Here is a 56,476-nt window from a genome sequence, read left to right on the forward strand (position 1 = left end):
GGATCGGCCTGTTTTTCGCCGTTAATCGTTACCGCATTCGAAGAAATCATCGTACGGGCCTGACCGCGTGATGGCACCAGCTCAGCGCTGACCAGCGCCTGTTGCAAATCCGCACCGTTTTCCAGTTCGATAATCGGCATACCATCTTGCGCCAGCTGCGCAAAATCGTCCTGCGTCATATCCTGCAATGCGCCAGAGAACAGGCTTTGTGTAATGCGGCGAGCTGCTTCCAGACCTGCTTCGCCGTGAACCATACGGGTCACTTCTTCCGCCAGCACGTACTGTGCGCGTGGAGCCTTGCCGCTATTTTTATCTTCTTCTTCCAGCGCATCGATGTCTTCGAGGCTCATGAACGTGAAGAATTTCAGGAAGCGGTACACATCAGCATCTGCCGTGTTGATCCAGAATTGGTAGAATTTGTAAGGACTGGTCTTGCTGGCATCTAACCAGATTGCGCCGCCTTCCGTTTTACCGAATTTCGTCCCATCAGATTTGGTGATCAGCGGTACGGTCAAACCGTAAACCTGTTTCTGGTTCATGCGGCGCGTCAAGTCGATACCGGACGTGATGTTACCCCATTGGTCAGAGCCACCGATTTGCAGTTCGACATCATGCTGCTTGTTCAGCGAGGCGAAGTCGTATCCCTGCAACAGGTTGTAAGAAAACTCGGTGAACGAAATACCGACGTCATCACGGTTTAAACGCTGTTTGACGGCTTCTTTGCTAATCATCTGATTAACGGAGAAGTGTTTGCCGATATCACGCAGGAAATCCAGCACGTTCATATTGCCGAACCAATCGTAGTTATTGGCGGCGATCGCGCTGTTTTTGCCGCAGTCAAAATCCAGGAATGGAGAAACCTGACGACGAATTTTCTCTACCCACTCACCCACAGTTTCAGCCGTGTTCAGCTTACGCTCGGTGGCTTTAAAGCTTGGGTCACCGATCAGCCCCGTGGCACCACCAACCAGCGCAACCGGCTTGTGGCCAGACAGTTGGAAACGTTTCAGGCAGAGCAGCGGCACCAGATGCCCCAAATGCAAGCTGTCGGCGGTGGGATCAAAACCGCAATACAGTGCAATTGGCCCTTGCGCCAGCCGCTCTGCTAACGCTTCCTCATCCGTCACCTGGGCAATCAAGCCCCGCTCTTGCAATTGTTTAATCAGGTTACTACTCGCCATCGATAACTCCATTTTTATAAAAATAGGCCGTTACGTTCCCAATTAGGTTTACGCACAACGCCGTGAGAGATGCGCAGCATACCTGTCTGCTGTCGCATGATGATTTCGCTGCTGGATGGCTTTACGCAACCGACTATGAACGCCATATCGCCGCGCAATGCCCAGTCAGCGCGAAACCTCATAGGATAAAGTGCTGATGATAGGAGCGCCAGCGTTTAACACGGATATTTCGCGATTAAGGCGCTAAACGATCGATCTGCCAGCCCTCGTCCTGCCGCTGGTAGAAAAATCGGTCATGCAGGCGGTGTTCACCGCCCTGCCAAAACTCGACAGAATCGATAACGACGCGGAAGCCGCCCCAGAAGCTCGGCAAAGGCACCTCACCATTCTGGAATTTTTGCTTCAATTCCAAAAACTTGCTTTCCAGCACGCCGCGCGCTGAAATCCGGCTGGACTGCTTTGATACCCACGCGCCAATCTGGCTGTCTTTCGGGCGGCTGTGGAAATATTTCAGCACCTCAAGCGCTGGCAGCTTCTCTACGCGTCCCAGCACGATGACCTGCCGCTCCAGCATATGCCAAGGAAACAGCAGGCTGATGCGTGGATTGTTTTCCAGATGATGGGCTTTGCGGCTGCCCATATTGGTATAAAACACCATGCCTTTCTCATCATAATGTTTCAGCAGAACGATACGCTGATAAGGCTGCCCGTGCTCATCCACGGTTGCGACGGACATCGCGGTAGGATCGGCCAGTTTTGCGTCGCAGGCCTGCTTCAGCCAGCGTTCAAATAAATCCAGCGGGTTCGCGGGCAGATCGCTACGGCGAAGCCCGCCACGCGTGTATTCACGGCGGATGTCAGCAATATCGGCGGGTTGAATAAGAGGAGAACCGTCAGAAGGGGAGCGTTCCTGAGTCATAATATCCTGCTGTCGCAATGTCGGGCCAGAAGCGGGCGAAAATCCCATTTTGCTCCCGTACCCGAAAAATCGCAATCAGCAGCGACACCACTAGCGTGTGGCGTCAGTTACATCGGTGCCAACACGCAGTCGTCTACGATAACCCGTTCACCCCGTTGGATAAATGCACGATCGCCTTTGCTCCAGAAGGTGTAGGTATCATTGCTGTATCTGACGCCAGAAGCAGACACCACTTGAGGGAGCGTCAGACGTTCACCGTCCAACAGGAAACTCACCTGCGGAGTCGCTTCACCGCCCTGCTGTAGCGTCACGGTTAGCGGCATTGTGCCGCATTGATAATGCAGCGTTTCCACCGTCTGTTTATGGCCAAAATAGCTGCATCCGCTCAGCAGAATCAGCGCTGTCCCTGTCAGCAATCGTTTCATTTTTTTCTCCTGTCATTCTTGTCGATGGCGGCAACTGACGCTGCCGCGCATTTAAGTTTAACAAGAGGATAACTATGAACCTCTCGGCAAAATCTGATTAATCCGCGTTGACCGGATAAATCGCGCCTAACACCGTTTCCTGACTCGCACCCGTGACGGAAGGCAGATTACCCGGCAGCCCTGATAGCGTGCGGGACGCCAGCCAGGCAAATGCCAGCGCTTCCATATCATCGCCGCTCACGCCACACTCATCCGTCGTGCTGACTTCGATACCCGGCAGCAGTGCCGAAAGACGCGCCATAATGAGCGGGTTACGCGCGCCACCGCCGCAAACCAGTAAGCGTTCGCATCCACCGACCAACAGCACCTGTTCAGCGATGCTCATAGCCGTTAACTCAACCAGCGTCGCCTGAACATCCTGCGGCGCTGTCGGCGGCAGGCCAGCCAGCATTCTTTCCAGCCAGCCCAGATTGAAATACTCACGGCCAGTGCTTTTGGGCGCTCGCAACGCAAAATAAGGATCGGTCAACATTCGGCGTAGCAATAGCGGATTTACCTGACCGCTCATCGCCCACACGGCGTCTTTATCATACGGCTGCGCACAGTGCCGCCAGATCCAGGCATCCAACAGCATATTCCCGGGACCGGTGTCGTAGCCGCGCACGGGCGCACCCGGCACCAACAGCGATAGATTGGCGATGCCCCCGATGTTGAGCACGATGCGACGCTCAACAGGATGCAGCAGCAACGCATGATGGAATGATGGCACCAGCGGAGCGCCCTGCCCGCCATAAGCCAAATCGCGGCGGCGAAAATCACCTACGGTCGTGATGCCAGTCAAGGCGGCAACGCGGTTATTATCGCCGATCTGCAACGTGCAAGGCGCATCGCCCGTGGGCTCATGCCAGACCGTCTGTCCGTGGCAGCCGATCGCGGTGATGTCCTCCGCACTCAGTTCCGTCTCTTTAAGCAGCGTCAGCACAGCTTCGGCAAACAAGATGCCCAGACGCGTATCCAACTGCCCCAGCGCCGACAGCGTCACCGCCTGTCCCTGACACATCCCCAGGATGGCCATTTTGATGTCCTGGGGTATCGGGTGACAGTAGCTGGCCTGCTGAGCAACCGTATGTTCGTCAATCGCGGCTAGCACAACATCCACACCATCAAGGCTGGTGCCGGACATTACGCCAATATATCTGCCTGATCTCATTATATAGCCTTTGCCCCTGTGGGATAAAAAGAGAACACCGATAACAACCGTTACGTTGAGAATAAAAGTAGCACGTTAACACGCTGAATTATTAAATTTTTTACGTTTTTGCCACACGGGTTAGGTTTTAACCAAATGTCGGTTTTTGATAATATTTGCTACAAAAAAATCCCTTTCTCGTACTATTTACTGCTCTGTTTATACGCAATTTAAGCGCACTATCATATTCTGAAAAAAAGAGTAAAAAGAGTGGCATGCTACACTGAGCCAGACCATAATTTATTGGTATAACACTGCGTCGGCCGAGGCTGAGCCAGCCCGACATATTCGCAATTAAGGAGTTTGTATTATGATGAAGCGTTTACTTGTGGTTACCCTTGCTGGTATCACGCTGGCTGGTTGTGCTAATACCAGTACGCTTTCAGGTGATGTTTACAGCGCCTCCGAAGCTAAACAGGTACAAACCGTGACCTACGGGACGATTGTTTCTATGCGTCCGGTTCAAATTCAGGCGGGAGAAGATTCTAACGTGATCGGCGCGCTGGGCGGTGCTGTGCTGGGTGGTTTCCTGGGCAACACTATCGGTGGCGGTTCCGGTCGTAGCCTGGCGACAGCAGCTGGCGCAGTAGCCGGTGGTGTCGCGGGTCAAAGCGCTACGGGTGCGCTGAACCGCACACAGGGCGTAGAATTGGAAATTCGTCGTGATGATGGCAGTACCATCATGGTGGTACAGAAACAAGGCGATACGAAATTCAGCGCAGGTCAACGCGTTGCCATGGCCAGCAATGGCCGCAGTATTACCGTTTCCCCACGCTAATGCTGTGTGACGATCGCCACTTTCTGCGGCGATCGTCACAACGAATAATCAACTCCCGGAATAAATAACCAATAATCGATACCGGTAATATTGCCGGGATTTAATTCTCCCTCTGCGTAACCCAAATTTAGCTACGCTTGATTCTCATGTAATGCCAATATATTTTTCTCAAGACGCGAAACCAGCAGCGCTAATTCATCAACCTGCTCCGGCGTAATACCAAATAAGACTTCACTACGTGTATGGCTAATTACACCATTGACTGCCTGTATGATTGGCTCTGCTGATTCAGTCAGCATAATACGTTTTGCCCGACGATCGTGCGCACAAACGTGGCGAGTGATTAACCCTTTTTCCTCAAGCTGATCCAGTGTTCGGACTAATGAGGGTTGCTCAATACCTATCGCTTTGGCGAGCTGAATCTGCGACTGCCCAGGGGGTAGATGGTATATGTTATGCAACGTGACCCAATGCGTCTGAGTCAGTTCAAGTGGTTTTAATCGATGATCGACCAGCGCACGCCATACGCGCACCAGACGGGCTAAATCAGATCCTAATGGCAATTCCATCACCTCTCCTTATTGTTAGCACGCTAAGTTATATCCCTGGATTGCAATCAACTCTGATTTATAAGAATAAAAAATGACTTTATTGTTGTAAAAATAGCTCCATCATGGAATGGATTCTATCAAATAAAAGTCTTTTAAAAATGATCTCAGGCTTATTTTATTCAATCGAACGCTCCTGCGTTGCTTAAACAAAATTTCACGTAAATAGATCATCTAAGACAAGATAACTTAAAACAACGATGGCTGACGGGACTCTGCTGGTGTATCGGATTTCTCTGAACGCTGTGACCGTTTCATTCTCTGCCGACACAAACGCAGCACATCCTGTTTCTGCGCATCACTCATTTGGCCCCAACTAAAGCGCTCATTACGACTGCGAAAGCAACCGCGACAATATCCGCCTTCATCCGCCTGACAAATACCACGGCATGGATTAGGGACAACAAAGAGTTCAAGTTGCTCTGGCACAACACCTCCTGCTACAACTCTATTTATTGAAGCCCTGTTCTTTACCGCTGGCAAGCCCAAACAGACAGTCACAATGAAAATAATTAGGTAACCATTGTAATAACTGACGATTTTTTTACACGTCAGGCAGCCTAAAATTGCCCCAACGCGCTATTTACCCCTCCTGAGAGTACGTTTTAACACAAACCTCACCGTAGTGTCGCATTTTTAGCATCATCCCAACAGCTTGGACTCGGTAGAGCCACAACGCTATACTTCCTTCTTTGTTGCACTTTTTAACGAGGACACTATGCGCTTACTTCACACCATGCTGCGTGTTGGCGATTTACAACGTTCTATCGATTTCTATACCCAAATCCTGGGCATGCGCGTGCTACGCACCAGCGAGAATACCGAATACAAATACACGTTGGCTTTTGTCGGTTATACCGAAGAGAGCGAAGGTGCGGTTATCGAACTGACCTACAACTGGGGCGTCGACAGCTATGATCTGGGCAACGCCTATGGTCATATTGCATTGGGCGTTGACGATGTTGCCGCAACCTGTGAGCGTATCCGCAAAGCGGGTGGCAATGTAACGCGCGAAGCGGGCCCGGTCAAAGGTGGCACAACCGTGATCGCATTCATCGAAGATCCAGACGGTTATAAAATCGAATTGATCGAAAATGCCCATGCTGGTAACGGTATCGGTCACTAAGACCGCCACATTCTACAGGTGCTGCATCGGCACCTGTTCTCCCTCCTTCTTCTGCTACCTCCGCTGTTTGAAACAACAACGGGCATGCTGCATCTCCAGTCAAAATTTGCAATAATGCGCGCTGCGTTTTGCTAACAATTAAGAGAAAAATGGCTGATAAAAGTGATCTGAACGCCCTGAGCGGCCGTTTTCGTGGGTTTTACCCGGTAGTGATTGATGTTGAAACCGCCGGATTTAATGCGAAAACCGATGCCTTGCTGGAAGTTGCGGCGGTAACATTAAAAATGGATCAAGACGGTTGGCTAAAGCCAGATGAAACGCTACATTTTCATGTCGAACCTTTTGAGGGCGCGATTCTGGAGCCCGCCGCACTGGCATTTAACGGCATTGACCCCACCAACCCGCTGCGTGGCGCAGTGAGCGAATATGATGCGCTGCATGAAATTTTCAAAGTCGTGCGTAAAGGGATCAAAGATCAGGGCTGCAACCGCGCGATTATCGTGGCACATAATGCCACATTCGATCATAGCTTTATGGCCGCAGCAGCCGAGCGCTGTAGCCTGAAACGTAATCCCTTCCACCCTTTTGCCACTTTCGATACTGCAGCACTTAGCGGGCTGGTGTTAGGCCAAACGGTCCTCGCTAAAGCCTGTATTACCGCCGGTATTGCGTTTGATTCCAGCCAGGCGCACTCCGCGCTGTATGACACCAACCAGACGGCACTGCTGTTCTGTGAGTTGGTTAATCGCTGGAAACGTCTGGGCGGATGGCCGATTGCGCTGGAAGAGAATTCGCTGGAAGACGCGTCAGCTGAAGACTGAAAAGATTGAGATCAAAAAACGGGTGCCATAAAGGCACCCGTAGGAAGGATTTACGCTCGCATCGTAACAACATTTGACATCGTCATTACGCCAAACGAAAGCATTACTCTTGATCGGCCTGCTGCGCTTTGTATTTGTCTGCAGTCTCTTTGATCAGCGGCTGCAGTTCACCGCGCTGAAACATTTCAACCACGATATCACAACCGCCAATCAGCTCACCGTCAACCCACAGCTGTGGGAATGTCGGCCAGTTCGCGTATTTCGGCAGCTCAGCACGAATGTCTGGGTTCTGCAAAATATCAACATACGCAAAACGTTCGCCACAGGCAGACAACGCCTGAACCGTCTGTGCGGAAAAGCCGCAGCTTGGCAATTTCGGGGAGCCTTTCATATACAGCAGAATCGGGTTTTCAGCAATTTGGCGCTGAATTTTTTCAATTGTCGGTGTCGTCATCTTCTTGCTTCCTTAATTCTATAGGATGGCTAACGTCCAAAACGCTAGCCATGAGCCGCCGTCAGAGATGCTACGACAGCGACATTGACTCAGTGATATTGTACCGATGCCACTAGCCACAAAAAAACGCCATTTTTTGTAGGGTTATTTTTTCCTTAAAGTATTCATCGTTGATGAAATCAGCGTCAGAAAACGCTGATAAATCAATCGAAAAAATAACTATTAACGTTTTTTCACTATTCTGTATGAATAAAGCGACCATGCCCACTTTTTTATGACGCCGTTTTCAGGAATACTGTGAGGATTGAGCGAGTTAAGGATTATGTTCGGTCACTTTTATTATGCGCTTATTTATTACTCTTTTTATATTATTTTTCAGCAACCTATCCCTGAACGTGGTTCAGGCTGCGCCGTCTACCCCGCATTCTGTGCCGAAGAAAAGCGCCGTGGCAGAAACGAATAAGAAAAACCGTCAAACAAAGGGTAATGCTAAATCACCGACACCGATCAAAAGCAAAAAACCAGAACCTACCGCAGTCAGCAATAAAACCAAATCCCGTACCGCGAGCAAAACGACAGAAAAAAAACCGTCACGGACGCAAAGCAGCACGCCTGCGCTAGTGAAAAAAAATCTTAAAAAGCTGAAGCCTGAAGAAGAGAAACAAACAACGGCACAGGCCAGAGTCAAAACCGGGTTGAAGAAGACGGCACTCAAAGGCAAAGTGGAGAAAAATCCAGCGCCGACAGAAAAAGGAATGGCGCTAAGCGCAGCACATAAAAAACGCTATCAACATGCCAAAACGACCGCAATGAATAAGTTGATGAGCCAGATTGGTAAGCCTTACCACTGGGGCGGTTCCTCTCCCTTTACCGGATTCGACTGTAGCGGACTGGTTTATTACGCCTACAAAGATGTCGTTAAGATCCAAATTCCACGCACCGCAAACGAAATGTATCACCTGCGTGACGCCGCTCCGATAAAAAAGAGCGAGCTGGAAAGTGGCGATCTGGTCTTCTTCCGCATCAATAATCGTGGCGCAGCCGATCACGTCGGGGTTTATCTGGGTGAAGGGAAATTTATCCAGTCGCCGCGTACAGGCTCAGATATTCGTATCAGCAAGCTGAGTGAAGATTATTGGCAGGAACACTACGTTGGCGCGCGTCGTGTAGTGACACCGCAGACGATTCGTTAAGAGTGATAATAGGTTACATACGTCGAACAGAAGCAATTCAGACACGTTTTATGCATCATCAACGTGTCTGAATACCTAACCCGCACAAAATCATCGATCGGTTAGTTCAGTACCGCAGTAAAACTAAACACGATGATCACAGCCAGCGAACCAATGGTTGTCAGCAAAGACATCTTCAGATCTGTATCCATAAAATACTCCTTCAATTAGCGAACAAGTTCTATCTGCAAGCTTCATCTGAAAAGACACCACCCTTCACAGTCGAATTCGCGTTTAGGTAGTTAAAGCTACAAATAATAGGGTTATTACGATTCTTTCATAATTCTAGCGAAAAATCTCGGACGAATGCATCACTAATAGTATAAATTAGCCCTTTCACTTTCATGATAAATCGGACACAATCCGCTGTTTATGAAAGCGCTGCGTATCAGTCGAAAAACGTCAACCCAGATCCCTTCGGTATAACATTCGGCATTCTCCTTCTGAAATCCTGTTTTTTAGCTTAGAAGAAGAACATTAAACGTAGGCAAACGATTAACAATATACTTACGTCTGTAACAGGTAAGTTCAGGAGTCATTTTTAGATGGCAACGATTAAAGATGTGGCAAAACGTGCTGGCGTTTCCACCACAACCGTATCGCACGTGATCAATAAAACACGTTTCGTCGCCGAAGAGACTAAGGCAGCCGTCAGGGCAGCAATCAAAGAATTGCATTATTCACCCAGCGCCGTCGCTCGCAGCCTCAAAGTTAATCACACTAAATCTATCGGGTTGCTGGCCACATCCAGCGAAGCCCCCTATTTTGCCGAAATCATTGAAGCCGTTGAAAACAGCTGCTATGCCAAAGGCTACACGCTGGTGCTGTGTAATTCGCATAACGACATCGGCAAGCAGCGCGCCTATCTTTCCATGCTGGCGCAAAAACGCGTCGACGGCCTGTTGGTGATGTGCGCCGAATACCCGCCTGAGCTGTTGTCGATGTTGGAAGATTATCGCAGCATTCCGATGGTCGTTATGGACTGGGGACAGATGCACAGCGATTTTACCGATACGATTATCGATAACGCCTTTGAAGGCGGTTATATGGCAGGCCGCTACCTGATTGAACGCGGTCATCGCGATATCGGTGCCATCCCCGGCACTCAAGAACGCAACACTGGCAGTGGACGCTACCTCGGTTTTTTAAAAGCACTGAAGGAAGCCGACATCACCGTACGCGATGAATGGGTGGTTCGGGGCGATTTCGAACCCGAATCCGGGTACAAAGCCATGCACCAGATTCTCGCACAGAAACAGCGTCCAACGGCCGTCTTCTGCGGTGGCGATATTATGGCGATGGGGGCTATCTGTGCGGCTGACGAACTGGGTCTGCGCGTACCGCAGGACATTTCGGTGATCGGTTATGACAACGTGCGCCACGCACGCTTCTTTACGCCTGCGCTGACCACCATCCACCAGCCAAAGGAGCGTCTGGGCCAGTCCGCGTTCTCTATGCTTCTGGATCGCATTACCAGTAAACGAGAAGATGCGCACGTCATTGAAGTACACCCGACGCTGATTGAACGTCGCTCGGTGGCAGACGGCCCCTACCTCGACTATCGCCGCTAGCCGTAGCCATTCTGTACAGACGATTTTCTTATTCCTGTAAGATTCCACTCTCTGCTTCAGCCCGCTCTCTTGTAGGCTGGCTGAAGCCGTTATAAATTTAATACCGTGTTTCATTTTCTCTGGTGACAGCCGATACCTCGGCTGCGATAAGTGTTGTCCAGGTGTGTTTTACGATACTTTTACAGATAAAAAGTTAAGGAGACATGATGGGTTTACCTTATACAGAAGAATGGGATGATGAGACCGCCCCCTGGTTCCACATCGTGCAGGACATGTTAGCCACCGCCGGTATCACCATCAACGGCACCCGCCCTTTTGATATCCGCGTGATCAACCCCAACTTCTTTAAGCGTATCCTGCGTGAGGGATCCCTAGGGCTGGGAGAAAGCTACATGGACGAATGGTGGGAGTGTGAACGGCTGGATATGTTTTCCCATCGCGTTCTGCGCGCAGGGCTGGATACTCAACTGCCCCGCCGCCTGCACGACCTGACGCGTGTCGCCCTATCCCGAATCACGAATCTGCAATCCCGCCGACGCGCTCAGGTTGTCGGTAAAGCGCATTACGATTTAGGTAATGATCTCTTTACCCTGATGCTAGATCCTTACATGCAATACTCCTGCGCTTATTGGAAACAGGCACAGACGCTGGAACAGGCGCAGGAAGATAAACTCACCATGATCTGCGAAAAGCTCCAGCTCAAATCAGGAATGACGCTGCTGGATATCGGCTGCGGCTGGGGCGGACTTGCCGAGTTCGCAGCACGCCACTACGGCGTTTCAGTTTACGGCGTCACCATTTCCAGAGAACAACAGATGCTGGCACAGCAGCGCTGTCAGAATCTGAACGTCACCATTGAATTACAGGATTACCGCGATCTCGCTCGGCAATTCGATCGCGTGGTGTCAGTTGGCATGTTTGAACACGTCGGGCCGCGCAACTATGACAATTACTTCCGCGTTATACGACGTAATCTAAAACCCAATGGGCTGTTTTTATTGCACACCATCGGAGCCAATAAGACTAACCCGCACATCGATCCCTGGATTCATAAATATATCTTCCCCAACGGCTGTATTCCCTCCATACAGCATATTGCTCAGGCGAGTGAGCCTTACCTGGTGATGGAGGACTGGCATAATTTCGGTGCCGATTACGATCGTACATTAATGGCGTGGCATGCACGTTTTCAGCAAGGCTGGCCGCAGCTTTCCACACGCTACTCTGCGCGCTTCCACCGGATGTTCAGCTACTATCTTAACGCCTGCGCAGGGGCATTCAGAGCACGAACACTTCAGCTCTGGCAGGTCGTGTTCAGCACGGATGGGATCGAAGGCGGGTTACGTGTTTCACGCTGACAGAAAAGAGAAAACCGGACGATACGGTTCGTCCGGTGTGCAAAAATAGGCAGTGCAGAATATCAGTCTTCCTTGCCGAGCTCGCTCGCCTGCTTGCTGGCTAACACGCGCTCGACGGTATCCACCACGGCCTGTGTTTGCGGGTCGATTTCAATATTGATACGATTCCCCAGACGTTTCTGTCCCAGCGTGGTGCGGTTCAGCGTTTCTGGAATTAAATGTACGCAGAAACGTCCGCGGGTGACTTCGCCCACCGTCAGGCTGATGCCATCAATTCCAACAAAGCCTTTATGCAACACGTATTTCATCAGCGCTTCATCAGCCAGGCGGAACCAAATCTGATGGTTATTCTCTGAAACCTGAATCTTAACCACTTCCGCCGTACACATGATGTGACCCGACATAACGTGTCCACCGATCTCATCACCGAATTTCGCGGCCCGCTCAATATTGACGACATCGCCTTCATGAATATCGCCCAGATTCGTTAACCGCAGCGTTTCCTTCATGAGATCAAAACTGACACGATCGCCGTCAATGGCGGTTACCGTCAGGCAGCAGCCATTGTGCGCCACCGATGCACCGGGCACGAGCCCTGGCAGCAGTTCGGGTGGGAGTTGGACAATGTGCGTGCGAAAGTTGGATTTTTCTTCAATCGACACCACCGGCGCGGTGCCCTGAACAATACCGGTAAACATGCGGTTTGCCTCTTAAAAAACAAAGAAATGACGCTGTGCAGTGTGCCCGATATTTCGCGGAAAACCAAACCGGAATGCCGTATACCGCATAGCTATCGAAACCGTAGCGTAACAAAAAGAATATATTCTCTTCCACGCTGGTTTACTTTCGTTAAGTCGTTACAATAATGTTCGCTTTACCCCGTTCTATTTTTCATATCTGAATTATTAATTCCGCAGTCAAGTCATTCAAGGAAGGTATCCGTGCAACAGTATCTGACAGAAGCGCGTAAATTATCGGCGCTTGCTGTTCCTGTCATTATTGCGCAAGTGTCCCAAACGTCGATGGGTGTGGTTGACACCATCATGGCCGGTGCTTATAGCGCCACCGATATGGCCGCTGTCGCGGTGGGAACCTCAATCTGGCTCCCCGCCATTCTTTTTGGTCATGGCCTGCTACTGGCGTTAACGCCCGTTGTCGCACAGCTCAACGGTTCCGGCCGTCGCGAGCGTATTTCTCATCAGGTGCGACAATCTTTTTTCCTCGCTGCCATCATTTCTGTGCTGACGATGCTGGTGCTGTATCAGGGGGAATACGCGATTAACCTGATGAGCGACGGTTCGCCTGAACTGGCTGCGAAAGCCATCGGCTATCTGCACGCGTTGCTGTGGGGCGTGCCCGGCTATCTGTTCTATCAGGTTTTGCGCTGCCAGTGTGAAGGGCTGTCCAAAACCTACCCCGGCATGATGATTGGATTCATCGGGCTATTAATCAACATCCCGATTAACTACATATTCATCCACGGTAAATTTGGTATGCCCGAACTGGGCGGCGTAGGTTGCGGCGTCGCCACCGCGTCGGTTTACTGGATCATGATGCTGCTGATGATGCTCTATACCCGACGTGCCTCCTGGCTACGCGATATCCGCTTGCACCGTCCCGCATTCCGGCCGGATTTTACCGTGCTGAAGCGCCTGTTTGGCCTCGGTTTACCCATCGCGCTAGCCCTGCTTTTTGAAGTCACGCTGTTTGCCGTGGTTGCCCTATTGGTGCTACCGCTGGGTGTTGTCGATGTCGCAGGTCACCAAATTGCCCTGAACTTCAGTTCGCTGATGTTCGTCCTTCCGCTCTCTGTGGGCGTCGCTACCACCATTCGCGTCGGACATCGATTAGGGGAAGGTTCGGTTGAGAACGCCCGCATTGCCGCGCACACGGGTATCATGGCTGGCGTAGCGTTAGCCTGCTGCACGGCAATCTTCACCACGCTGCTGCGTGAACCCATTGCCCTGCTCTACAATCAGGATCCGCTGGTGGTGGCGATGGCTTCTCAGCTCATGCTGTTGGCTGCCGTTTATCAAATATCCGATGCCGTTCAGGTTATCGGCACCGGCGTACTGCGTGGCTATAAAGATACCCGTTCAATTTTCTATATTACCTTTGTCGCGTATTGGGTATTGGGGTTACCGAGCGGCTACCTGCTAGCGTTGACGGATACCATCGTGCCGCGCATGGGGCCTGCGGGCTTCTGGTGTGGTTTCATCATTGGCCTGACGGCGGCAGCGGTGATGATGGTGACGCGAATTCGTTTTCTTCAGCGTCAACCCGCCGCACGGATTTTAGCGCGCGCCGCCCGCTAGATAACGTTTCATCCGGTTTACGTCGAAAAAAACGACGAAATGGATACAACCCCAGCAATCGCGCTGGCAAGAGCACAAAATTGCATTTTTCCTCTTGCCAGTTTTCCCCTTGCTCGCTACTATTCGCCTCGCTGTCAGACAGGCAGCACGGTATCTCAATGCGTTCATAGCTCAGTTGGTTAGAGCACCACCTTGACATGGTGGGGGTCGTTGGTTCGAGTCCAATTGAACGCACCATTCCTTGTTTTACCCTTCGAATTCATTCTTCCTTGTTGTCCTTTATACCCGATAAGTACTGCCATTATCAGGGTAGCTAGCATCCTATATCAGCTAATTAGCGCCGCGTCTGTATTAACAGGCCAGAGGCTATTTATTCCTCCAGCCTGAATTTTCAGAATCGTTGATTCGCCAATCACCTCATTGTTGAATCTATACAACAAGGCACTGTTATTCCGTCTGCGATTCGATCACCACCACGCACTGCCCTGCACGCACAGATGCGCCGGGCTGGCAGCGGATCTCCCGCACCGTACCGCACTGCGGCGACACAATCGGGATTTCCATTTTCATCGATTCGAGAATCATCAGCGTTTCTCCCTCTGCCACCGTTTTGCCGACTTCCGTCGTCACCTGCCAGAGATTGCCGGAAATCGGGCTTTCAACGCCGACCTGTCCCGGCAGGATCGGTGCTTCACTCGCCTCTTCAATCACCACATCCACGCTATCCGTCACCGATTGACCGGCAATACGCCAGCGCTCACGCTCTGCCTCAAACGCAGCCCGCTGACGCACGCGGAATGCTTCAATTTCTTCCGCTTCCCGCGACAGGAAATCCTGATAGGCGTTTAACGCCAATTCACTTTGCTCGATCCGTAGCGGGTAGCGCCCTAGCGGGAAATCCCGTCGAATGGATAACAATTCGTCGGCAGATACCGGATAGAAGCGAATTTGGTCAAAGAAGCGCAGTAGCCACGGTTTGCCGTCAAATGCGCCAACGCCGCGATAGCGATCCCACATTTGCAACGTGCGTCCGACAAACTGGTAACCGCCCGGCCCTTCCATGCCGTAAACGCACAGGTAAGCGCCGCCGATGCCCACTGAGTTTTCTGCCGTCCAGGTACGCGCAGGATTATATTTGGTGGTGACTAAACGGTGGCGTGGATCCAGCGGTGTTGCCACCGGTGCGCCGAGGTAAACGTCACCCAATCCCATCACCAGATAGCTGGCGTCAAAGACGGTACGGTAAACTTCATCGAGATTATCCAGTTCGTTAATACGGCGGATAAACTCAAGGTTGCTCGGGCACCAAGGCGCATCGCTGCGTACCGTGGTCATGTATTTTTGAATCGCCAACTGGCAGGCGGGATCGTCCCAAGACAGCGGCAGATAAACCACTCGTGAGGGCACTGTCAGATTCTGCTGGGTGCAAACGTCCTGCCATAGCGTGGAGAGCACATCCAACAAATGCTGTAACGAAAGCACTTCAGGGCGATAGTGCACCTGCAACGAACGAATGCCCGGCGTCACATCAATAATGCCATCGAGCGTCTGTTGTTCCAGCGCCAGCATCAGCGCATGGACGCGAAAACGCAGCGCCACATCTAGCTCCGCCGCGCCCACTTCCAATAGCAAATGGGTATCACCGGACAGCCGCGCAACCAGCCTTTTATCCGCCTCACCGCTATCCAACACCACCGGAGAAATCAGCGCGGCAGGCGACCAGTCGACAGCGATCGGGGCAAGCTGTTCCACCTCAGTATGACGTGCCTGCGCCAGTGCGCGTGCCGTCGGGAGATCGACAGGAATAAAGCGCACACGGTCGCCTGCAGTAAGTTGCCCCAGCGCCCACAGGTCGGCTTTGATTATCGTCACCGGACAGACGAATCCACCGAGACTCGGGCCATCCGGCCCCAGAATAACTGGCATATCGCCGGTGAAATCCACCGCGCCAATGGCATACGGGTTGTCGTGAATATTCGAAGGATGCAGCCCGGCTTCTCCACCGCTATCACGAACCCACTCTGGTTTCGGCCCAATCAGGCGTACACCCGTGCGGCTGGAGTTAAAATGGACTTCCCACTCGGTGGTGAGGAACGTTTCCATATAGGCAGGCGTAAAATAGTCCGGTGCCGCATGCGGGCCGTAAATCACACGTAGTTCACGCACCGTAGACAATGTGGTGCGCAAGGCGTCCGGCAGGCAATCGCCGGTGCGTCTGTCCGCCAGCGGCGCAAGGTGCAAGACGTCACCCGCCCGCAGCGCCCTGCCCGCGTGGCCGCCAAATTGCCCCAGCGTAAAGGTGCTTTTACTGCCGAGATAGTCCGGCACATCGAACCCGCCACGCAGGCAAAGGTAGCTGCGTACTCCCTGCGCATTCGCCGCACCTAACCGCAGCGTAGCACCCGCCGGTATCGCAAATACGCTATCCATCGGCACAGATTGACCATCCAGTTCGATAGCCATAGCCGCACCAGTAACCGCTGCCACAGCGTCCGTATTAAAACGCAGTGTCGGCCCGTTCATCGTGACTTCCAACGCCGCCATTCCCGCCGGATTCCCCACCAGACGGTTGCCTAAACGCAGCGCGCGATCGTCCATCGGCCCCGACGGCGGCACACCGACCGCCCAGTAGCCGAGACGGCCGGGATAATCCTGTACGGTGGTCTGCGTGCCAGCACTCACCACTTCGCAAGTTGTCGCATTGTAGACCAACGTATCCAGACAGCGTGTCCACGGCTGACCGCGGGCAAACGGCTCTGCCGCCAAAATCTGACGCAAATAGTCACGGTTGTGTTCAACGCCATAGAGTCGCGTGTCCGCCAGCGCTCGATCCAATCCGACTATCGCCTGCTCGCGGGTTGGCGCGCAGGCGATGATCTTAGCCAGCATCGGGTCGAAAAACGGGGGAATCTCGCACCCGGCCGTCACCCACGTATCGATGCGCAGGCTCTGTCCCTCTGACATGGGAAACGCAACTTCCGTCAATAATCCCGGTGACGGCTGGAACTGCTTGCCCGGATCTTCAGCATACAGACGCGCCTGAATCGCATGACCCTGAGGGTTCAGTCCGGCTGCCAACTCATGCAGCGGTGGCAGATCGCCTGCGGCCAGTTCGATCATCCAGCGCACCAGATCCACACCCCAGACCTGTTCCGTTACGCCGTGCTCGACCTGTAGGCGCGTATTGACTTCAAGAAAGTAAAAACGGTCCGTCGCGCTGTCATACACGAATTCCACCGTTCCGGCACTGCGGTAATTCACCGCCTGTGCCAGACTGATTGCCGCAGCACACAGCGCATCGGCAACGCCATCTGGCAGATTGGGCGCGGGCGTTTCTTCAATCACTTTCTGGTTACGGCGCTGTACCGAACAGTCCCGAACCCCCAGCGCCAACACGTCGCCCTGCCCGTCACCAAAAATCTGTACCTCCAGATGCCGGGCGCGTTCGATATACTTTTCGATGAAAACGCCTGCGTCGCTGAAGTTGTTCTGTCCCAAACGCTTTACCGTTTCAAACGCGTCAGACAGTTCTGTGGTGCTATAGCAGACGCGCATCCCGATTCCACCGCCACCCGCCGTGCTTTTAAGCATGACCGGATAGCCGATCGCTTCCGCCGCCCGAAGGGCTGCATCAATATTTTCCAGCAGCTCGGTGCCTTCCAGCAGCGGCACGTTGTGCTGCTTCGCCAACGCGCGCGCCGTATGTTTTAAGCCGAATACCCGTAGCTGCTGCGGCGTCGGCCCAACAAAGGCAATCTGTGCCGCTTCGCAGGCTTCGGCAAACGCCGCATTCTCGGACAGAAAACCATAGCCGGGATGAATCGCTTGTGCGCCGCTGCGCTGCGCCGCAGAGAGAATTTTTTCTACATCCAGATAGGTATGAGCCGCCGCGCCCTCTCCCAGACTAAGGGCTTCATCGGCGTCCTGAATATGCAGGCTACTGATATCAGCATCAGAATAGACCGCGACGCCACGGACGTTCATCTCGCGCAGCGAACGCAGAATACGGCACGCAATCGCGCCACGGTTGGCAATCAGAAGTTTGTCGAACATACGCTAGACTCATGCAAGGGCGGGCCGTCCCGCCAAAATGCGATCCGCATGATGGTCGTCCATCGCGGTAAATATCATAGGGTGCAAAGGCCTGCTACCACGCTAGAATCACGGGGTTTTGTCAGACTGAACGCGGCGCGGCGACGACAGGAAATAGCGATTTGCCCTTGCCTCCAGCGCGCTCACCAGCCACGCTTTCACCCGCTGCCAGCGCGTACGTTTTTCATCGCCTCGATCTGGCATCAATTCCATATCAGCACCTCCGCGGGCGTCGGGTTCCAGCCGTTGCACGGGTTATTCAGCTGCGGACAGTTGGAAATCAGCACAATGACATCCGCTTCGGCGCGCAGCTCCACGTATTTCCCCGGTGCGGAAATACCGTCCTCAAAGGTCAGCCCACCTTCTGCCGTCACCGGCACGTTCATGAAGAAGTTGATGTTCGCGCCGATGTCCTTTTTGTTCAGGCGACCATCGTGCAGGCAGGCGCAGAGAAAGTTGTCGCGGCAGCTATGCATGTAGCGCCGGTCGAGCGCATAGCGCACGGTGTTGCTTTCCTGTGCACAGGCTCCGCCCAGCGTGTCATGGCGACCGCAGGTGTCGGCGACAATCGTCAGCAGCGGATTGCCAAGATTGGAGTACAGCACGCTGCCCGTCGTCAGGTAGACGCTATTCTGGCGGCGCAGCGTACGTTGTGGATCGTAGCGTTCACGCGGATCATTGACGCGATAAAACAGCGTATCCACCGCCTGATTGCCTTCCAGATCCAGCAGTCGCAGCGTCTGCCCCTGCTTCACCTCAAACAGATAGGGTTCTCCGGCAGGAATCACATGGCGGAATACCGCGTCCTCGGCCGTTTTATTGCTGGCAATTAATGTCATGTCCGGCCTCCTTACAGGCAAAAGCGTTCGGTATTGTGAAACGCGCGTGCATTTTCCTCACGGAACGCACGGCAGTACGCAGCGACATCCTCGCCTTCCGCCCGACTCCAGGTGAGCGCAATCGGGCGCGGCGCATAGGTCGGGTTAGGATCCATCGGGTGTTGCAAGGCGGTCAGCACCACCAGCGTATCCATCGGCGCATACAGCTCGATGTAGTTTCCCGCCTGAGAATGATTAGTATGAAAATGGAATTGCCCTTGCGCATCCACGGTGATTTTGCTGAACAGGTTGATGGTCATCAGCAGATCTTGCAGATTGAGATTCCATTTCCCCATCTCGACCAGCAGGTTATCCATGCCATTACGGAAAAAACCGTTGCGCAATTCCTGATAGCGCCCCTGCCCGTATTTCTCCTGCACTTCCTGCGCATTGAGCACGCCGCCAAAGCTGTCGTGCCAGCCGCAGGTGTCGGTAATGATTGCCGCCAGCACGCGTCCCATATCGGAATAGAGGCAGTGCCCAGCCGTTAATTTGGCGGTGTGCTGCCCTTTCAAGGTATCCGGCAGGTTCAGGCGTTCGCTGGTCTGGTGCGCGTTAAACAGCAGCAGACCCACATTGCCACCGCCTTCCACATCTTCGATACGCAGAATCTGTCCACGCTTGAGAATGAAAGAGGTATGTCCTCCGCCCGGCACGATTTCTTCATCAAACGTTGTTCGGCCTGTCGATGTGTTTGTCGATGTCTGTATCGCTGTCATAACCGAAAGCTCCTCAAATAGGGGATGTCGCCGCGCTGACTACAGGAGGCACTAGCGTCAGCGCACGCTGGCGCGTAGCGAGACGCTCCTGATTAAGCGGGATGTCATAGGTAATACGTGCGCCATAGGCTTCCGGCGCATGGGGATCGACGCGCACTTTGTCGAACACCAGCAAACGCGTGCCGAGATGGAAACCTTCCGGCAAATCGTGGGTGACCATAAAGACCGTTAAGCGGGTTTCTCGCCACAGCTCCAACAGCAGCGTGTGCATATCGCCGCGAATACCCGGGTCCAGCGCCCCAAAGGGTTCATCGAGCAGCAGGATGCGCGGCTGGACAATAAACGCCTGCGCAATCGCAAGCCGTTGCTGCATGCCGCCAGAAAGTTGGTTGGGGTATTTGTGCATGGAATGTCCCAGCCCGACGCGCTCCAGCATCCGCGCGGCATTGTCTCGCGCCGCCTGTTTGCGCTGTCCAAACAACCTGCCGAGCCAAGGGGAACGCGGGATCTCCAGCCCAATCACCACGTTTTCCAGCACGGTTAAATGTGGGAAAACCGAATAGCGCTGAAACACCACGCCGCGGCTGGCATCCGGTTCAGCGGGCAGCCGCTTCCCTTCAAGCCGCACTTCACCACGGCTGGGCGTTTCTTGCCCCAGCAGCAGGCGCAGAAAGGTGGATTTACCGCAGCCGGATGCCCCAACCATCGTGCAAAACTCCCCTTCCTCAACGTTCAGGTTGAGGCGTTCCAGCACGACGTGATCGCCGTATTCCTGCCAGATGTTATCGATCTCGATAAAACTCATGCTTTGCTTTCCTCTGACCACGGGAACCAACGGCGATGCAGCCACCGCAGCGCCATATCCATGAGCCATGCCAGCAGCGTGATCCACACGACGTAAGGCAGAATCACGTCCATCGCCAGATAGCGGCGTACCAAAAAGATGCGGTAGCCCAACCCCGCTGTTGCCGAAATCGCTTCGGCAGAAATCAGGAACAGCCACGCCGCGCCCAGCAGCAGCCGCAGTGAAATCAACAGCCGCGACAGCAGTTGCGGCAGGATGACGCGCAGCACCACGACCCAACTGTTCGCCCCCAGCGTCTGCGCTTTAATCAACGTTTCCTGCGGTATGTTGCGAGCGCGCTGTTCGAGGTCGCGCGCCAGCATCGGCGTAACCCCAATCACGATCAGCATCACTTTCGAGAGTTCATCCAGCCCGAAAACGATGAAGAGAATGGGCAAAATCGCCAGCGGCGGGATCATCGACAGTACGGTCATCAGCGGCGAAAGCGATGCGCGAAACAGCGGGAAAGCCCCGGCCGCAACCCCGAACAGCAGGCTCAACAGGCTGGCGATCCCCAGCCCCAGCGCGAGACGCACCAGACTGGCCTGCGTATCTAGCCAGAACAGGTAATCGCCGCTGCGTTTGTCCTCGGTCAGTGCCATGCGCTGAATCGCCTCGGCCATTTGCCCGAGGCTCGGCAGAAGTTTGTCGTTGGGGTTAGCCTCCAGCCGCAATGCCGACCCAATGAGGTACAGCACCAGCAGCACGACAAACGGCAGCAGGACCAGCAACAGCCGTCCGCCCCGGCTGGGGTAGCGATTGATCAAGCGCACGATAGTCTCTCCAGTTTGCGGGTCAGAGTTTGTTCTCTGCGGCCAGGCGCACGAAGGTGTCGTCAAAGCGCAGTTTCACATTGGCGCTGTCACCCTGTGTGATCTGTCCGGGGAACGTCATACCGATAAAATCTGCGCTCTGTGCGCCAGTGCCGAGTAGCCCTTTGTCGAAGGAGAAATCCGCGACGCGCTTCATGGTGTTAGGGAGATCCGGGCTGGTCAGAAACGCCAGATTGTCCTGTGGGGAATAAAACAGATGGGTGGTTTTTAACTGCGCCTGATAGCCCGCTAAATCGGTGCCGGAGGCGGCAGCCATTGATTCCAGCGCGGGTTTGTCGCCCGCCTTCATCAGCGTCATCATTTCAAACCAGGCACCAGCCAGCGCTTTGCCCAACGCCGGATTGTCCTGTAACGTTTGCGTATTCACGACCATCATGTCGATCAGTTCGCCGGGGATCTGCCCGGACTGAAAGACTTCCGTGGTGTCCGGCTGGCTTTTTATTGCAGAAAGTTGGGGATTCCAGGCGACGGCAGCCTGCACGCTGCGGGTGGCAAAGGCGGCGACAATATCGGCATCCGACGTGTTGACGACCGTGACATCCCGCTCACGCAATCCGGCCTTTTCCAGACCGCGTACCAGCAGGTAATGCGAGACAGAGAGTTCAGGCAGGTTAACCTTCATCCCGCGCAAATCGCTCAGCGTTTTCCCTTTGCCTTTGAGCACGATGCCATCGTTGCCTGCGGAGAAACTGCCGAGCAACAGCGCCGTGGTATCCACACCGCCCGCAGCCGGAATCGTCAGGGCATCCATGTTGGTCATCGTGCAGCCGTCAAATTGCCCGGCGGTATATTGATTGATCGACTCGACGTAGTCGTTAAGCTGCGTGACCTTAATCTTGATGCCGTACTTGTCGGCCCATTTATCGATAATGCCTTGCGTGCCGATGAATCCCCACGGCATCCATCCGGCATAGATCGTCCAGCACACGTTGAATTGCGTTTTAGGCGCAGCCTGAGAAGGGAAGCTCAGCAACGCTGAGAGACTGAGGACGCAAACGCCCAGTAAACGAGATAGGTTCATGCCAGACCTCCGGTTGAGTAGGAAAAAAGCGGGAACAGCGCGACACCATGGGTGTTGCTGTCTCCCGGGCTTTTGTCCCGCCGTGTAACCTCAACTGGAGGTCGCCAGCTCTCGGACCAGACATCCATAAGGTATGGATCGGAACCCTAGCCAGCTATTTAGGTTGTTCAGCGCCATGCGTGGTGCTGTCCCGAATAGAGAAAAGCAAAATGCGTGCCAGTACCGAAAGTGCGGTTACGGCTGTGGTTTATAGGGAGAATTATGCGGGGAAGCGCGCTATCTCGGTGCAGTAGCACAGCAAGTGCGCTTCACGGCAGTGCAGAGCGCATTGCCGGATGCAGAACTTAGTGTGCAGAACGGCTCGCCGCCATTTTTTCCAACAGCGCACTAAACGTGGCTTGTTCGTCAGGGGATAGCGCCTGAAGCATCTGCGCCTCAATCTGCTTTTCCTGATGCAGAAAAACCTGTGTAAACGCGACCCCCTTATCGGACAAACTGAGCCACACGCTGCGGCCGTCATCCGGGTTATCGATCTTGCGGACATAATCACGTTTGACCAGCTCCGCGACCATGCGGGTGATCTGAGCCTTATCCCGACAGACCCTTTTCGCCAGCGACTGAGGCGTAATGCGCCCTTCCATCGCGATGATCTTACATAAGCGGACATGCACCACATCCAGGCTGATGTCATGCGCCTTCATCTGTTCCTGCATCTGTGCCTTATAGCTTTCTAATAAGGCAAAAAGGGGTTTCATCATACTTTATTGACTCAGTCAACCAATGATCATATAGTTGATTTTATCAACTATCCATCACGAGTTCAATTTACCGAGGTCACAATGGGAAACGTCTATCAGATTACGGTGGAAGAAAAAGCCGAGCCGCAGCGTACGCTGTCGTTTGAATACTCAATTCACGATGATTTGTTCAAAATTCTGGAAAAAGTCGATGGCAAAATGGACATGACGCCGGAACAGACTCAGGCCTTTATTGTGGGGTTGAAGCTATTTAGTGAAGTGATGATGCAGAATAGAAAGCACCCGCTGTTTAAGGAATTCGCCGCCCCGTTCAGAGAATTTATGCTTAATCTCAAGAAGCAGTGATCTGCACAGGGTCGCGCAGCAAAAATGATGCTCCCCGCGCCGTGAAAACACCGGCGTGGGGAGCGTAACGTCTTACTCTGCCAGATCGAAGCGATCCGCATTCATCACTTTCACCCAGGCAGCAACAAAGTCATTCACAAACTTCTCTTTGCTGTCGTCCTGTGCGTAAACCTCAGCGTAGGCGCGCAGAATGGAATTGGAGCCAAAGACCAGATCCAGACGCGTCGCGGTCCATTTAACTTCACCCGTTTTACGATCGCGGATTTCATACAGGTCTTTACGGTACGGCTTCCACGTGTATTTCATATCGGTCAGGTTGACAAAGAAATCATTCGTCAGCGCCCCTTCACGATTCGTAAATACGCCGTGTTTGGTGCCGCCGTAGTTGGTCCCCAGTACACGCAGGCCGCCAACCAGCACGGTCATCTCTTTCGCCGTCAGCCCCATCAGTTGGGTACGATCGAGCATCAGCTCTTCCACGCTCACGGCATAGTCTTTCTTCAGCCAGTTACGGTAGCCATCGTGAATAGGTTCAAGGACGTCAAAAGACTCTGCATCGGTCAGGGCATCGGTGGTGTCGCCACGTCCCGGTGCAAAAGGCACGGTTACCTGCACACCAGCCGCTTTCGCCGCTTTCTCAATCCCCACATTACCCGCCAGCACAATGGTATCGGCCACGCTGGCGCCCGTTGCGGCGGCAATACTTTCCAGAACGACTAACACACGCGCCAGACGTTCAGGTTCGTTCCCTACCCAGTCTTTCTGCGGGGCAAGGCGAATACGCGCGCCGTTGGCACCGCCACGCATATCAGAGCCACGGAATGTACGGGCGCTATCCCAGGCGGTTGCGACCAGTTCACTGATGGAAAGGCTACTTTCTGCAATGCGTGCTTTGACAACATCAACATCATAGTCGGTACGGCCAGCCGGAACCGGATCCTGCCACAGTAAATCTTCCTGCGGCACATCTGGGCCGATGTAACGCGCTTTTGGCCCCATATCGCGGTGCGTCAGTTTGAACCACGCACGGGCAAACACTTCGGAGAAGTAGGCCTGATCCTGATAGAAACGCTCGGAAATCTTGCGATATTCCGGGTCAACTTTCAGCGCCATGTCGGCATCGGTCATCATCGGGTTGTAGCGGATAGACGGGTCTTCAACATCAACCGGCTTGTCTTCTTCTTTAATGCTGACGGGTTCCCACTGCGATGCACCGGCTGGGCTCTTTCTCAGTTCCCATTCGTGATTCAACAGCATGTGGAAGAAACCGTTATCCCATTGCGTCGGATGCGTGGTCCAGGCACCTTCCAGCCCGCTGGTGACGGTATAGCGCCCTTTGCCCGATCCCGTTGGGTTATGCCAGCCGAGACCTTGCTCTTCCACATCCGCACTTTCTGGTGCCGCACCCAGCAGGCTGGCATCGCCATTACCGTGAGTTTTACCCACCGTGTGCCCGCCCGCCGTCAGCGCAACGGTTTCTTCATCATTCATCGCCATACGGGAGAACGTCACGCGCATATCCTGAGCGGTACGCAGCGGATCGGGATTGCCATCAACGCCTTCTGGGTTAACGTAAATCAGCCCCATCTGTACGGCCGCCAGCGGGTTTTCCAGCGAGGTGCGATCGTCGCTGCCATAACGCTCTGTGCTCTTCGCCAGCCACTCTTTTTCCGATCCCCAGTAGGTATCTTTTTCCGGGTGCCAGATGTCTTCACGACCAAAGGCGAAGCCAAATGTTTTCAGCCCCATGGATTCATACGCGATATTGCCCGCCAGAATAATCAGATCCGCCCAGCTGAGCTTATTGCCGTATTTTCTTTTGATGGGCCACAGTAAACGGCGCGCTTTATCGAGGCTGACGTTATCCGGCCAGGAGTTAAGCGGCGCGAAGCGCTGGTTACCGGTTCCGCCGCCGCCGCGACCGTCGGTCGTACGGTAGGAGCCCGCCGAGTGCCAGGCCATACGAATCATCAGGCCGCCATAGTGACCCCAGTCCGCTGGCCACCACTCCTGGCTATCGGTCATCAGTGCGTGCAGATCTTTTTTGAGGGCATCGACATCAAGGGTTTTGAGGGCGTCGCGGTAGCTGAAATCGCTGCCTAACGGGTTGGTCTTGGTATCATGCTGATGAAGAATGTCGAGATTGAGGGCATTTGGCCACCAGTCGGTGTTTGATGAGCCAGTAGAAGTATTTCCGCCGTGCATAACCGGACACTTGCCGGCTGGTTTCGTTTTATTCTCGTCCATCGTTATCTCCCAGTATGTTGCATTGCCTTAATCGCTGCGCAAGAAGGTGGGGTCGTTCTCCGATAGCCTTGCCTTATGGCAGCGGATCACGTCATCGATTCCTTCTTCTTGATGCAAGACAGTGCCAGAGTCTCCCTATAATTTATAATTGTATATGCTAACTTCTGCGATAGCTTAACCTGATGAAAAGCGGCTCAATCGCACATTTTTCCTATCTGCATCAATAATCTCGCCGATAGAACAGCTTGCGATAATGAGTCTGCTTGTCATATGTGGTGCTAATCGTTTAAGGATCGAGATACTGGGGGCGACCACGGTGTGAGGCATCCCTGCGGGAGCCTCATCATCGTGTTTCCCCCTAAATCCATGCTTAAGTGACCGATATTAACTTGTAATAGAGGCGTTTTCAGAGAACTCGCGGGGATTTCGCTCCTCCCCCAAAACTACAGCGACGGCGAACGGAGTATGAACTGAGTGATTTCGGCTCGTTTCCCTAAGCGGATCGGAAAACCGTTCCACAGGCCCGCGCCATTGCTCACGTACAGATGCATGCCATCCACGTCATAGCTGCCGGACACATAGCCTTCATTCGCCAGTTGCGTCACCCAATGCATACCCAGTACTTGGCCGCCGTGCGTATGGCCTGAGAGTTGTAAATCCGCTCCGGCATTCGCATTCTCTTTCGCTCCCGTTGGCCGATGGCTGAGCAGAACGACGGCGGTATCCGGCGCTATCCCGCTGAGCGCAGCAGCAGTATCCGGCAGCAGCTGTTGAAAATCAGCAGCGGTACGATCGGTGATCCCTGCCAGAACAAACGCGGCATTATCGCGACCAATCGACACATTTTCATTGAGCAACATACGTAAGCCCAGCGCATTCAGTCGCTGCACCCACTGCGTATATTCCACGTAATATTCATGGTTGCCCACGATGGCAAACACGCCGTGTGGCGCGGTCAGGTTACGCAGCGGTTCCATATCATCATGACGGGCACTGACGGTGCCGTCGGCCAGATCGCCAGTAATCACCGTCAGATCGGGCTTAAGCGCGTTGGTTTTTGCCACCACCGCCTCCATCCAGGGGCGCTGTAACAGGCGGCTGGCATGTAAATCCGTTAGCTGCACCAGTCGGAAACCATCCAGTGCGGGCGGCAGTTGCTTCAGCTCAACTTCAACCGTGCGGACTTCCGGAACACGCACGGCTTCCCAAACGCCAATCGCCGCCAGCCCCATCGCCACAACGGCCATTCCACCACGCAGCGCCATATTGTTCAGCAGAGTCTGTCCAACCGAACGGGATAACAGACGCCCTACGATGCCGAGCAGATCGATGGCCAACAGCAGGAACGCAGATATCAGCAGCGCGCCAAACGCCCATCCCAAAAACATCAGGACAAACGCGGGCACTTCCGGCGACGCCATCGTGCCAAAAAAGGTACGCGTAATCAGATGATGCTGCGAAGCCAGCAGCACTAAGACCGCCAGCATGCGCTTTACGGGCACACCGACACGCAAGCGCCAGACCAGACGCCAGATAACATAGAGGGCGATGAGCCCGGTAATGACATGAAACACGGATGTTTTTCTCTCTTTATCGGTGATGTCGGTATATTGACGCGTAAATTTTACACCATGACGCACACATTGCAGATCAACGCGGTAGAGGTGTTGTGTTGCCAGAAGGTGCAGATTAACATGGCGCAATTCCATGCTGTACACATCATTGACCAGAATGAAGCCTGCTCGCTGGCGGCAGGTTGTGCATCATCTTGATTAACCAAGGACATTTATGTTCGATTACACCGACTTTCCCGAGCAACGGCAATCCAAAATCAGGCAGATCCTCAGCGAGGAAGGCAAAGTCGTCTGCGCCCAGCTCTCACGTGAATTGAACGTATCCGAGCACACCATACGGCGTGATTTGAAGGAACTGTCGCAATCCGGTGCCTGCAAGCGCGTCTACGGCGGTGCGGTCAGTATGCCGCCAGAGGTGATTGATTTTGCCAGCCGAGCCACTATCGATGCCGCCCAGAAAGATCGCATTGCTCAGGCCGTCATCCCGCTGATAAAGCCCAACAGCTGCGTCTTCTTTGACACCGGTACCACCAACCTGGCGGTGGCGAAACAGATCCCGGCTGGCCTGAAGTTTACCGCCGTGTGTAATTCGCCCATCATCGCGGCAGAGCTGATGCAGTATCCGGACGTAGAAGTGATTTTTCTTGGCGGAAGGATTCAAAAAGAGGTCGGCGGCGCGATTGGCATCGATACGCTCAGGCAGCTAGAGAAGATGTATTTCGATCAATGTCTGCTGGGAGGCTGTGCCTTTGATGCCAATGAAGGCCTGACCGTTTTTGAATATGACGATGCCGAATTCAAAAAATGTCTGGTGACCCGCAGCAGCGAAGTGATCGTTGCTCTGACCGCCAATAAGATCTCCGCACTAACGCGCTATCGTGTGGCGGCATGTGATGAAATCACCACGCTGGTAACCGATGATGAAATCTCTCCTGCCTGCCAGAGCGTATTAAGCGAAAAAAATCTCGATGTGATTATTGCCCGATAATGCGACGGTAGCCCCAGCGGGTGCCGGCTCACTTCATGCAGTTCACTTCATGAAAGCAGCAGCTTTATCGTTTTCAATACCCCATCGTCGTCATTGCTGCGGGCAATAAAATTCGCCGCAGCTTTGGTTTCCTCAAACGCATTGCGCATCGCAAAGCTATAAGCCGCACGGCTCATTAGCTCAATATCATTGTAACCATCGCCGAACACCATTGTTTCATCGGGTGTAATCACCAATTTATCCTGAAGTATTTCGACGGTGTGTCCTTTATGTACGCCAACGTTGGCAATATCGATCCAAGACGCTTCGGAAACCACGATATAAACATGGTCGTGAAACACATCAAGGTACTTCGCCGTCTCGTGACATTGCCCTTCTGGGTCATAAACCGTGATTTTCACAAAGTCATCGGTCACGGCAGCAAAACTGGATATCAGCGTCACGTTGGTGTACGACTTTTTCACCTTTTCCAGTAAGGCAGGACTAATCGTTTCCTTCACCATCGCACCATGCGGGGTACAACCGATGACCACATGCCGATCGTCTACGCTTTCCAGCACGCCAATCAGGCTCAAGGCAAGACGGTTTTTGATGAGCGACTGGTAAACGTAATTTCCCTGATGCTTGATGCGCGTCGCGCTGTCGCCCAGAATCCAGATATCTCTCGCTGCATCGCCAAAAAGCGCCTCAACCCGCTCGCACTGTTTGCCTGTGCAGACAGCAAACCGCACATCCTTCTCTTTCATTAGCGCATAAACGTCGGCAAACAAGGCTCTGTTGTAGTCGCCATCGCTGTGAAGAAACGTGCCGTCCAGATCGGTAATTACCAACTTGATCATTCCACTCCCCTTTCAGATTGTACGTACACAGATAGCCGCGAGTCAGGCCGTCACCTGCCTGAACCAAGAGATATCGCTTTTGTGCGGTGTGTTAGATGATTGACGTGATGATTAACCGACAATGCTCGATTTAGCTCTAAAAAATAATAAACACACTAAAATGAGCATAAGCGGGCAATAACAATCACCATTCGTCAAATTTATTGAAATATTACGCGAGAACAAGCATAGCACTTATTGATAATGCGCAACAAGAAGCAAAATCAATCAATAATGAGCAATAAAGGGAAAGAGAGAAAAGCAGTGGCAGAGTCGCGGTAAAGATGGTTCTGCCACACGCCAGAGGTTCACATAAAGATACGTCTGACGTTCAAACGCAATGCGTTATTCAAAAACTATACCCTAAATAATTCGAGTTGCGTGAAGGCGGCAACCGCGCGAATCCCCAGGAGCTTACTCAGGTAAGTGGCTGGGGTGAGTAAGGGCAGCCAACGCACAAGCAGCTTGAAGTATGACGGGTATATACGTTATGAAGATAGCTTCATCATGACCAAGCCGCTGACGATCAACAGCGCAGCAATAATCCTCATGGCATTTGCGGGCTCATTCAGGAAGACCAATCCCACCACAAACGCCCCCACCGCACCAATTCCCGTCCAGATAGTGTAGGCCGTGCCCAGAGGGAGAGATTTCATCGCCATGGATAACAGCGCAAAGCTGATAATCATGGCGACAATCGTGACAGCCGATGCGCCTATTTTCGTGAAGCCATCAGACAGCTTCATGCTGTAAGACCAGACAATTTCAAATAGACCGGCGAGCGCTAATAGAAACCAGGCCATACCCAGTTCTCCTTAAACAGTGAATGTGGGTCGTCCCGTGAATCCTTTTCGCGTCAGAGGTCGTCCCCTGCCAGGATGATATGCCGCGATACGATAACGTTGCGCTATCAGGGAGTAAAGTCTTTGCGCAACAGGCCGCCAGCCGTCTAAATCGCCTAAAAATTTCCAGGTGAAATTTTTAACGTTGCGTCATCAACGGCTTCATTCGACGAATTCGGCTAAACATTCGACACTTGAAAGAGGATGAGAAACAAAGCGCTTGCCACCAACGTCGGAGCCGTCCATAATAGCGCCCATTCCAAACGCTGGAATGAAGAAAAGCATTCTAATCAAAACGTTACTGATTAAGATGTTATCTCCTGTACGACCGTAGCTCAGTTGGTTAGAGCACCACCTTGACATGGTGGGGGTCGGTGGTTCGAGTCCACTCGGTCGTACCAATTCATGTTCTGTAAATATTACCCTACGCCCGTAGGTTAATGAATGTGAATTGAAATTTCCCTTACTCGTATCTTGTTAATTTCATCGACATCAAATTGAATCTAACGTCTTTTTATCTGTTTTACCCTGCTGATTGGTTTGGATTCAGGCTACTGCTATGAATCGATCTTGATAAGAACCCGCTTTCCTTTAGGCTCGATTCGTGAAAAATCATTCATCATTTATGCTCTGTGTTAGTACTCGAAAGGAAATGAGAATATGGAACTTAGTGAAGCTAAAGATATCGTAACAGCATTGATAAATGGTATTGATCCTACAACAGGAGAAGTCCTGCCAGAGGGAAGTCCATACAATGATCCGCAGGTTATTCGAGCCTTATTCACTGTGTGGAGTACAATCGAAACGAAAAAGACACTAGAAGAAAAACAGCATGAAAATATTCAAGCAGGCCGCCCAAAAAATGCAGGTCTTGCGTGGAATGAAGAATCAAAAGCGCTCTTAGCCTCGAAATTCCAAAATGGCACATCCATTGACGAACTGGTTACAAACTTTGAGAGAACAAAGGGCTCAATTGTGTCAGAGTTGATGAAGCAAGGGCTAATTGAGCCAAAGGTTGATAATAAGATTAGCTAACAAAATGAAGCACGCGACACCTGTTGTGCTGCAGCGTTACATAGTTGCGATGTCAGTATCCACATCAAATAACGCCAAGTCAGACTAAAGCATCATCTCATTTTTCAGGCAACACTGCGGCCCTACTGGCCGCAATAATCGATATTACCGAGAACTAAAACCCAGCCTCAGTCTATTTCGCCAATGCACGATCAATATAGCGGGTAAACTGTTGGTAGAGTTTCCCGGGGCGCGTCACGCTAAGCACGAGCTGAATCGCCGGAACGCTGGGAGCGCCATCTTCCGGCCCCAGAACATACAGTGCTTCGGACAGCGCGCTCTTCGGCAGTAAACCAATCCCCAGCCCCTTTGCCGCCGCGCTGCGGATGTTATCGAAAGACCCGCTCACATAAGAAAAGTAATACGGGCGTCCGACATGCTCCAACGCAGAAACCGCGCATTTCCGAATCACACAGCCATCAGGGAACGTGACGAGAGGAACTTCATCAATTTCACTGAAATTCACCGCACCGGAACTGACCCAGTGAAGAGATTCAACCCGCAAAATTCTCTCTGTTTCAGAAACCAGCGGTTGTCCCGCCAATCCTTTGAGGATCACGACATCCAGGCGTTGCTGGGCAACCATCGAAGACAGCACGGTCGATGAAGCCGCCGTGATTTCCACCTTTAATCCGGGATTTTCCTCAAGACATAACGAAATGATGTCGTGCAGATTCTTAACCTCGAAATCATCCGGGACACCGAGCGCTACGCGGCCTGTCATCGGGGACTTCTGCAATGCGCCGATGGCCCGATGCGTACGTAGCAGGATGTCACGCGCGGCAGGCAGCAGCTGTCGCCCTTCTTCGGTCAAACCAAGAATGTGTCCCTGACGCCGCTCGATAAGGCGACAACCGACATCCTCTTCTAAGCGTTTCAGGCCAGCGCTCAGCGTTGATTGCGTCCGTCCCAGCTCTTCACCCGCGCGTCCAAAACCACCGCACTCCGCGATGGAGACAAAGATACGCAGTTGCTCCAGCGTGATACCACGCCCCTCTATCCGCTCTACCTGTGCTCGCACCGTTATCCTGACCTCTTGAGATTATCGCTATTGATTAAATGAATTATGAACACATCATAATTCATTTAGCGGTTTATGAAACACCCCGCACAATTCAGGCATCGATATCTTCAAAAAATAGAGAAGAAAGAGGCTCATCCATGTTCTTGATTGTCGTTCCCCTATTTCTGGTGATTCTCGTTGGTTATTGTTATGGAAGAACAAAGCCCGATAGTGGCAATGCAGATAAGTTAATCAACGACTATGTCCTGTATATTGCGCTGCCAGCCTTACTGTTCATTGCCGTGGCGCGTGCCGACACCAGCGATCTGAAACAGTGGGGTTTTATGCTGTCAACGCTCATCGGAATTGCAGTGTCCTACATGCTTGCCGCATTGCTGGCGAAGCGCATGAGGATCGGATTGCCCCACTCCTCCCTTCTTAGCATGGGCGCGTGTTATGGCACCACGGGATACATGGGCGTGCCGATTTTGATTTCAGTCTATGGTGAACAGGCGGCACTACCCGCGGCAATCGCAACCATTCTGCACAATATTCCCGCCATCATGGCAGTGATCGTCAGTTGGGATGTGTTTTCTACACGAGCGACAGGCGCAAATACGCGATTGATTCACAGCGTGGGACGCTCGGCGCTGACTACCGTGAAGAATCCATTGACGATCGCGGTGCTTGCCGGTCTGGCGTTCGTTCTGCTCGACATTCAGGTTCCTGTCGTCATCGAGTCTTTTGCGCGCTTTCTGGGCAATGCTGCGGGCCCCACCGCGCTCTTTGCTCTCGGACTGGGTCTTGCCAGACTGAAGGTAAAAGAACATCTGAACGTCACGGTCAGCAAAATAGTACTTCCGATGGTTGTGCTAAAACTCGTGATACAGCCTTCCGTTACGTTCGCGATAGCCGTTTATGTATTCGGGATGGATGGATATCAGGGGGTCTGGCTGGCAACCGCCGTGGTGATGGCCGCGCAGCCCATTGGCGCTGGTGTGTATGTGTTTGCCAAGAAGTATCACTATCAACCGGATGTGATCGCGTTATCGATCATCGTCTCGCTACTGCTCGCACTCGTCACGATTCCCGCAGTATTGAGCCTTTTTCCACCTTCGTGAATAACCGTCCGGGCTTCTGGCAATGATTCGGAAGCCCTGTTCACACATCTGTTTTAGCGACCAGCAGACTACTGGCCGCGCGTCTCCAGATACAGCACCGTGGCGGCAACGCGGGAGCGCACATTTAGCTTGCGCAGCATGTTGCGGATATGCACTTTTACCGTCTCTTCTGAGATATACAGCACACTCGCGATTTGTTTGTTGGACAACCCCGAAGCCACTTCCTGAAGTACATCCAATTCGCGCTCCGTCAATACGGTAAAAGGCGACGGCGTATCTTGTATGGCGATACGGTGACGCAACACGTCGCGCACTTGTTCGCTGAAGGCATCACCGTTGCGAATGGCATCCAATAAGTGTTCCGGGGCGCTGTCTTTAAGCAGATAGCCATCGGCCCCCGCATCCATCAGCGCATAAATATCGCTGGGTGCATCAGAAACCGTCAGCACAATAACGCGAGCGCAGATCCCATCACGCCGCAGCGCGTGAAGCGTATCCAACCCGCTTAATCCTTTCATGTTGAGATCGAGCAAGATGATATCAGGAGAATCCCGATTCGCGAGGCTTAACGCCTCCATGCCGTTGCTGGCTTCCCCAATCACGTCAAAGATGGCGTCAGTTGCCAGTAACTGACGGATTCCCCGGCGCATAAGCGGATGATCGTCAACGATCAGCACGCGATAAGATGGTTTTTCTGACATGCCCAGCCCCAATGTAATATGGATCTTATTATTTTTTATTTATGATTTATCCCTGTCATCTTTCAAGTTACGTGTATGCCACTCGAATTATTCAGGGTAGAGATTGTTCGTGTTGTCACGTTCACGCGCGGTCGTCGGCGTCGAAAAACAGACGCTAACCTGCGTTCCCCCTTCAGGGTGGAGGCCAATAGATAACTTTCCTCCTAACCGTTCGGCGCGCTCCTGCATAATATTTAAACCATAATGTCCTGCGGGTTCCTCCTGATTGATAATGCCGCAACCGTCATCACGAATATCAACACAGTAACGCCCATCTGGCTGCGTACGACAGTTGACGGTAATCATCGTCGCCTGCGCATGTTTAATCGCATTCAGCACCGCTTCACGGATGATTTGCAGCAAGTGAACCTGCTGTGATGCATCCAGCGCCTGCGTAGGTATCCGGCAATCGATATCAATCGTCGCTGGCGTCTGCGCTCTTAGCGGCTCAATCATCTCCTGCATCGCCGCCGGCAAATCGGCCTGTTGCAGCGTCAGCCGGAAGGTTCCCAGCAGCTCCCTCAGTTGGCGGTAAGCATCGCTTAACGCCTGTTCAAAATCTGTGATGATCTGCCGGGCCTGCGCATTTTCTTCCGATACTGCACGCTTTAATAACGCCATCTGGATATTCAGATAAGACAGCACCTGAGCCAGTGAGTCATGCAGTTCACGTGCGATGGTGGCGCGCTCTTCCATCAGTAACAGCTGCTGGTAGTGCTTCTGCGCCTGATTGAAATAGAGCCCGCGACCCAGCATATTAGCGACACTTTCCATCAGCTGCGCCGACGGCTGCTGCGCTGATGCCTGCCACCGCAGCTGTCCAAACTCGACCTCTTGCAAACGGATCGGCAATGTCTGCCACGCGATCTGCTCATCCGGCTGGCCTTCACACAACTGCCAGTTCTCCCCGACCCGCATTTCCAGACAAACGACCGTTTCATAGCGGCGAACAATTTGCAGGATCTGCTGAAAGCAATGCCTGTCGATCGTGCTGACATTCATCGCCTGAGAGCAGTTGTACAGCACCTTCAGCATGCGGTTCACTTCCTGCAAGCGCAGCGTTTTCTGCCGAACCTTATCTTCCAGAGAACGATAAAGTTTTTGTAATTCGTCAGTCATGCTACTGAAGGTTTGCGCCAGTAACCCCAATTCGTTAGGCAGATTGACGTCCAGCCGCGAATGGGTAAAACGCCCTTTCTCGATGGACGAACAGGCCGCCATCAGCTTATTCAACGGCACGACCACCTGACGACGAATGCGGCGCAGCGTAAAGAAGATCAGTATATAGATAGTGATCGAGCCAATTATTGATGTCACAACGACTATCATCATCTTGCGTTCGGAATAGTGCTGCAACGCCAGCACAAAGAGATCGATCTGCGTGACATAGCGAACAATATTGTCCTGATACCACACCCGATCCCCTGCGCTCAGGCGTTCATCCATCATTTTCCAACTCTGCAACAGCGCCGCATAACGATCGCGCACATCGCGCGGCACATACCAGCGATCCAGCAGGTGAAAAACCGGGGAATCCAACGTTTGCGCATAGAGGCGGCGATGCGGTTCTAACGCGGCACGATCGCCCTGTAGGTCATATCCCATGCGATAGCTTTGCATACGCATCGATCCGGCAACGTTGATCGCTTCCGCATCGCGTAAACCGCTGGCTAACGTCAACAGCGCAATACCCGTCGTCAGAAATGAAAGCAGCGCGATATAAAAAAACGCGCGCGCCAGACTGGTAGAAACAGGACGTTTGACCACCATGACGAATAATCTCCTTTGGCGTCATACCTACTCAAAATAAGTAGATCAAGCATTCAGCGTACTATCACGATCCTCACTAGCTCCCGCAAGCCAATGAGACGCGAATCCCACATAAGCTTGATCCGGCACCACCATTTACCTCTAAAGGGTGATTATCGCATACAGCCTAAGAGGAATAGTGTAACCCCTACAAAAACAGCGTGTTTCTATTGGATATTTCATTGCGTGCCAGAGCGAAAAACTGCCATGACTAACCTCTCCCGGCGTTCCCTACTGACTGGTGGCCTACAGCGGGCAGACAACGCGTTGCGTCCGCCGTGGAGCGGTGTGGAAAGCCATTTCCTGAGCCAGTGCACGCGCTGCAACGTCTGCGTTGATGCCTGCGGCGCGGGGATTATCCAGCGTGGTTCAGGCGGTTTTCCCACTGTCGATTTCCAACGCGGTGAATGCACATTCTGCTACAACTGCGCTCGCGCGTGTCCACAAGCGCTGTTCGCGGAGAGTCACACCTCGCCGTGGGAATACCACCTGACGATCCAGGATGCCTGTTTATCGCTGCATCAGGTGGAATGCCGCAGCTGTCAGGATGCGTGTGAAACAGGCGCGATACGCTTCCGTCCCACCATTGGGCGCGTTGCTGCACCGTCCATCGATGACGACGCCTGTACCACCTGCGGTGCCTGCATTTCCAGCTGCCCTGTCGGCGCCATATCAATGAAAAAAATCACAGCGGGATATCACACCGCGCCAGCGCGTCTGCCGACGCAACAGGAAAACCGATGAGTACAGTCTGGCATGTTTGCAGTGTAGTAGTTCACGTCAACACGGCGCAGATGGCAGCCGTTGGCGAGGCGTTAGCGACGCAACCCAATCTGGAAGTGGGTGCCAGCGATAGCGATACCGGAAAAATGGTCGTGGTACTGGAGTCAGATTCAGAAGACACGCTGTTAAAACAAATAGCGTCAATACGCGAGCTTACAGGCGTACTGGCGGTTTCGCTGGTTTATCACCAGCTTGATGAACCGTCTTTTGATGAACAATCTTTTGCTTTCGATGAACAACCTCTTGATCAACAAGCTCAGGGTGAGGAAATACTATGAAACTCAGTCGACGACACTTTATGAAGGCGAACGCTGTCGCAGCGGCAGCCGCGGTCGCAGGCATCACCATACCCACCGCGGTTCGTGCCGTGACCGAACAGTCGGATGCTATTCACTGGGATAAAGCCCCTTGTCGCTTCTGTGGCGTAGGGTGCGGTGTGTTGGTAGGGACGCAAAACGGCCGCATCGTCGCCAGTCAGGGCGATCCCGAAGCGCCGGTTAACCGCGGATTAAACTGCATCAAGGGCTATTTCCTGCCCAAAATCATGTACGGACAGGATCGCCTGACCCAACCTTTGCTGCGCATGCGTGACGGCAAATTCGATAAAGAAGGCGAATTTACTCCGATCTCCTGGGATCAGGCATTTGACATCATGGCGGAGAAATTCAAAACCGCACTGAAGGAGAAAGGCCCGAACGCGATAGGCATGTTTGGCTCTGGGCAATCAACCATTTGGGAAGGCTATGCGGCCGCCAAACTGTTCAAAGCGGGCTTCCGCTCCAACAATATTGACCCCAACGCGCGCCACTGTATGGCATCGGCGGTTGTCGGCTTTATGCGTACCTTCGGGATGGATGAACCGATGGGCTGCTACGACGATATCGAGCAGACCGATGCGTTTGTCCTGTGGGGCTCTAACATGGCGGAGATGCACCCGATTCTCTGGTCGCGCATCACCGACCGCCGTCTGTCGAACAGCAATGTCACGGTCGCCGTGCTGTCCACCTACCAGCACCGCAGTTTTGAACTGGCGGATAACGGTATGGTGTTTACGCCGCAAACCGATCTGGCCATTCTCAACTACATCGCCAACTACATTATCCAAAACAATGCGGTGAATGAGGCTTTCTTTACCCGCCACGTCAACCTGCGCCGAGGCGTGACCGATATCGGTTATGGCCTGCGGCCGACGCATCCGTTGGAAAAAGCGGCGAAAAATCCGGGTTCCGATGCATCTGAGCCGATGAGTTTTGAAGAATACAAAGCCTTTGTCGCCGAATACACGCTGGAAAAAACGGTCGCGCTCAGCGGCGTTCCCGCCGATCAGTTGGAAGCGCTGGCAAAACTCTACGCCGATCCGAAGAAGAAAGTGATCTCCTACTGGACGATGGGCTTTAACCAGCACACGCGCGGCGTCTGGGCGAACAATCTGGTTTATAACATCCACCTGCTGACGGGCAAGATCTCTCAGCCGGGCTGCGGGCCGTTCTCGTTAACCGGGCAACCTTCTGCCTGCGGCACCGCGCGTGAAGTCGGCACCTTCGCCCACCGCCTGCCTGCGGACATGGTGGTGACCAACGAGAAACACCGCGCGATGGCGGAAAAGCTGTGGCAGTTACCGACAGGCACAATTCCTGAAAAGATTGGCTTACACGCCGTAGCACAGGATCGGGCGCTGAAGGACGGCACGCTGAATGCCTATTGGGTGATGTGTAACAACAACATGCAAGCCGGCCCGAACATCAATCAGGAGCGTATGCCAGGCTGGCGCGATCCGCGTAACTTCATCGTCGTTTCCGACCCCTACCCAACGATCAGCGCCTTGTCCGCTGACCTGATTTTGCCTACCGCAATGTGGGTGGAAAAAGAAGGTGCCTACGGCAATGCCGAGCGCCGGACGCAGTTCTGGCGTCAGCAGGTTAAAGCGCCGGGCGAGTCAAAATCGGATCTGTGGCAGGTGGTGAGCTTTGCCAAACGCTTCGCCATTGAGGAAGTGTGGCCGGAAGAACTTCTGGCGCAGAAACCAGCCTACCGCGGCAAGACACTCTACGACGTGCTGTTTGCGAACGATGTCACCACGCGCTTCCCGCTCAGCGAATTAGCGGAAAACCAGTTGAACGATGAATCTCGCGACTTCGGTTTTTACCTGCAAAAAGGCCTGTTTGAAGAATACGCCGCGTTTGGCCGTGGGCACGGTCACGACCTAGCGCCGTTCGATACCTACCACAAGGTTCGCGGGCTGCGCTGGCCGGTCGTTGACGGCAAGGAAACACAGTGGCGTTACAGCGAAGGGCACGATCCTTACGTCAAAGCGGGAGAAGCCTACCGTTTCTACGGCAAACCGGATGGCAAGGCGGTTATTTTTGCGCTGCCGTACGAGCCTGCCGCAGAAGCGCCGGACGACGAATACGATCTCTGGCTCTCCACCGGCCGCGTACTGGAACACTGGCATACCGGCAGCATGACGCGTCGCGTACCGGAATTGCACCGCGCCTTCCCAGAGGCCGTGCTGTTTATGCACCCGCAGGATGCCAAAGCGCGCGATCTACGTCGCGGCGAGAAAGTCCGCATTATCTCGCGCCGTGGTGAAGTCGTCTCGATTGTTGAGACACGCGGTCGTAATAAGCCACCGCGTGGGCTGGTCTATATGCCGTTCTTCGATGCCGCACAGATGACCAACGTCCTGACGCTGGATGCGACCGATCCGCTGTCGAAAGAAGCGGACTTTAAGAAGTGTGCCGTCAAGCTGGCTAAGGTGTAACGCGCATGGCACGCCCGGAGAATTCATCACCCGCTCGCCGTCGCTTTCTGCGTGACGCCGTCCGCGCCGTTGCTGGCTTATCAGCAGCGGTGACGGTTCTCGGCATTCAGCAGCGACGTGCTCAGGCAGACGTACTCCGGCTACGGCCGCCGGGTGCGCTGTCTGAGGCGGCGTTTTCCGGTGCCTGCATACGCTGTGGTCAATGTGTTCAGGCCTGTCCGTACGACACACTGAAACTGGCGACGTTGGTCTCCGGCTCCGCAGCCGGTAGCCCTTACTTTGTCGCACGCGATATTCCGTGTGAGATGTGTGAGGACATTCCCTGCGTGGTCGCTTGCCCCAGCGGTGCATTACAGCCGTTGAACGCTATTGATGACGCCCGCATGGGATTAGCGGTGCTGCTCGATCAGGAAAACTGCCTGAACTATCAGGGGTTACGCTGCGATGTCTGCTATCGCGTCTGCCCCCTCATCGATAGCGCCATCACGCTGGAGCCCGAGCGCAATGCCCGAACCGGAAAACATGCCCGTTTTCTGCCGACGGTGCATAGCGATGTCTGTACCGGCTGTGGCAAATGTGAAAAAGCCTGTGTGCTGGAGCAACCAGCGATAAAGGTCTTGCCGCGCGCGCTGGCAAAAGGCGAGCTCGGACACCACTACCGTTTCAGTTGGCTGGAGGCACGCGATGGCAAATCGTAAGCAAGACGCCGGACGAGAAGCTCGGGCGAAAAAAGGCTGGTGGCGTAGCCATCGCTGGCTGGTATTGCGTCGGCTGACACAGTTTCTGGTGCTGCTCATGTTCCTCAGCGGCCCGCTGTTAGGCTTCTGGATCCTGCGCGGTAACTACAGCGCCAGCCGCTTGCTCGACACCGTACCACTTAGCGATCCGCTGATGGTGCTGCAAAGTTTGGCTAGCGGTCATCTGCCTGCCGCCCTCGCGCTGGTCGGTGCGCTGATTATCGCGCTGAGCTATGCGCTGGCAGGCAAGCGCGTGTTCTGTAGCTGGGTCTGTCCCGTGAATCCGCTCACCGATTTAGCCGCCTGGCTGCGTCGCCGTTTCGGCATCACCGCCTCGGCGACGATCCCCCGCAATCTACGCTATCTGCTGCTGATCCTTATTCTGGCAGGGAGTGCGCTGACGGGCGGGCTGCTGTGGGAATGGGTCAACCCGGTTTCACTGATGGGTCGCGGGCTGATTTTCGGGTTTGGTGCAGGTATCTGGCTGCTGCTGGCGCTATTTCTGTTTGATTTATTGGTCGTGGAACACGGCTGGTGCGGACACCTTTGTCCAACGGGTGCGCTGTATGGCGCGCTTGGCAGCAAAGGCGCACTGGTTGTGGATGCCACCGAGCGTGAACGCTGTACGCGCTGCATGGACTGCTTTCATGTCTGTCCAGAGCCACAGGTACTTCGCGCGCCCTTGCTCGATAAACACAGTCCGGTACAGGTTACTGACCGAGACTGCATAACATGCGGACGCTGTATTGATGTCTGCGCTGAAGACGTTTTTAAAATAACCCTTAGATGGAAACCGGGAGCAAAGTCATGAAAAGCCTGAGAATGGGATGGTTTCGCTGGATCACCGCCCTGGCGATAATGGGCAGTGCGATAGCAACTGCACAGGTCGATTTAAGCCAATCGCCAGAAGTCGCCGCGACACAGCCGGGAAATAGCCGGATGCCGAAGCAGCAGGAGCGTATGGCGCTCAACTATGTCAACCAGCCACCGATGATCCCGCATAGCGTGGATGGCTATCAGGTCACCCCGACCTTTAACCGTTGCCTACAGTGCCACGGCGTGGAGAGCTATCGTTCCACCAGCGCCCCCCGCGTCAGCCCAACCCATTTTGTCGACAGAGACGGCAAAGTGCTGAGCAATGTCGCACCTGCACGCCATTTCTGCCTGCAATGTCACGTGCCGCAAGCGGACAGTTCGCCGATTACCGGTAACACGTTCGCCCCTTCTAAAGGCTTTGGACAGTGAGGTTTGCTATGAAACAACCAGGAAAAGTGGGACGGTTGTTGCGCCAGCTGTGGCAATGGTGGCGTCGTCCGAGTCGGCTGGCGCTGGGAACATTGCTCATTATCGGCTTTGCGGGCGGTATTTTCTTTCTGGCGACATCCCAGAAAGGCATGGAAATGAGCAACAGCGAGGCGTTCTGCATCAGCTGTCATGAAATGCGCAATACCGTGTATCAGGAATATATGGAAACCGCGCACTACAGCAACCGCAGCGGCGTGCGTGCCACCTGCCCGGATTGCCACGTTCCGCATGAGTTTGTGCCGAAAATGGTGCGTAAAATTCAGGCCAGTAAAGAGCTGTACGGCAAGATAATGGGCACGATTGATACGCCACAAAAGTTTGAAGCACACCGGCTGACGATGGCGCAGAGCGAATGGCGGCGCATGAAAAATAACAATTCTCAGGAATGCCGTAACTGTCACAATTTTGACTACATGGACTTCTCAGGGCAAAAAACGGTCGCGGCGGAGAAACACAGCGAAGCAATAAAACTCGGTCAAACCTGTATCGATTGCCACAAAGGCATCGCACACAAACTGCCGGACATGCACGGCGTCAAAAGCGGGTTATAACCCGCACCCTTCGTAACACTCGGGACGGTGTATGCCGTCCTATCGTTGCTGACAAAGTCCGTCGAGCGGGAGTAACGAAGACGTTGTGAATACCGTGAGGGTTTCGTGCGCAGTAAGCCGCGTGATTTTCTGCAACTCGTGTCGCACGCGCCCGACGCGGGTGTGGCTAAGGCCGCTCTCAGCACAGCCGGAAAAAACCGCCCCAAAATAACAATGTACTCAGTTCAGTCTTTTGATTTTATGGGGTTGGCTCGCGTAAAAAAAATCGCGCAGAGGTGTACATGACCGCCGGATGAGCGGCATGGACGCCGCGAAAGCCTGCGCCGCGTCGGGAGCGCGTCGCAGGCGGTCCGAACAGCGGGCATGAACACCGAAGGCACCGCGAAGCGGCGCGATTTACCGCGAAAAGCCAGGGGTCACGGGGCGACGGCGACTGAGCCGCCCCGTGTCGGGCGCGTGCGACGTGAGTTGCAGAGATTGCCCCTGCTTATTGCGCACGAAACCTTCACCGTAACAACAGAAACAACAAAAGGGCGATATATCGCCCCTCTGCTATTGATGATGAAGATAAAAAGAGGACTTACTTGCCGGTGGTCGCCTGCACCGGCATTGACGCTTTCGCCTGTTCCACGCTGCGCTCAATGACCGCTCGGCGCGTGTCGTTTTGCGGTAACAGCTGCAACATGGCTTCCCAGGCGTTAATCGCGTCCTGATAGCGCTGGGCTTCATAGGCATTGAAAGCCAGCAGGCTCAATACACGCACATTGGTCGAACCAGAATTCATCAGTTCACGCAGCATGTCTCCACCGCGTTGGCTATCACGCGGATCGGTGGATCGCGACAGCAGATCGGCATAGTCCAGCGCTAGGTCGGTGTTTTTCGGATCGAGTTGGAACGCTTTGGCAAACGCCTGCACTGACATGTCGTAGTTATTCAGCAAACCCGCAATACGCCCCAGCATCCACCAGTCTTGTGAATTGTCTGGCTGCGTTTCCAGTTGGCTACGCAATCCCAGACCGAGACGTGCGACGTCTTCAATGGTCAGTGGTTCGGCGTCAGGATCCAGCGCTCGCTTCATCAGGTCCGGCGTTAACGCCACAACCTGCTGCAATTCCTGCACCCGATTAACCGCGGAAGTCTTCCAAAACACGCCGAGGCTGACGATAACCAGCAACAGCACGCCCGGCAGCAAAACCCAGCTGTTCAGCGGGCGCTGTTGTGCCTTCGCATCGCCGGGAATGTCCTGCAATAGCGTATGCTGGAGTTCCTCAACCAGTTGAGCACGTTCCTGCTCATTGGCGACGTCCACAGTAAGCTCACGCAGACGATCGCGATACAGCGCCTGATTGATCGCATCGCGATCGTATTCGCCTCGTGACGACCACGGCGCAAGCAGCAGCGCGGAAAGCGCAATCAGCAATAGCACAATGGTTGCGATCAGTAGCATCATTCGGATTTCCCCTCACGTTCCAACAGCGTCTGCAAGCGCTTCTTATCCTGTTCGCTCATCGGTTCTTTGGCACTTCTGATGCGACGGGCACGCCGAATAATCACCCATGATCCCACAGTCAGAAACAGCGCGGGCAGGAGCCACAGCAGAACCGTAAAAGGCGTGATCGGCGGTTCATACGTCACAAAATAGCCGTAACGATCCACCATATAATCGACAACCTGCTCTTTCGTTTGTCCCTGCTGCATCAGTTCATACACTTTCTGCCGCATATCCGAAGCAATCATCGAATTGGAATCGGCAATGCTGTTGTTCTGGCATTTTGGGCAGCGCAGTTGCATGGTTAACTCACGAAACTGTTGCTCCTGCGTGTCATTGTCAAAACGCAATACCTCGGAGGACGCCAGCACGCTGAACGACAGAAGCAGTGCGCTAAGGAAACCGATCACTCTCATGTGCCACCCTCCTTGCTGTATTGTTCCCACAACGGTTGCAGCGTTTCTTGCCACACCTGCCTGTTGAGATCGCCCGCATGGCGATAGCGAATGATGCCTTTTCCGTCGATCAGGAAGGTTTCCGGTGCGCCGTACACACCCAGATCCAGCCCCAGCATGCCATCGCCATCAAATAAGCTCATCGCATAGGGGTTGCCTAGCGTCTTCAACCATTCGACCGCTTTGGGGCGTTCATCTTTATAATTCATGCCCACGACGCGGATTCCCTGCGCCGCCAGCGTGTTGAGAAACTGGTGCTCCGCGCGGCACGTCGGGCACCAGGTCGCCCAAACGTTCAGCAGCAGCGGTTTGCCATCGCTCAGCTCAGATTGGCTATAAACCTTTCCCGCCTGATCCAGCGATTCAAGACGAAACGCGGGAATCGGTTTGCCAATCAGAGCCGACTCCAGCCGCATCGGATCGTCGCCGTCGCTGTTACGCACCAGTTGCCACAGCAAGGCAACGGCCAGCAGTAAAAACAGGACGAGCGGGATTAACAAAATCTTACGGCTCATGATGATGCCCCCCGGACCGCACGACGCAGGCGATAGCGAGGATCAAACATGCACAGGATGCCGCCTAACGCCATCAGCCCCCCGCCGTACCAAATCCAGCGGATAAACGGTTTGTAATACAGCCGCACCGCCCAGCTACCGTCATCCAGCTTTTCCCCCAAGGCCGCATAGAGATCGCGCGTCACACCCGCATCAATGGCGGCTTCCGTCATGATCGCGCCGCTGGTGTTGTAGAAGCGTTTTTCCGCCTTCAAGATCGCTTCCGGCTTGCCGTTATGCGTCACCTCAATCGTCCCTTTCGCGCTTTGCCAGTTAGGCCCCACGACATCACGCACGCCTTGAAACGTAAAACGGTAATCGTGGATCTCGATGCTGTCGCCCGCCCGCATCCGTACATCGCGCTCAACGCTATAATTCTGGCTGAAGGCGATGCCTACCACCGTCACTGCCAGCCCAATATGACCGCACACCATGCCCCACTGGCTCAGTGAAAGTGTGGTCAAACCGCGCAGCAGACCATGACGACGGGTGGAGCTGGTATACAGCTCGTACACCGTTAAGAAGAACACCCACAGCGCCATCGACAGGCCGACCACCGTCATGGCAACAAGGGAATCCTGTAACAGCCACGGCAGTAGCAGCGACAGTGCTGCCGTCACGGCCAGCGCAATCAGCAGCAGCTTACGCAGCTTTTGCGGTTCGTCACGCCGCCAGCGAACCAGCGGTCCCACGCCCAGCAGTAAGGCAAAAGGCGCCATTAACAGAGTAAACATGGTGTTAAAGAACGGCGCACCAATCGAAATGCTGCCTAAACCCAGCTGTTTATGCACCAGCGGCAGCAGCGTTCCCAGCAGCACGACGAGCGTGGCCGCCATCAGGATCAGGTTATTGCCGAGCAGGAAAGTCTCACGCGACCAGAGCGAATTCGTTACCCGCGCCCGTACCCGGTTGCCTTTGATGGCAAACAGCAGCAAAGAACCGCCGATAACAATGACCAGAAACGCGAGAATAAACATGCCGCGCGCCGGATCGGAGGCAAACGCATGCACCGACACCAATACACCGGAACGTACCAGAAACGTCCCCAACAGGCAGAGCGAGAACGCGCCGATGGCCAGCAACACCGTCCAGGCTTTGAAACTGCCGCGTTTTTCGGTGACCGACAGCGAATGTAGCAGCGCCGTGCCCACCAGCCACGGCATCAATGACGCATTCTCTACCGGATCCCAGAACCACCAGCCACCCCAGCCGAGTTCGTAATACGCCCAGCCCGAACCGAGCACGATACCCAGCGTCAGGAATGACCACGCCGCCTGCGTCCACGGTCGGGACCAGCGAGCCCATGCGCTGTCCAGCCGCTCAGCCAGCAGCGAGGCGACCGCAAACGCAAACGCCACGGAAAACCCAACATAGCCCATGTAGAGCAATGGAGGGTGGAAGATTAACCCGACATCCTGCAACAGCGGGTTGAGATCACGCCCGTCAATCGGGTAGTCCGGCAGCGTGCGCGTAAAGGGATTCGACGTCAGGATGATGAACAGCAAGAAGCCGACATTAATCATCCCCATGACGGCCAGTACGCGAGCAACCGCATCCAGCGACATCCCACGGCTGAATACCGCCACGGCGAAGGTCCAGCCGCTCATCAGCAGCACCCAGAGCAGTAGCGACCCTTCATGTGCGCCCCACGCTGCCGCCACGCGATACCACACTGGCAGCGCGCGGTTCGAGTTGTTGGCTACGTAGAGGACGGTGAAATCATTGATCACCAGCGCATGCACCAACACGAGGAAAGACGCCAAAATGCATGCAAACAGCGCCCAGGCAAGCGGACGCGCCAACGCCATCAAACGAGTATCCTGACGCGATGCGCCCCACAGCGGATACACGCTGAGCAACAGCGCGACGCCTAGCGCCAGGCAGAGCAGATAATTGCCCACTTCAGGCATCATAACCGTTTACCCTCTGTGGCCGCCGCCGGTGCATGGCCGTGCTGTCCTTCCATCGCCGCTTTGATTTCCGGTGGCGTGTAGTTTTCGTCATGTCGGGCAAGCACTTCTTTCGCCATAATATGATCGTCGGTATCCAGAATGCCCTGTGCCACCACCCCTTGCCCCTCGCGGAACAAATCCGGCAGCATTCCGTTATAGGTCACCTCCACGGAGCCCTGCGCATCATAAACAGTGAAGCGGACTTCCAGACTTTGGCTGTCGCGGCGCACGCTGCCCGGCATCACCATGCCGCCGACGCGCAAACGCTGCCCGATCGCCGGTTTTTCCTGCGTTTCGTTCTTGCCGTAAAGAATTTCGCTAGGTGTATAAAAGAGATCGATATTTGAGCTCAATGCATAGAGCGTCAGCGCTATCGTCACTACCGCACCGCAGACCACGGCCACGATGGCATAGAGGCGAGTTTTACGCGGTGTGCTCATTGCACCACCTCCATCGTTTCCGACTGGCGGGCCGTATTCTTACGCTGCTCGCGCGCCTGCTGGCGGCGGATATCACTCAGCAATGCGCGGCGACTCAAGAGGGTATGACCGACCAATGCGCTCAGCGGTAACAGCGTGAGCACCACAGCCAGCCACACATAAAAGGCATAGCCGCCCATCGCAAAGAAATCTTGCCAACTCGTGAAAGCGATGTTCATCGTGCTATTCCTCCTTTATTAAGCAGCGCAGCAACCCAAGGCGCGCGGCGCTGCTGCACCAGTATCAAGTTACGCAAGCGCATGAGTGACAACGTCACGAATAAGCTCATAAATCCTAACATCATGATTCGCAGCGGGAGACGCATGGCGGGATCGATCGTTTTCTGCATTTTTGTCGATCCCTGATGCAGGGTGTTCCACCACTCGACCGAGAAATGGATGATGGGTAAATTCACCACGCCAACCAGCACCAGAATCGCCGCCGCCCGACCGGCAAGACGGCGATCGTCAAAGGCGTTGTAGAGCGCGATGATGCCCACGTACAGAAACAGCAGAACGAGTTCCGACGTCAGACGCGCATCCCACACCCACCAGGTTCCCCACATCGGTTTCCCCCAGGTGGCGCCCGTCGTTAGCGCAATAAAGGTAAACACCGCGCCGACCGGTGCCATCGCCGCTACGGCCAGCTCCGCCGTTTTTGACTGCCGAATCATCCCGATAAGCGCACATATCGCCATCACGGCATAGACGCCCATCGACCATACGGCTGCTGGTACATGCAGGTACATGATGCGATACCCTTGCCCTTGCTGATAATCCGCAGGCGCAAACCCAAATCCCAGCAGACAACCGCCGATCAGCAACGTGGCACTGATCAAGGCAACCCAGGGGATAAGCCTGCCGCAAAGGCCATAAAGGCGATCCGGCTGCGTAAGCTGATAGTTTTTTTTCAACATAATCGTGTGCTCACTTTGCGTAAAACTCATCCCAACGGGACGATGAAGGCGATCCTGAGATCGGAAAATTATTGTATGCTCACCCGCAACGCCGCCGCCGTGGCAAACGGGCTCAGGGTGGCGCTGCCCGCCAGAAAGGCACCGAGGATCGCCAGATACCCACCGACCGGCAGTTGCATCATCGCGGCCTCGACTGCCGCCGTCGCAAAAATCAACAGCGGTATGGTGAGCGGCAAGACCAGCAGGCTTAACAGCACACCGCTGCGGCGCAGCCCGACCGTTAACCCCGCGCCAATAGCCCCCAGAAAACTGAGCGTTGGCGTGCAGAGCAACAGCGTTAACGCCATCACCCACCAGCCGTGGCTGTCCAGCCCAAACAACAGCGCCGCCAGCGGAGAAAGCAGCAACAGCGGCAGCCCGCTGACCATCCAATGCACAACCACTTTCGCCAGCACCACTAACGGCAGCGGCAAAGGCAACAGCGTCAGCTGTTCCAGCGAACCGTCCTGATAGTCATCGCGGAAAAGGCGATCCATCCCCAGCAGCGAAGCGAGCAACGCCGCCACCCATACCACGCCGGGTGCCACACGCATCAATAGCTGCGGCTCTGGTCCAATAGCCAGAGGGAACAAAATGATGACGATCAGGAAGAACCACAGAGGGTTGAGAATTTCCGCGTTATTGCGCAACGCGACGCGCAGTTCTCGGGCAATCAGACGCCGCATGATGGGGTTCCCTCACTCGGCGTAAGCTGGATACAGCGAATATCCTGAGCGAACGGACGCAGCGGCTGGTGAGTGGTTAAAATGATGATGCCGCCACGCGCAATATGGTGTTCCATACGCTGTGTCAGCATTTCGACGCCCGCCACGTCAAGCGCGGTCAGCGGCTCATCCAGAATCCACAGCGGGACGTCGGTGAGCCACAAACGCGCCAGCGCGACACGACGCTGTTGTCCCGCCGAAAGACGCGCCACGGGCACATCTTCATAGCCAGCCAGCCCGACGGCGGCCAGCGCTTGCCAGAGTGCATCCTGATCCTGTTGCGGATAGAAAAAGCGCAGGTTCTCTTCACCCGTCAGGACGCTTTTGATGCCCGGCTGATGGCCTAACCACAGAAGCTGCTGATTAAACTGCTCGCGCATACGGTTAATGCGTTGCCCTTGCCAGCAGATCTCCCCCGATTCAGGCGTCGCCAGACCGCTTAAAATGCGCAATAGCGATGTTTTGCCCACCCCGTTGGCACCGGCAATCTGCACCATTTCTCCCGCGCTGGCCGTAAACGACAACGCGCTGAACAGCACATGCTCATCGCGTATGCAAACCACATCGCGCGCTTCTAACATCGGGGTGTACTCCTACTTTCTAATGCCATATACCCTTGGGTATAGAATAACATGGTGCCTTTACTCCCCCTCTTGGGGGCCGTAACCCTAAAGAGTTAATCTTTTTTATTGAGATCAATAAAATCGGTGATTCCGGTTATCCCCGCCCATCATGGCGGTGCCAAAAGCCGCGCTGCCCCCTTTTATTCAAGAGTTATCACGCACTATTTCTGGCTATTCTTCAGCAGCGTTGCCGTGTTGATCGCCTCGATCAACTGGACGCGATTAACCCGCGGGCTGTACGTGTCCAGTAAACGCTGCCAAATCGTAATCGCGCGTGCATAATCGGCCTTCAAAAACGCATCGGATGCCAGCAGCATCAGCGCTGTCACTTCATTGGCATCCAGCGCCAGCGCTTTATCAACCATCTCTTGCATCGGCGGTGTGACGGCCTGACCGGCCTGGTAATACAGCACCGCTGCCAGTGCCGAATACAGCTCAGCACTGTCACCCTTCAGCGCAATCGCCTGACGATAAGCGCGCAATGCGTTGTCATACGCGTTACGGTAAAGATAATATTCACCCAGCTCAGCCCAGAGGACGCTGTTGCCCGGTGTTTTCCGAATGTTGTCCTGCAAGGCAGTAAGCTGTTTTTCCTGCTGTTGCGCGTCGCTAAAATCATGGAGCGGATCGGCAAGTCGCTGGCGTTCCGTCTGAACCAGCGCAGCACGCGGGCTTAGCATGTAGAACGTCGCACTGCTCAATAAGATAACGATGACCGCAGCCACAACGGCGATGGCAGGCATTGGGCGCTGCGCAGAAGAAGAGGATGAGGCTAACGGCAGATCGTGGGACAGCTCTCGACCCAGCATCTTTGCCTCATGCTCGGACAGATGCTTTCCTGCCTGTTCACACTGAAAATGCCAGATGCGCTCCGCTAAACGCTGTAGCTTGCCATCCCCCTCCGACTGACGCAGGGGCAGTAGCGGCCATAGCAGCCCAGCCGCCAGAACGACAATCGCGACAGCGACGAACACCATACTTAATACGTTCAGGTCCAACAGGTTCACGCTTAACAGGCTCATGAGCGCGCCCCTCGATTTTGCCGCCGCATCACCCGCCACGCGATAACTGCAATCGCTAACAGCAAAAGCAGCGGCGTGAGCCAAAGGATGCCGGTTTGCATTTTCATCGGTGGGTTGTACTGAACAAAGTCGCCATAGCGTTGATTCATAAACGCCATAATGTCTGACTTGTCCTTGCCCTGCTCCACCATGGAAAAGACCTCATGACGCATACTCACCGCCACGGGCGAATTCGATTCCAGCAGACTCTGGTTCTGGCATTGTGGGCAGCGTAATTCGCCAGCAATCGCCATCGCAGCCTGACGCTGCGCCTGACTGGAAAACGCCCAGGTATCGACCACCTGAGCCTGTACAGAAAAAGCCAGCAGCATGAAAAGGAGCGCAATGTATTTAGCCATAGGCCCTTCTCCCTCTGAACCACCCCAGCAGCGCGCCCGCGACCATCAGTAGGCCGCCGCCCCATACCCAGCGAACACCGGTTTGCACATAGAAACGCATGGCATAGCGGTTTTCGCCGGTTTTCTCTCCCATCACGGCATACCATTCTCTGATTGGCCCCCAGGCAATGCCCGGCTCAACCATTTGCTGTTTACGTGCGTTGTAATAACGGCGTTCCGGCCTCACCTGAGCGATCGGTGAGTCGCCACGATAAATCGCAATCACAGCCTGCTCGGCGGTGTAATTCTGTGCTGCGATTAACTCCAGCTGTAAAAATCGGAAATGGTAGTCGCCCAGCGTGACCTGTTCTCCCTGACCCACATTGGCACTGATTTCCTGCTTGCTGCCCGCAGAGAACACAATTCCCAGGGCAAAGAGCGCCACGCCCGTATGCGCCAGCAGTGCAGGAAGCTGCTGACGTATCGCCGACAGCGGCTGTAACCACTGCGCGGCCATAATCCAGCCGATCAGACCCGCAGCCAGTGCGACGGCGTACCCATGCGGCCATAAGACCAGCGCGGTGATGACGCCGACACCCAGCGTCACTTCGAAACGTCGGACAGGCCATCGTGCGCTGCGTTTCCAGTAGCCTCCCGCTGCTACCCCGATGAGCAACAGCATCAGGCCACCGAAGGGTAAGAGCACACGGTTAAAATAGGGCGCGCCCACGGAGATTTTCCCCCAGCCCGCCAGCCCATAGATCATCGGGTAAAGCGTGCCAAGTAATACCACCAGCGCGACGGCACTGAATAACAGCAGCACCAGCAGTATCGCCATTTCCCGCGACCAGCCGGAGAAGCGGGCAGCAGAATGGACAAGCTGAGCCCGCCAGCCATAAACCGCCAGCGCCGCCATACTCAAGCAGGCGAACAGAATAAATAGAGGCACCGCACGGCCATGTTCGAGAGCGAACGCATGAACCGATACCAGTATCCCGGAACGCACAATCAGCGTGCCCAACAGGCATAAAATGAACGTCAGCAACGCCAATATCAGCGACCAATGGCGGAAGATGCCGCGCATGCGGGTGACAGACAGGCTGTGCAGTAATGCGCTGGCCGTAAGCCACGGGAGTAGCGAGGCGTTCTCTACCGGATCCCAGAACCACCATCCTCCCCAGCCCAGTTCGTTATAGGCCCACCACGATCCGAGGATGATTCCTAGCGTCAACAGGCTCCAGGCGGGCAGCGTCCAGCGCCAGCAAATCCAGGCGGCTGGCGCAGTAAACTCACCGTGAATCAGGGCGGCTAACGCCAGCGCCGCACTCACGGTTAACCCGCCATAGCCCAGATAGAGCAACGGCGGATGCAGGATAAGACCAATGTGTTGCAACATGGGGTTGAGATCCCTTCCCGCCACCGCAGGCGGGAAGAGACGCACAAAGGGATCGGAGAAAAAGACAATGAACATCAGCAGCGCAGTCGCGATCACAGCCAGCATCGCCAGCGTCAGCGGAAACAGATCGCTTTCCGCCTTACGATAGCGACAGGCGAACGCGGCACTCCAGCCGGTTAAACATAACAGCCATAGCAGCAGCGATCCTTCATGCCCGCCCCAGACCGCTGCAATTTTTAGCCGCAGCGGTAAATCACGATGACTATGTTGAGCGACGTAATTAACAGAAAAATCATCCTGTACCACGCTCAGCGTCAGCGCGATAAACGCGAACAGCACGAGGCCAAACAGTACCAACGTCCAGCACCGCGCCAGTCGGTAAGTGCCCGACCAGCGCAGGGAATAGCCTGAAAATGTCAGCAACGCCGTCGCCACACCGACGCAAACCGCCAGCGACAGCGCGACATACCCAAATTCTGGCAATAACAACATCAACAGGCCTCTTGCTGGGAATTAGACAACGGTTAACTGCCCCGCATAGAGGATAAAGAAGCGCAGTAGCAAGACGCCCACCAGACTCATGCCGCAGACCGCCAGCACGCCATAAGGTGAATGCTGTCGGTTAGCCCATGACTTGAGCAGCAAGGGAAGGATTAATCCAATCCCTACCACGCCCAGCCAGAACCACACGGCCCAGAACCCACCGCCCACGGCGGCCACCAGCGCCCGCTGCTTCCCATCGTCCCCTAAAGCAAGGCCGATAAAGAACGCAAACAGTAAGAAGATTTCTAACCACACGACCGGCGTTTCGACACGGTGTACAAAGTGCGCTTCTTCGCTATGCGGATTGCGGCGATAGCGGCAGGCCATAGCGATCAGCGCGACTGCGGCACCGGAGGACACCCCCGAAAACAGGAATAGCGCCGGTAAGATCGGGTTATTCAGCAGCGGATAGGTCTTCAGCGCGGAGAGTAAAAACCCGGTATAAGCCCCTAACATCACCGCCAGCAGTAACATCACGATATCCAGCGATTTCTGCATCGGTGCCAGCCAACTGAGCACCTTGGGAAGAATGTTCAGCTTCGGCAACCAGCGCTGTTGCAGCACGATAACCTGCTCGCTGAAAATGTTGACCAACCAGACCGCCAGCGCCGCCATATAGACCTGAAACAGCATGACCCCAACTGACATCACCGAGGTAAAGCTGTAATGGAACATGAGCTTCCAGAACGTCCAGGGGCGCGTCAGGTGGAAAACCAGAATCAGCAATCCCAGAATGATGGTGCACGGTGCAAGAATCAGCGTGGTGCGCATTAGCGTACTGTCGGCGGTTGCCTGTTCGGGGTGGTAGCGTCGCAGTAGGACCGACAGCGTCACCAGCCCCGCAGAAATGCCCACCAGGAACAGGTAAATCGCAATTGGCCAGTCCCAGACTAACGAAGCAAAATGGAATGCGCTTGAAGACACGGGCGTCATTGATGAACCTCCCCGTATTTAAACGGTACGCGATAAACCTTAGGACGAGTGCCGAGCGCGATTTTGTAGCGATACGTCGGCTGTTGACGAAGCAGGCGGGAAATCTCGCTATCAGGATCGTCAAGGTTGCCGAACGTCAGCGCGTTCGTCGGGCAAGACAACACACAGGCGGGCAGTTTTCCGGCTTTCAGGTTGGTCTTGCGGCAAAAGTCGCACTTGTCCGCCGTTTTCGTCTTCGGATGAATAAAGCGCACCTGATAAGGACAGGCAGCAATACAGTATTGGCACCCGACGCACAGATCGGGATTCACATCCACAATGCCGTTTGTCGCATCGCGATATGACGCCCCGGTCGGACACACGTCAACACAAGGCGCATGATCGCAGTGCTGACAGGAGTGACGGAAAAAGCGGTATTTCACGTCTGGGAAGGTCCCAATCGGTTCGCTGCGAACGATCGTCAAGCGCGACACGCCTTCCGGCACCTGATTGACTTCCCGGCAGGCATCCATGCACGCCGTACAGCCGATACAGAGCGATTCATCGTGGATCATGCCATAGCGGACGCCGTTGATATTCAGCGTCTGTGCGACAACTTGCCCCGCCGTACTGGTGATGGCAATGAGCCCCCCCATACGGGCAAGAAATTGACGACGAGAGCAACTCATGGCTGCCTCTTATTACCCAGATGAACTGAGGCTGGGTTGAAGTCTGGGTTATTGCGCTGATCGCTATGGCAATCCACGCACAGTTTGATGCGGCTCTTGTCGTTCAGCGTCTGCATACTATCCTGCGTGGGATGCAACTGGTGGCAGCTGGCACAGGCCACTTTCGCGACATGCACATCGTGTGGCCAAAACGATTTCTGCAACTGTTCCGGCGTATGGCATGACATACAGACGCTGTTTTGTTCTTCCACCTTATACATTGGGAAGTTAAAGCGCATGACATCTCTGACGCCTTCGCGGTGCATCGGCGATGGCTTACCATGGCAGTTTGTGCAGGTCAGTTGCTGCTGATTATGCGGGTTGACGGCGGAGGCATGTTTGCCCTGCATGCCATCCTCTTCCGGTTTATGGCACTGTAGACAAGCCTCATCGGGATTGCGCTGCGGCATGACCTCCCAGCGCTCTCCTTTTTCCGCCTGAGGTGCGGGCTGCGTCAGCCCTGGCAATGCCCAAAGCAGGCCTGATACCAGCACCCCGGCAGTCAATAACGAACGTAATACGCTCATATCCACTCCACTTTATGATCGCCCGCATCCACGGGCGATGAGGGGTTATTAGTTCAGTCGTCCCGCTTTACGCGCTTGCTCATCCCACTGCGGCACTACCGTGTTCAGGAAATCCTGTTTTTCGGCTTTGATTTGCTGCATGTTGAGCCCAATCGCCTGCTGCGCTTTCTCTTTCGTCGAGATATCCGGTAGTTTGACTTCCCCTGTCACCCCTTTTTGTGCCAACAGACGCACCAGTTTGGTTCTCGCCTCGGCGGATTTACTCAGCGAGGTACCGAGCATCCGTAAGCCTTCATCCGGCGCATGCATGTGAATACCGTGAGAGGCTACCGCCAGATCCCAGCGCCATTGCGCATGGCGAATATCCATCAGAATCGGCTGCATTTCTGCTTCGGTCGCACCGGCATCCCAGGCCGCTTTAGCCTCAAAGTGCGCGTGAACCAATTGCTCTTCTGCTTTCAGTTTTAAGTCCTGAATAGCCGTTTTGCGTTCAGCAACCACCTTCTGCATCGCCGCTTTATCCTGCGTGTGGCAATTGGTGCAGGTTTCGCCGTAATTATCGAAAGGGTTGCCGATCTTGTGATCGGTATACAGCTTGCCGTCCGCGTTTTTCACTTTCGGCATATGGCAATCGATACAGGTCACGTTGTTTTTACCGTGAATACCAATGCTCCAGGTTTCATATTCTGGATGTTGGGCTTTCAGCATCGGCGCGCGGGAAAGGGAATTGGTCCAGTCGGAGAAGGAAATGGCGTCATAGTATTTTTCCATGTCTTCGACTTTCGTGCCGTTATCCCATGGGAATTTCACCGCTTTGTCTTTACCGGAAAAATAATACTCAACGTGGCATTGCCCACAGACCATCGATTGCTGCCCAAACCGACTGGTTTGATCAAACGGTTTGCCAATGGCTTCCATTGCGCGCTCTGCGTAAGGACGGGACAGCGTCAGCGCCGGTTTGCCCTGAGCGAAATCTGGGGACGCGGTATCATGGCAGTCCGCACAGCCGAGATCGTTAGTAATCTCCGGCCCGCCTCGCGCCCACTTGCCTTTGAAGTAGCCGTCCTCGCCTTCCTTTTGGATCAAGCGGGCGACATCTGGGCTTTTACAACTCCAGCACGCCATCGGCAGAGGGCCATCTTCTGCCGTCTTGGGTGCGCCAGTACGCAGCGTTTCACGCACGTCCGTTATGGCGTAGGCGTGGCCACGCGGCTTGTTATAGTCTCTGGAGAAGGGATAACCCGCCCAGAGAATCACCATCATGGGGTCTTCTGCCAGCGCATCATGACGCTCAGACTGTTCACTGGTCGCTTTCCACGAGTTGAACTGATCGGGGTGTTGATTGGTGAATACGGAGTTTCTTGCTTCTATCGGGGCGGGAGGTGGTGACACCGGAGCATCAGCGGAATAGGCTGGCATCATTAGAAAGAGACTGGCTACCATGCCCCACAGATAGGAGATTGACGTGCTTATCCTGACCATGCGTTTGTGTCCAAATTAAGCCGCCTACTGGCGGTCATTTTAGTTATCCATTTGACAGAAACCACAACAACTGTCGTGACATTACTCGCACTATGAATAACAAAAAGATGCATTCAAAATATTGTTTTTGATCAAAGGTAAAGAAAAGTAATGAATCGTATCGAAAGTTATATGAGGATTGTCTCAGTCACGGAGGGGGCATCGCAGAATATGGCAAGGGGCTTAAACACGGGGGACTTAAAAATTAAGCACTTAAAAACCGGGTGTTTAAGGATCAAGACAGGTGGCGCGAGCACTGGGATGACGCGCCCATCTCG

Annotated in this window: 58 protein-coding genes, 2 tRNA genes and 1 riboswitch (1 of these 61 only partly in view); of the genes, 20 read left to right on the top strand and 40 right to left on the bottom strand. The window is 54.1% G+C overall.

From position 1 onward, the window contains the following. The 4 genes from tyrS to anmK all read right to left on the bottom strand — a co-directional run. Positions 1 to 1,181 carry the 5' portion of a tyrosine--tRNA ligase gene (gene tyrS, locus BUB06_RS03235; RefSeq protein ID WP_039471678.1) on the bottom strand. 97 nt of this gene lie to the left of the window's left edge, so only the first 1,181 of its 1,278 coding nucleotides appear in the window; its start codon is at positions 1,179 to 1,181; the stop codon falls past the left edge of the window. A gap of 235 nt (positions 1,182 to 1,416) precedes the next feature. Further along, entirely contained in the window at positions 1,417 to 2,100 is a 684-nt protein-coding gene (gene pdxH / locus BUB06_RS03240; RefSeq protein ID WP_039471966.1) for a pyridoxamine 5'-phosphate oxidase, read from the bottom strand. Positions 2,101 to 2,207: 107 nt separating this feature from the next. Next, on the bottom strand, positions 2,208 to 2,525 hold the full coding sequence (locus BUB06_RS03245) for an MliC family protein (protein ID WP_039359311.1): 318 nt from the start codon (positions 2,523 to 2,525) through the stop codon (positions 2,208 to 2,210). 97 nt (positions 2,526 to 2,622) lie between these two features. Beyond that, entirely contained in the window at positions 2,623 to 3,735 is a 1,113-nt protein-coding gene (gene anmK / locus BUB06_RS03250; RefSeq protein ID WP_039471676.1) for an anhydro-N-acetylmuramic acid kinase, read from the bottom strand. 349 nt (positions 3,736 to 4,084) lie between these two features. On the opposite strand from anmK, the gene BUB06_RS03255 reads away from it, so the two are divergent. Next, positions 4,085 to 4,552, top strand: a complete 468-nt coding sequence (locus tag BUB06_RS03255) for an outer membrane lipoprotein (RefSeq protein ID WP_005972534.1) — start codon at positions 4,085 to 4,087, stop codon at positions 4,550 to 4,552. 131 nt (positions 4,553 to 4,683) lie between these two features. On the opposite strand, the gene slyA is transcribed toward BUB06_RS03255, so the two are convergent. Next, positions 4,684 to 5,121 carry a transcriptional regulator SlyA gene (gene slyA / locus BUB06_RS03260; protein ID WP_010276609.1) on the bottom strand — a complete coding sequence of 146 codons (438 nt, stop codon included), beginning with the start codon at positions 5,119 to 5,121 and terminating at the stop codon, positions 4,684 to 4,686. Between the two features lie 228 nt (positions 5,122 to 5,349). Beyond that, positions 5,350 to 5,589, bottom strand: coding sequence for a DUF1289 domain-containing protein (locus BUB06_RS03265; protein WP_072012993.1), 240 nt, complete (start codon positions 5,587 to 5,589; stop codon positions 5,350 to 5,352). 289 nt (positions 5,590 to 5,878) lie between these two features. On the opposite strand from BUB06_RS03265, the gene gloA reads away from it, so the two are divergent. Together gloA and rnt are read left to right on the top strand one after the other, a co-directional pair. Further along, positions 5,879 to 6,286 carry a lactoylglutathione lyase gene (gene gloA, locus BUB06_RS03270; protein ID WP_010276601.1) on the top strand — a complete coding sequence of 136 codons (408 nt, stop codon included), beginning with the start codon at positions 5,879 to 5,881 and terminating at the stop codon, positions 6,284 to 6,286. Positions 6,287 to 6,435: 149 nt separating this feature from the next. Beyond that, positions 6,436 to 7,107: a ribonuclease T gene (gene rnt / locus BUB06_RS03275; RefSeq protein ID WP_010302281.1), complete on the top strand. Its 672-nt coding sequence runs from the start codon at positions 6,436 to 6,438 to the stop codon at positions 7,105 to 7,107. 103 nt (positions 7,108 to 7,210) lie between these two features. Here the strand turns inward: rnt and BUB06_RS03280 are convergent, their stop codons facing one another. Further along, entirely contained in the window at positions 7,211 to 7,561 is a 351-nt protein-coding gene (locus BUB06_RS03280) for a Grx4 family monothiol glutaredoxin (RefSeq protein WP_010276591.1), read from the bottom strand. A gap of 341 nt (positions 7,562 to 7,902) precedes the next feature. Here BUB06_RS03280 and BUB06_RS03285 point away from each other — a divergent pair, with 341 nt between their 5' ends. Next, a complete protein-coding gene (locus tag BUB06_RS03285; RefSeq protein WP_039471673.1) occupies positions 7,903 to 8,754 on the top strand; it encodes a C40 family peptidase in 852 nt (283 codons plus the stop codon). Positions 8,755 to 8,855: 101 nt separating this feature from the next. Here the strand turns inward: BUB06_RS03285 and cydH are convergent, their stop codons facing one another. Beyond that, positions 8,856 to 8,945 carry a cytochrome bd-I oxidase subunit CydH gene (gene cydH, locus BUB06_RS21870; RefSeq protein WP_102116387.1) on the bottom strand — a complete coding sequence of 30 codons (90 nt, stop codon included), beginning with the start codon at positions 8,943 to 8,945 and terminating at the stop codon, positions 8,856 to 8,858. Positions 8,946 to 9,338: 393 nt separating this feature from the next. On the opposite strand from cydH, the gene purR reads away from it, so the two are divergent. Continuing rightward, positions 9,339 to 10,364, top strand: a complete 1,026-nt coding sequence (purR, locus tag BUB06_RS03290; RefSeq protein WP_039471672.1) for an HTH-type transcriptional repressor PurR — start codon at positions 9,339 to 9,341, stop codon at positions 10,362 to 10,364. 206 nt (positions 10,365 to 10,570) lie between these two features. Next, positions 10,571 to 11,722, top strand: coding sequence for a cyclopropane fatty acyl phospholipid synthase (gene cfa, locus BUB06_RS03295; protein WP_039471670.1), 1,152 nt, complete (start codon positions 10,571 to 10,573; stop codon positions 11,720 to 11,722). Between the two features lie 62 nt (positions 11,723 to 11,784). Here the strand turns inward: cfa and BUB06_RS03300 are convergent, their stop codons facing one another. Further along, positions 11,785 to 12,420 carry a riboflavin synthase gene (locus tag BUB06_RS03300; protein ID WP_010304886.1) on the bottom strand — a complete coding sequence of 212 codons (636 nt, stop codon included), beginning with the start codon at positions 12,418 to 12,420 and terminating at the stop codon, positions 11,785 to 11,787. 243 nt (positions 12,421 to 12,663) lie between these two features. On the opposite strand from BUB06_RS03300, the gene BUB06_RS03305 reads away from it, so the two are divergent. Together BUB06_RS03305 and BUB06_RS03310 are read left to right on the top strand one after the other, a co-directional pair. Then, positions 12,664 to 14,037, top strand: coding sequence for an MATE family efflux transporter (locus BUB06_RS03305; protein ID WP_039471668.1), 1,374 nt, complete (start codon positions 12,664 to 12,666; stop codon positions 14,035 to 14,037). Between the two features lie 160 nt (positions 14,038 to 14,197). Next, positions 14,198 to 14,274: transfer RNA gene (locus BUB06_RS03310), tRNA-Val, on the top strand. A 210-nt stretch (positions 14,275 to 14,484) separates the two neighbouring features. Here the strand turns inward: BUB06_RS03310 and uca are convergent. The 8 genes from uca to BUB06_RS03350 form a co-directional block, all read right to left on the bottom strand. Further along, positions 14,485 to 18,090: an urea carboxylase gene (uca, locus tag BUB06_RS03315; RefSeq protein WP_039471666.1), complete on the bottom strand. Its 3,606-nt coding sequence runs from the start codon at positions 18,088 to 18,090 to the stop codon at positions 14,485 to 14,487. Between the two features lie 108 nt (positions 18,091 to 18,198). Further along, positions 18,199 to 18,342 (bottom strand): hypothetical protein, encoded by a 144-nt coding sequence (locus tag BUB06_RS22085; protein ID WP_165572341.1) that lies wholly within the window; start codon positions 18,340 to 18,342, stop codon positions 18,199 to 18,201. Beyond that, a complete protein-coding gene (locus BUB06_RS03320; protein WP_039359366.1) occupies positions 18,333 to 18,968 on the bottom strand; it encodes an urea amidolyase associated protein UAAP2 in 636 nt (211 codons plus the stop codon). Before BUB06_RS03320 ends, BUB06_RS22085 begins: the two co-directional genes overlap by 10 nt. 11 nt (positions 18,969 to 18,979) lie before the next feature. After that, complete coding sequence (locus BUB06_RS03325) at positions 18,980 to 19,726, bottom strand: urea amidolyase associated protein UAAP1 (RefSeq protein ID WP_039471664.1); 747 nt, start codon at positions 19,724 to 19,726, stop codon at positions 18,980 to 18,982. Between the two features lie 13 nt (positions 19,727 to 19,739). Further along, positions 19,740 to 20,531 carry an ABC transporter ATP-binding protein gene (locus tag BUB06_RS03330; protein ID WP_039471662.1) on the bottom strand — a complete coding sequence of 264 codons (792 nt, stop codon included), beginning with the start codon at positions 20,529 to 20,531 and terminating at the stop codon, positions 19,740 to 19,742. Next, complete coding sequence (locus BUB06_RS03335; protein WP_039471660.1) at positions 20,528 to 21,343, bottom strand: ABC transporter permease; 816 nt, start codon at positions 21,341 to 21,343, stop codon at positions 20,528 to 20,530. Before BUB06_RS03335 ends, BUB06_RS03330 begins: the two co-directional genes overlap by 4 nt. A gap of 22 nt (positions 21,344 to 21,365) precedes the next feature. Beyond that, complete coding sequence (locus BUB06_RS03340; protein ID WP_010304867.1) at positions 21,366 to 22,424, bottom strand: putative urea ABC transporter substrate-binding protein; 1,059 nt, start codon at positions 22,422 to 22,424, stop codon at positions 21,366 to 21,368. Positions 22,425 to 22,483: 59 nt separating this feature from the next. Continuing rightward, positions 22,484 to 22,585: riboswitch (guanidine-I (ykkC/yxkD leader) on the bottom strand. A gap of 183 nt (positions 22,586 to 22,768) precedes the next feature. Then, a complete protein-coding gene (locus tag BUB06_RS03350; RefSeq protein ID WP_039471659.1) occupies positions 22,769 to 23,182 on the bottom strand; it encodes a MarR family winged helix-turn-helix transcriptional regulator in 414 nt (137 codons plus the stop codon). 81 nt (positions 23,183 to 23,263) lie between these two features. On the opposite strand from BUB06_RS03350, the gene BUB06_RS03355 reads away from it, so the two are divergent. Next, the gene (locus tag BUB06_RS03355; protein WP_010304862.1) at positions 23,264 to 23,527 is read left to right on the top strand and encodes a DUF3861 domain-containing protein; all 264 of its coding nucleotides are present in this window, start codon (positions 23,264 to 23,266) and stop codon (positions 23,525 to 23,527) included. 72 nt (positions 23,528 to 23,599) lie between these two features. On the opposite strand, the gene katG is transcribed toward BUB06_RS03355, so the two are convergent. After that, positions 23,600 to 25,774 (bottom strand): catalase/peroxidase HPI, encoded by a 2,175-nt coding sequence (gene katG, locus BUB06_RS03360; RefSeq protein ID WP_039471657.1) that lies wholly within the window; start codon positions 25,772 to 25,774, stop codon positions 23,600 to 23,602. 443 nt (positions 25,775 to 26,217) lie between these two features. Further along, the gene (locus tag BUB06_RS03365; RefSeq protein ID WP_039471655.1) at positions 26,218 to 27,483 is read right to left on the bottom strand and encodes a metallophosphoesterase; all 1,266 of its coding nucleotides are present in this window, start codon (positions 27,481 to 27,483) and stop codon (positions 26,218 to 26,220) included. Between the two features lie 79 nt (positions 27,484 to 27,562). Between BUB06_RS03365 and BUB06_RS03370 the strand changes: the two genes are divergently transcribed. After that, complete coding sequence (locus tag BUB06_RS03370) at positions 27,563 to 28,336, top strand: DeoR/GlpR family DNA-binding transcription regulator (protein WP_010304853.1); 774 nt, start codon at positions 27,563 to 27,565, stop codon at positions 28,334 to 28,336. A 47-nt stretch (positions 28,337 to 28,383) separates the two neighbouring features. Here the strand turns inward: BUB06_RS03370 and BUB06_RS03375 are convergent, their stop codons facing one another. Next, positions 28,384 to 29,175, bottom strand: a complete 792-nt coding sequence (locus BUB06_RS03375) for an HAD-IIB family hydrolase (protein ID WP_039471651.1) — start codon at positions 29,173 to 29,175, stop codon at positions 28,384 to 28,386. A 527-nt stretch (positions 29,176 to 29,702) separates the two neighbouring features. Beyond that, positions 29,703 to 30,017 carry a DMT family transporter gene (locus BUB06_RS03380; protein WP_039471649.1) on the bottom strand — a complete coding sequence of 105 codons (315 nt, stop codon included), beginning with the start codon at positions 30,015 to 30,017 and terminating at the stop codon, positions 29,703 to 29,705. Positions 30,018 to 30,380: 363 nt separating this feature from the next. Between BUB06_RS03380 and BUB06_RS03385 the strand changes: the two genes are divergently transcribed. Next, positions 30,381 to 30,457, top strand: a tRNA-Val gene (locus BUB06_RS03385). Between the two features lie 259 nt (positions 30,458 to 30,716). Beyond that, positions 30,717 to 31,091, top strand: coding sequence for a hypothetical protein (locus BUB06_RS03390; protein ID WP_039471647.1), 375 nt, complete (start codon positions 30,717 to 30,719; stop codon positions 31,089 to 31,091). A gap of 172 nt (positions 31,092 to 31,263) precedes the next feature. Here BUB06_RS03390 and BUB06_RS03395 read toward each other — a convergent pair whose 3' ends face one another. After that, complete coding sequence (locus BUB06_RS03395; RefSeq protein ID WP_039471645.1) at positions 31,264 to 32,151, bottom strand: LysR family transcriptional regulator; 888 nt, start codon at positions 32,149 to 32,151, stop codon at positions 31,264 to 31,266. Positions 32,152 to 32,291: 140 nt separating this feature from the next. On the opposite strand from BUB06_RS03395, the gene BUB06_RS03400 reads away from it, so the two are divergent. After that, on the top strand, positions 32,292 to 33,254 hold the full coding sequence (locus BUB06_RS03400; RefSeq protein WP_039471644.1) for an AEC family transporter: 963 nt from the start codon (positions 32,292 to 32,294) through the stop codon (positions 33,252 to 33,254). A gap of 68 nt (positions 33,255 to 33,322) precedes the next feature. On the opposite strand, the gene narP is transcribed toward BUB06_RS03400, so the two are convergent. Together narP and narQ are read right to left on the bottom strand one after the other, a co-directional pair. Further along, complete coding sequence (gene narP / locus BUB06_RS03405; protein ID WP_010307767.1) at positions 33,323 to 33,955, bottom strand: nitrate/nitrite response regulator protein NarP; 633 nt, start codon at positions 33,953 to 33,955, stop codon at positions 33,323 to 33,325. An 87-nt stretch (positions 33,956 to 34,042) separates the two neighbouring features. After that, positions 34,043 to 35,764, bottom strand: a complete 1,722-nt coding sequence (narQ, locus tag BUB06_RS03410) for a nitrate/nitrite two-component system sensor histidine kinase NarQ (RefSeq protein ID WP_236689867.1) — start codon at positions 35,762 to 35,764, stop codon at positions 34,043 to 34,045. 246 nt (positions 35,765 to 36,010) lie between these two features. Here narQ and napF point away from each other — a divergent pair, with 246 nt between their 5' ends. Genes napF through napC form a run of 7 tightly spaced genes read left to right on the top strand, consistent with a single transcriptional unit; the run spans position 36,011 to position 41,940 of the window. Continuing rightward, entirely contained in the window at positions 36,011 to 36,547 is a 537-nt protein-coding gene (gene napF, locus BUB06_RS03415) for a ferredoxin-type protein NapF (protein WP_039471642.1), read from the top strand. Then, complete coding sequence (gene napD / locus BUB06_RS03420; protein ID WP_039359411.1) at positions 36,544 to 36,864, top strand: chaperone NapD; 321 nt, start codon at positions 36,544 to 36,546, stop codon at positions 36,862 to 36,864. The genes napF and napD overlap by 4 nt, the downstream gene beginning before the upstream one ends. Beyond that, the gene (gene napA / locus BUB06_RS03425) at positions 36,861 to 39,347 is read left to right on the top strand and encodes a nitrate reductase catalytic subunit NapA (protein ID WP_039471639.1); all 2,487 of its coding nucleotides are present in this window, start codon (positions 36,861 to 36,863) and stop codon (positions 39,345 to 39,347) included. The genes napD and napA overlap by 4 nt, the downstream gene beginning before the upstream one ends. A 5-nt stretch (positions 39,348 to 39,352) precedes the next feature. After that, positions 39,353 to 40,045, top strand: coding sequence for a ferredoxin-type protein NapG (napG, locus tag BUB06_RS03430; RefSeq protein WP_010307745.1), 693 nt, complete (start codon positions 39,353 to 39,355; stop codon positions 40,043 to 40,045). Beyond that, complete coding sequence (napH, locus tag BUB06_RS03435) at positions 40,032 to 40,895, top strand: quinol dehydrogenase ferredoxin subunit NapH (protein ID WP_039471638.1); 864 nt, start codon at positions 40,032 to 40,034, stop codon at positions 40,893 to 40,895. Before napG ends, napH begins: the two co-directional genes overlap by 14 nt. Further along, positions 40,892 to 41,329 (top strand): nitrate reductase cytochrome c-type subunit, encoded by a 438-nt coding sequence (gene napB / locus BUB06_RS03440; protein WP_010307737.1) that lies wholly within the window; start codon positions 40,892 to 40,894, stop codon positions 41,327 to 41,329. The genes napH and napB overlap by 4 nt, the downstream gene beginning before the upstream one ends. 8 nt (positions 41,330 to 41,337) lie before the next feature. Then, entirely contained in the window at positions 41,338 to 41,940 is a 603-nt protein-coding gene (napC, locus tag BUB06_RS03445) for a cytochrome c-type protein NapC (protein WP_010276503.1), read from the top strand. A 580-nt stretch (positions 41,941 to 42,520) separates the two neighbouring features. Here napC and ccmI read toward each other — a convergent pair. The 16 genes from ccmI to nrfA all read right to left on the bottom strand — a co-directional run bounded on the left by ccmI (position 42,521) and on the right by nrfA (position 56,099). Beyond that, complete coding sequence (gene ccmI / locus BUB06_RS03450) at positions 42,521 to 43,390, bottom strand: c-type cytochrome biogenesis protein CcmI (protein ID WP_039471636.1); 870 nt, start codon at positions 43,388 to 43,390, stop codon at positions 42,521 to 42,523. Beyond that, positions 43,387 to 43,845, bottom strand: coding sequence for a cytochrome c-type biogenesis protein (locus BUB06_RS03455; protein ID WP_039471634.1), 459 nt, complete (start codon positions 43,843 to 43,845; stop codon positions 43,387 to 43,389). The genes ccmI and BUB06_RS03455 overlap by 4 nt, the downstream gene beginning before the upstream one ends. After that, complete coding sequence (locus tag BUB06_RS03460; RefSeq protein ID WP_039471632.1) at positions 43,842 to 44,399, bottom strand: DsbE family thiol:disulfide interchange protein; 558 nt, start codon at positions 44,397 to 44,399, stop codon at positions 43,842 to 43,844. Before BUB06_RS03460 ends, BUB06_RS03455 begins: the two co-directional genes overlap by 4 nt. Continuing rightward, positions 44,396 to 46,351 carry a heme lyase CcmF/NrfE family subunit gene (locus BUB06_RS03465; protein WP_039471630.1) on the bottom strand — a complete coding sequence of 652 codons (1,956 nt, stop codon included), beginning with the start codon at positions 46,349 to 46,351 and terminating at the stop codon, positions 44,396 to 44,398. Before BUB06_RS03465 ends, BUB06_RS03460 begins: the two co-directional genes overlap by 4 nt. Beyond that, positions 46,348 to 46,830, bottom strand: a complete 483-nt coding sequence (ccmE, locus tag BUB06_RS03470) for a cytochrome c maturation protein CcmE (RefSeq protein ID WP_039471628.1) — start codon at positions 46,828 to 46,830, stop codon at positions 46,348 to 46,350. The genes BUB06_RS03465 and ccmE overlap by 4 nt, the downstream gene beginning before the upstream one ends. Then, positions 46,827 to 47,048: a heme exporter protein CcmD gene (gene ccmD, locus BUB06_RS03475; RefSeq protein ID WP_010305767.1), complete on the bottom strand. Its 222-nt coding sequence runs from the start codon at positions 47,046 to 47,048 to the stop codon at positions 46,827 to 46,829. The genes ccmE and ccmD overlap by 4 nt, the downstream gene beginning before the upstream one ends. Next, a complete protein-coding gene (locus tag BUB06_RS03480; protein WP_039471963.1) occupies positions 47,045 to 47,785 on the bottom strand; it encodes a heme ABC transporter permease in 741 nt (246 codons plus the stop codon). Before BUB06_RS03480 ends, ccmD begins: the two co-directional genes overlap by 4 nt. Before the next feature lie 68 nt (positions 47,786 to 47,853). Then, positions 47,854 to 48,510, bottom strand: a complete 657-nt coding sequence (gene ccmB, locus BUB06_RS03485; protein ID WP_010305762.1) for a heme exporter protein CcmB — start codon at positions 48,508 to 48,510, stop codon at positions 47,854 to 47,856. Further along, positions 48,498 to 49,130: a cytochrome c biogenesis heme-transporting ATPase CcmA gene (ccmA, locus tag BUB06_RS03490; RefSeq protein WP_039471626.1), complete on the bottom strand. Its 633-nt coding sequence runs from the start codon at positions 49,128 to 49,130 to the stop codon at positions 48,498 to 48,500. Before ccmA ends, ccmB begins: the two co-directional genes overlap by 13 nt. A gap of 203 nt (positions 49,131 to 49,333) precedes the next feature. Then, positions 49,334 to 50,194 carry a heme lyase NrfEFG subunit NrfG gene (nrfG, locus tag BUB06_RS03495; protein ID WP_039471624.1) on the bottom strand — a complete coding sequence of 287 codons (861 nt, stop codon included), beginning with the start codon at positions 50,192 to 50,194 and terminating at the stop codon, positions 49,334 to 49,336. Next, complete coding sequence (gene nrfF / locus BUB06_RS03500; RefSeq protein ID WP_010305754.1) at positions 50,191 to 50,592, bottom strand: heme lyase NrfEFG subunit NrfF; 402 nt, start codon at positions 50,590 to 50,592, stop codon at positions 50,191 to 50,193. The genes nrfG and nrfF overlap by 4 nt, the downstream gene beginning before the upstream one ends. Next, positions 50,585 to 52,459 (bottom strand): heme lyase CcmF/NrfE family subunit, encoded by a 1,875-nt coding sequence (locus BUB06_RS03505; RefSeq protein ID WP_039471622.1) that lies wholly within the window; start codon positions 52,457 to 52,459, stop codon positions 50,585 to 50,587. The genes nrfF and BUB06_RS03505 overlap by 8 nt, the downstream gene beginning before the upstream one ends. Positions 52,460 to 52,480: 21 nt before the next feature. After that, positions 52,481 to 53,443, bottom strand: a complete 963-nt coding sequence (gene nrfD / locus BUB06_RS03510; protein ID WP_039471621.1) for a cytochrome c nitrite reductase subunit NrfD — start codon at positions 53,441 to 53,443, stop codon at positions 52,481 to 52,483. Next, positions 53,440 to 54,111, bottom strand: coding sequence for a cytochrome c nitrite reductase Fe-S protein (nrfC, locus tag BUB06_RS03515; RefSeq protein ID WP_010305742.1), 672 nt, complete (start codon positions 54,109 to 54,111; stop codon positions 53,440 to 53,442). Before nrfC ends, nrfD begins: the two co-directional genes overlap by 4 nt. Beyond that, positions 54,108 to 54,677, bottom strand: a complete 570-nt coding sequence (gene nrfB / locus BUB06_RS03520) for a cytochrome c nitrite reductase pentaheme subunit (RefSeq protein ID WP_039471619.1) — start codon at positions 54,675 to 54,677, stop codon at positions 54,108 to 54,110. The genes nrfC and nrfB overlap by 4 nt, the downstream gene beginning before the upstream one ends. Before the next feature lie 48 nt (positions 54,678 to 54,725). After that, positions 54,726 to 56,099 (bottom strand): ammonia-forming nitrite reductase cytochrome c552 subunit, encoded by a 1,374-nt coding sequence (gene nrfA, locus BUB06_RS03525; protein WP_048329314.1) that lies wholly within the window; start codon positions 56,097 to 56,099, stop codon positions 54,726 to 54,728. Positions 56,100 to 56,476 lie beyond the last annotated feature (377 nt).

The organism is Pectobacterium carotovorum (genome assembly GCF_900129615.1).
Lineage (GTDB): Bacteria > Pseudomonadota > Gammaproteobacteria > Enterobacterales > Enterobacteriaceae > Pectobacterium > Pectobacterium carotovorum.

Bases quoted from the DNA above. Each gene is read 5' to 3' on its own strand.
- pdxH (WP_039471966.1), bottom strand. From the start codon at position 2,100: ATGACTCAGGAACGCTCCCCTTCTGACGGTTCTCCTCTTATTCAACCC.
- BUB06_RS03245 (WP_039359311.1), bottom strand. From the start codon at position 2,525: ATGAAACGATTGCTGACAGGGACAGCGCTGATTCTGCTGAGCGGATGC.
- anmK (WP_039471676.1), bottom strand. From the start codon at position 3,735: ATGAGATCAGGCAGATATATTGGCGTAATGTCCGGCACCAGCCTTGAT.
- BUB06_RS03255 (WP_005972534.1), top strand. From the start codon at position 4,085: ATGATGAAGCGTTTACTTGTGGTTACCCTTGCTGGTATCACGCTGGCT.
- slyA (WP_010276609.1), bottom strand. From the start codon at position 5,121: ATGGAATTGCCATTAGGATCTGATTTAGCCCGTCTGGTGCGCGTATGG.
- gloA (WP_010276601.1), top strand. From the start codon at position 5,879: ATGCGCTTACTTCACACCATGCTGCGTGTTGGCGATTTACAACGTTCT.
- rnt (WP_010302281.1), top strand. From the start codon at position 6,436: ATGGCTGATAAAAGTGATCTGAACGCCCTGAGCGGCCGTTTTCGTGGG.
- BUB06_RS03280 (WP_010276591.1), bottom strand. From the start codon at position 7,561: ATGACGACACCGACAATTGAAAAAATTCAGCGCCAAATTGCTGAAAAC.
- BUB06_RS03285 (WP_039471673.1), top strand. From the start codon at position 7,903: ATGCGCTTATTTATTACTCTTTTTATATTATTTTTCAGCAACCTATCC.
- cydH (WP_102116387.1), bottom strand. From the start codon at position 8,945: ATGGATACAGATCTGAAGATGTCTTTGCTGACAACCATTGGTTCGCTG.
- purR (WP_039471672.1), top strand. From the start codon at position 9,339: ATGGCAACGATTAAAGATGTGGCAAAACGTGCTGGCGTTTCCACCACA.
- cfa (WP_039471670.1), top strand. From the start codon at position 10,571: ATGGGTTTACCTTATACAGAAGAATGGGATGATGAGACCGCCCCCTGG.
- BUB06_RS03300 (WP_010304886.1), bottom strand. From the start codon at position 12,420: ATGTTTACCGGTATTGTTCAGGGCACCGCGCCGGTGGTGTCGATTGAA.
- uca (WP_039471666.1), bottom strand. From the start codon at position 18,090: ATGTTCGACAAACTTCTGATTGCCAACCGTGGCGCGATTGCGTGCCGT.
- BUB06_RS22085 (WP_165572341.1), bottom strand. From the start codon at position 18,342: ATGGAATTGATGCCAGATCGAGGCGATGAAAAACGTACGCGCTGGCAG.
- BUB06_RS03320 (WP_039359366.1), bottom strand. From the start codon at position 18,968: ATGACATTAATTGCCAGCAATAAAACGGCCGAGGACGCGGTATTCCGC.
- BUB06_RS03325 (WP_039471664.1), bottom strand. From the start codon at position 19,726: ATGACAGCGATACAGACATCGACAAACACATCGACAGGCCGAACAACG.
- BUB06_RS03330 (WP_039471662.1), bottom strand. From the start codon at position 20,531: ATGAGTTTTATCGAGATCGATAACATCTGGCAGGAATACGGCGATCAC.
- BUB06_RS03340 (WP_010304867.1), bottom strand. From the start codon at position 22,424: ATGAACCTATCTCGTTTACTGGGCGTTTGCGTCCTCAGTCTCTCAGCG.
- BUB06_RS03350 (WP_039471659.1), bottom strand. From the start codon at position 23,182: ATGATGAAACCCCTTTTTGCCTTATTAGAAAGCTATAAGGCACAGATG.
- BUB06_RS03355 (WP_010304862.1), top strand. From the start codon at position 23,264: ATGGGAAACGTCTATCAGATTACGGTGGAAGAAAAAGCCGAGCCGCAG.
- katG (WP_039471657.1), bottom strand. From the start codon at position 25,774: ATGGACGAGAATAAAACGAAACCAGCCGGCAAGTGTCCGGTTATGCAC.
- BUB06_RS03365 (WP_039471655.1), bottom strand. From the start codon at position 27,483: ATGGAATTGCGCCATGTTAATCTGCACCTTCTGGCAACACAACACCTC.
- BUB06_RS03370 (WP_010304853.1), top strand. From the start codon at position 27,563: ATGTTCGATTACACCGACTTTCCCGAGCAACGGCAATCCAAAATCAGG.
- BUB06_RS03375 (WP_039471651.1), bottom strand. From the start codon at position 29,175: ATGATCAAGTTGGTAATTACCGATCTGGACGGCACGTTTCTTCACAGC.
- BUB06_RS03380 (WP_039471649.1), bottom strand. From the start codon at position 30,017: ATGGCCTGGTTTCTATTAGCGCTCGCCGGTCTATTTGAAATTGTCTGG.
- BUB06_RS03390 (WP_039471647.1), top strand. From the start codon at position 30,717: ATGGAACTTAGTGAAGCTAAAGATATCGTAACAGCATTGATAAATGGT.
- BUB06_RS03400 (WP_039471644.1), top strand. From the start codon at position 32,292: ATGTTCTTGATTGTCGTTCCCCTATTTCTGGTGATTCTCGTTGGTTAT.
- narP (WP_010307767.1), bottom strand. From the start codon at position 33,955: ATGTCAGAAAAACCATCTTATCGCGTGCTGATCGTTGACGATCATCCG.
- narQ (WP_236689867.1), bottom strand. From the start codon at position 35,764: ATGGTGGTCAAACGTCCTGTTTCTACCAGTCTGGCGCGCGCGTTTTTT.
- napF (WP_039471642.1), top strand. From the start codon at position 36,011: ATGACTAACCTCTCCCGGCGTTCCCTACTGACTGGTGGCCTACAGCGG.
- napD (WP_039359411.1), top strand. From the start codon at position 36,544: ATGAGTACAGTCTGGCATGTTTGCAGTGTAGTAGTTCACGTCAACACG.
- napA (WP_039471639.1), top strand. From the start codon at position 36,861: ATGAAACTCAGTCGACGACACTTTATGAAGGCGAACGCTGTCGCAGCG.
- napG (WP_010307745.1), top strand. From the start codon at position 39,353: ATGGCACGCCCGGAGAATTCATCACCCGCTCGCCGTCGCTTTCTGCGT.
- napH (WP_039471638.1), top strand. From the start codon at position 40,032: ATGGCAAATCGTAAGCAAGACGCCGGACGAGAAGCTCGGGCGAAAAAA.
- napB (WP_010307737.1), top strand. From the start codon at position 40,892: ATGAAAAGCCTGAGAATGGGATGGTTTCGCTGGATCACCGCCCTGGCG.
- napC (WP_010276503.1), top strand. From the start codon at position 41,338: ATGAAACAACCAGGAAAAGTGGGACGGTTGTTGCGCCAGCTGTGGCAA.
- ccmI (WP_039471636.1), bottom strand. From the start codon at position 43,390: ATGATGCTACTGATCGCAACCATTGTGCTATTGCTGATTGCGCTTTCC.
- BUB06_RS03455 (WP_039471634.1), bottom strand. From the start codon at position 43,845: ATGAGAGTGATCGGTTTCCTTAGCGCACTGCTTCTGTCGTTCAGCGTG.
- BUB06_RS03460 (WP_039471632.1), bottom strand. From the start codon at position 44,399: ATGAGCCGTAAGATTTTGTTAATCCCGCTCGTCCTGTTTTTACTGCTG.
- BUB06_RS03465 (WP_039471630.1), bottom strand. From the start codon at position 46,351: ATGATGCCTGAAGTGGGCAATTATCTGCTCTGCCTGGCGCTAGGCGTC.
- ccmE (WP_039471628.1), bottom strand. From the start codon at position 46,830: ATGAGCACACCGCGTAAAACTCGCCTCTATGCCATCGTGGCCGTGGTC.
- ccmD (WP_010305767.1), bottom strand. From the start codon at position 47,048: ATGAACATCGCTTTCACGAGTTGGCAAGATTTCTTTGCGATGGGCGGC.
- BUB06_RS03480 (WP_039471963.1), bottom strand. From the start codon at position 47,785: ATGTTGAAAAAAAACTATCAGCTTACGCAGCCGGATCGCCTTTATGGC.
- ccmB (WP_010305762.1), bottom strand. From the start codon at position 48,510: ATGCGGCGTCTGATTGCCCGAGAACTGCGCGTCGCGTTGCGCAATAAC.
- ccmA (WP_039471626.1), bottom strand. From the start codon at position 49,130: ATGTTAGAAGCGCGCGATGTGGTTTGCATACGCGATGAGCATGTGCTG.
- nrfG (WP_039471624.1), bottom strand. From the start codon at position 50,194: ATGAGCCTGTTAAGCGTGAACCTGTTGGACCTGAACGTATTAAGTATG.
- nrfF (WP_010305754.1), bottom strand. From the start codon at position 50,592: ATGGCTAAATACATTGCGCTCCTTTTCATGCTGCTGGCTTTTTCTGTA.
- BUB06_RS03505 (WP_039471622.1), bottom strand. From the start codon at position 52,459: ATGTTGTTATTGCCAGAATTTGGGTATGTCGCGCTGTCGCTGGCGGTT.
- nrfD (WP_039471621.1), bottom strand. From the start codon at position 53,443: ATGACGCCCGTGTCTTCAAGCGCATTCCATTTTGCTTCGTTAGTCTGG.
- nrfC (WP_010305742.1), bottom strand. From the start codon at position 54,111: ATGAGTTGCTCTCGTCGTCAATTTCTTGCCCGTATGGGGGGGCTCATT.
- nrfB (WP_039471619.1), bottom strand. From the start codon at position 54,677: ATGAGCGTATTACGTTCGTTATTGACTGCCGGGGTGCTGGTATCAGGC.
- nrfA (WP_048329314.1), bottom strand. From the start codon at position 56,099: ATGATGCCAGCCTATTCCGCTGATGCTCCGGTGTCACCACCTCCCGCC.